At 68.7% G+C, this 55,414-nt stretch carries 57 protein-coding genes and 3 pseudogenes (1 of these 60 cut by a window edge); 38 read left to right on the top strand and 22 right to left on the bottom strand.

What is annotated here, in order from left to right; genetic code table 11:
• The 3 genes from lspA to HNR01_RS17865 form a co-directional block, all read left to right on the top strand.
• Positions 1–407 carry the 3' portion of a signal peptidase II gene (lspA, locus tag HNR01_RS17875; RefSeq protein ID WP_012455883.1) on the top strand. 106 nt of this gene lie to the left of the window's left edge, so 407 of the gene's 513 nt are visible here — the last part of the coding sequence; the start codon falls outside the window, past its left edge; its stop codon occupies positions 405–407.
• 88 nt (positions 408–495) lie between these two features.
• A complete protein-coding gene (locus HNR01_RS17870) occupies positions 496–1,563 on the top strand; it encodes a L,D-transpeptidase family protein (RefSeq protein WP_012455884.1) in 1,068 nt (355 codons plus the stop codon).
• Positions 1,564–1,599: 36 nt separating this feature from the next.
• Positions 1,600–2,322 (top strand): cytochrome c biogenesis CcdA family protein, encoded by a 723-nt coding sequence (locus HNR01_RS17865; protein WP_003596964.1) that lies wholly within the window; start codon positions 1,600–1,602, stop codon positions 2,320–2,322.
• A gap of 127 nt (positions 2,323–2,449) precedes the next feature.
• Here the strand turns inward: HNR01_RS17865 and HNR01_RS17860 are convergent, their stop codons facing one another.
• Together HNR01_RS17860 and HNR01_RS28265 are read right to left on the bottom strand one after the other, a co-directional pair.
• Positions 2,450–2,773 (bottom strand): YnfA family protein, encoded by a 324-nt coding sequence (locus HNR01_RS17860; RefSeq protein WP_003596966.1) that lies wholly within the window; start codon positions 2,771–2,773, stop codon positions 2,450–2,452.
• Positions 2,774–2,863: 90 nt separating this feature from the next.
• Entirely contained in the window at positions 2,864–3,076 is a 213-nt protein-coding gene (locus HNR01_RS28265; protein WP_158022301.1) for an efflux RND transporter permease subunit, read from the bottom strand.
• Between the two features lie 35 nt (positions 3,077–3,111).
• On the opposite strand from HNR01_RS28265, the gene HNR01_RS28260 reads away from it, so the two are divergent.
• Positions 3,112–3,294 carry a hypothetical protein gene (locus HNR01_RS28260; RefSeq protein ID WP_017484334.1) on the top strand — a complete coding sequence of 61 codons (183 nt, stop codon included), beginning with the start codon at positions 3,112–3,114 and terminating at the stop codon, positions 3,292–3,294.
• Here HNR01_RS28260 and HNR01_RS28255 read toward each other — a convergent pair.
• Positions 3,219–3,782, bottom strand: a pseudogene (locus HNR01_RS28255) (efflux RND transporter permease subunit); the annotation flags it as partial. The gene HNR01_RS28260 and the pseudogene HNR01_RS28255 sit on opposite strands and share 76 nt — an antisense overlap.
• Before the next feature lie 12 nt (positions 3,783–3,794).
• Entirely contained in the window at positions 3,795–5,159 is a 1,365-nt protein-coding gene (locus HNR01_RS17840) for an efflux RND transporter periplasmic adaptor subunit (RefSeq protein ID WP_003596971.1), read from the bottom strand.
• Between the two features lie 888 nt (positions 5,160–6,047).
• On the opposite strand from HNR01_RS17840, the gene HNR01_RS17835 reads away from it, so the two are divergent.
• The 8 genes from HNR01_RS17835 to HNR01_RS17800 all read left to right on the top strand — a co-directional run bounded on the left by HNR01_RS17835 (position 6,048) and on the right by HNR01_RS17800 (position 15,994).
• Positions 6,048–6,497 carry a hypothetical protein gene (locus tag HNR01_RS17835; RefSeq protein WP_238224428.1) on the top strand — a complete coding sequence of 150 codons (450 nt, stop codon included), beginning with the start codon at positions 6,048–6,050 and terminating at the stop codon, positions 6,495–6,497.
• Positions 6,498–6,582: 85 nt separating this feature from the next.
• Positions 6,583–8,322, top strand: a complete 1,740-nt coding sequence (locus HNR01_RS17830; RefSeq protein WP_012455885.1) for an efflux RND transporter periplasmic adaptor subunit — start codon at positions 6,583–6,585, stop codon at positions 8,320–8,322.
• A gap of 12 nt (positions 8,323–8,334) precedes the next feature.
• Positions 8,335–11,484 (top strand): efflux RND transporter permease subunit, encoded by a 3,150-nt coding sequence (locus HNR01_RS17825; protein ID WP_003596977.1) that lies wholly within the window; start codon positions 8,335–8,337, stop codon positions 11,482–11,484.
• 18 nt (positions 11,485–11,502) lie between these two features.
• A complete protein-coding gene (locus HNR01_RS17820; protein WP_003596978.1) occupies positions 11,503–11,868 on the top strand; it encodes a hypothetical protein in 366 nt (121 codons plus the stop codon).
• 159 nt (positions 11,869–12,027) lie between these two features.
• On the top strand, positions 12,028–12,270 hold the full coding sequence (locus HNR01_RS17815) for a hypothetical protein (protein ID WP_003596981.1): 243 nt from the start codon (positions 12,028–12,030) through the stop codon (positions 12,268–12,270).
• Between the two features lie 91 nt (positions 12,271–12,361).
• Complete coding sequence (gene copM, locus HNR01_RS17810) at positions 12,362–12,739, top strand: CopM family metallochaperone (protein WP_003596982.1); 378 nt, start codon at positions 12,362–12,364, stop codon at positions 12,737–12,739.
• 148 nt (positions 12,740–12,887) lie between these two features.
• Positions 12,888–15,287, top strand: a complete 2,400-nt coding sequence (locus tag HNR01_RS17805) for a heavy metal translocating P-type ATPase (protein ID WP_003596983.1) — start codon at positions 12,888–12,890, stop codon at positions 15,285–15,287.
• A 227-nt stretch (positions 15,288–15,514) separates the two neighbouring features.
• Positions 15,515–15,994 (top strand): hypothetical protein, encoded by a 480-nt coding sequence (locus HNR01_RS17800; protein ID WP_003596984.1) that lies wholly within the window; start codon positions 15,515–15,517, stop codon positions 15,992–15,994.
• Between the two features lie 375 nt (positions 15,995–16,369).
• Here the strand turns inward: HNR01_RS17800 and HNR01_RS17795 are convergent, their stop codons facing one another.
• The 7 genes from HNR01_RS17795 to HNR01_RS17765 form a co-directional block, all read right to left on the bottom strand.
• Positions 16,370–16,708: a ubiquitination-like system serine protease family protein gene (locus tag HNR01_RS17795; protein WP_003596985.1), complete on the bottom strand. Its 339-nt coding sequence runs from the start codon at positions 16,706–16,708 to the stop codon at positions 16,370–16,372.
• The gene (locus HNR01_RS17790) at positions 16,708–18,102 is read right to left on the bottom strand and encodes a ThiF family adenylyltransferase (protein ID WP_003596986.1); all 1,395 of its coding nucleotides are present in this window, start codon (positions 18,100–18,102) and stop codon (positions 16,708–16,710) included. The genes HNR01_RS17795 and HNR01_RS17790 overlap by 1 nt, the downstream gene beginning before the upstream one ends.
• A gap of 1 nt (position 18,103) precedes the next feature.
• On the bottom strand, positions 18,104–18,817 hold the full coding sequence (locus HNR01_RS17785) for a multiubiquitin domain-containing protein (RefSeq protein WP_003596987.1): 714 nt from the start codon (positions 18,815–18,817) through the stop codon (positions 18,104–18,106).
• Positions 18,818–18,961: 144 nt separating this feature from the next.
• Positions 18,962–22,393 (bottom strand): ATP-dependent helicase, encoded by a 3,432-nt coding sequence (locus HNR01_RS17780; RefSeq protein ID WP_012455886.1) that lies wholly within the window; start codon positions 22,391–22,393, stop codon positions 18,962–18,964.
• Positions 22,380–23,012, bottom strand: a complete 633-nt coding sequence (locus tag HNR01_RS17775) for a hypothetical protein (RefSeq protein WP_012455887.1) — start codon at positions 23,010–23,012, stop codon at positions 22,380–22,382. The genes HNR01_RS17780 and HNR01_RS17775 overlap by 14 nt, the downstream gene beginning before the upstream one ends.
• On the bottom strand, positions 23,009–23,701 hold the full coding sequence (locus HNR01_RS17770) for a sigma factor-like helix-turn-helix DNA-binding protein (RefSeq protein ID WP_238230997.1): 693 nt from the start codon (positions 23,699–23,701) through the stop codon (positions 23,009–23,011). The genes HNR01_RS17775 and HNR01_RS17770 overlap by 4 nt, the downstream gene beginning before the upstream one ends.
• Positions 23,702–24,185: 484 nt before the next feature.
• Entirely contained in the window at positions 24,186–24,662 is a 477-nt protein-coding gene (locus HNR01_RS17765) for a hypothetical protein (RefSeq protein ID WP_003596991.1), read from the bottom strand.
• A gap of 1,213 nt (positions 24,663–25,875) precedes the next feature.
• Here HNR01_RS17765 and HNR01_RS17760 point away from each other — a divergent pair.
• Positions 25,876–26,199: an ArsR/SmtB family transcription factor gene (locus HNR01_RS17760; RefSeq protein WP_003596992.1), complete on the top strand. Its 324-nt coding sequence runs from the start codon at positions 25,876–25,878 to the stop codon at positions 26,197–26,199.
• A gap of 6 nt (positions 26,200–26,205) precedes the next feature.
• Here HNR01_RS17760 and HNR01_RS17755 read toward each other — a convergent pair whose 3' ends face one another.
• Positions 26,206–27,522: an ATP-binding protein gene (locus HNR01_RS17755; protein WP_003596994.1), complete on the bottom strand. Its 1,317-nt coding sequence runs from the start codon at positions 27,520–27,522 to the stop codon at positions 26,206–26,208.
• Positions 27,519–28,181, bottom strand: coding sequence for a response regulator (locus HNR01_RS17750; protein ID WP_003596996.1), 663 nt, complete (start codon positions 28,179–28,181; stop codon positions 27,519–27,521). The genes HNR01_RS17755 and HNR01_RS17750 overlap by 4 nt, the downstream gene beginning before the upstream one ends.
• Before the next feature lie 102 nt (positions 28,182–28,283).
• Between HNR01_RS17750 and dsbD the strand changes: the two genes are divergently transcribed.
• The 11 genes from dsbD (at position 28,284) to HNR01_RS17695 (ending at position 37,160) form a co-directional block, all read left to right on the top strand.
• Positions 28,284–30,029: a protein-disulfide reductase DsbD gene (gene dsbD, locus HNR01_RS17745; protein ID WP_003596998.1), complete on the top strand. Its 1,746-nt coding sequence runs from the start codon at positions 28,284–28,286 to the stop codon at positions 30,027–30,029.
• A 39-nt stretch (positions 30,030–30,068) separates the two neighbouring features.
• Positions 30,069–30,704, top strand: coding sequence for a DsbA family protein (locus HNR01_RS17740; protein WP_003596999.1), 636 nt, complete (start codon positions 30,069–30,071; stop codon positions 30,702–30,704).
• A complete protein-coding gene (locus HNR01_RS17735) occupies positions 30,704–31,552 on the top strand; it encodes a L,D-transpeptidase (protein WP_003597001.1) in 849 nt (282 codons plus the stop codon). The genes HNR01_RS17740 and HNR01_RS17735 overlap by 1 nt, the downstream gene beginning before the upstream one ends.
• Entirely contained in the window at positions 31,539–32,000 is a 462-nt protein-coding gene (locus HNR01_RS17730) for a DsrE family protein (protein WP_003597002.1), read from the top strand. Before HNR01_RS17735 ends, HNR01_RS17730 begins: the two co-directional genes overlap by 14 nt.
• A 253-nt stretch (positions 32,001–32,253) precedes the next feature.
• Positions 32,254–32,679 carry a YeeE/YedE family protein gene (locus HNR01_RS17725; protein ID WP_003597005.1) on the top strand — a complete coding sequence of 142 codons (426 nt, stop codon included), beginning with the start codon at positions 32,254–32,256 and terminating at the stop codon, positions 32,677–32,679.
• A 3-nt stretch (positions 32,680–32,682) separates the two neighbouring features.
• Entirely contained in the window at positions 32,683–33,129 is a 447-nt protein-coding gene (locus HNR01_RS17720; RefSeq protein WP_003597007.1) for a YeeE/YedE family protein, read from the top strand.
• Entirely contained in the window at positions 33,126–33,935 is an 810-nt protein-coding gene (locus tag HNR01_RS17715; protein ID WP_003597009.1) for a sulfite exporter TauE/SafE family protein, read from the top strand. The genes HNR01_RS17720 and HNR01_RS17715 overlap by 4 nt, the downstream gene beginning before the upstream one ends.
• A 21-nt stretch (positions 33,936–33,956) precedes the next feature.
• Complete coding sequence (locus HNR01_RS17710; protein ID WP_003597874.1) at positions 33,957–34,868, top strand: MBL fold metallo-hydrolase; 912 nt, start codon at positions 33,957–33,959, stop codon at positions 34,866–34,868.
• Positions 34,869–34,879: 11 nt separating this feature from the next.
• Positions 34,880–35,266: a rhodanese-like domain-containing protein gene (locus HNR01_RS17705; protein ID WP_003597873.1), complete on the top strand. Its 387-nt coding sequence runs from the start codon at positions 34,880–34,882 to the stop codon at positions 35,264–35,266.
• Between the two features lie 94 nt (positions 35,267–35,360).
• Positions 35,361–36,083 (top strand): sigma-70 family RNA polymerase sigma factor, encoded by a 723-nt coding sequence (locus tag HNR01_RS17700; RefSeq protein WP_012455888.1) that lies wholly within the window; start codon positions 35,361–35,363, stop codon positions 36,081–36,083.
• 33 nt (positions 36,084–36,116) lie between these two features.
• Positions 36,117–37,160, top strand: coding sequence for a YeeE/YedE family protein (locus HNR01_RS17695; RefSeq protein ID WP_012455889.1), 1,044 nt, complete (start codon positions 36,117–36,119; stop codon positions 37,158–37,160).
• Positions 37,161–37,173: 13 nt separating this feature from the next.
• Here HNR01_RS17695 and HNR01_RS17690 read toward each other — a convergent pair whose 3' ends face one another.
• Together HNR01_RS17690 and HNR01_RS17685 are read right to left on the bottom strand one after the other, a co-directional pair.
• Complete coding sequence (locus HNR01_RS17690; RefSeq protein ID WP_026105494.1) at positions 37,174–37,530, bottom strand: ArsR/SmtB family transcription factor; 357 nt, start codon at positions 37,528–37,530, stop codon at positions 37,174–37,176.
• Positions 37,531–37,563: 33 nt separating this feature from the next.
• Positions 37,564–37,851 (bottom strand): thioredoxin domain-containing protein, encoded by a 288-nt coding sequence (locus tag HNR01_RS17685; RefSeq protein WP_012455890.1) that lies wholly within the window; start codon positions 37,849–37,851, stop codon positions 37,564–37,566.
• A gap of 311 nt (positions 37,852–38,162) precedes the next feature.
• Between HNR01_RS17685 and HNR01_RS17680 the strand changes: the two genes are divergently transcribed.
• The 12 genes and pseudogenes from HNR01_RS17680 to HNR01_RS28150 all read left to right on the top strand — a co-directional run bounded on the left by HNR01_RS17680 (position 38,163) and on the right by HNR01_RS28150 (position 47,930).
• The gene (locus tag HNR01_RS17680; RefSeq protein ID WP_003597867.1) at positions 38,163–38,738 is read left to right on the top strand and encodes a thioredoxin family protein; all 576 of its coding nucleotides are present in this window, start codon (positions 38,163–38,165) and stop codon (positions 38,736–38,738) included.
• Between the two features lie 167 nt (positions 38,739–38,905).
• A complete protein-coding gene (gene soxX / locus HNR01_RS17675; protein ID WP_003597865.1) occupies positions 38,906–39,382 on the top strand; it encodes a sulfur oxidation c-type cytochrome SoxX in 477 nt (158 codons plus the stop codon).
• 27 nt (positions 39,383–39,409) lie between these two features.
• Entirely contained in the window at positions 39,410–39,880 is a 471-nt protein-coding gene (gene soxY / locus HNR01_RS17670) for a thiosulfate oxidation carrier protein SoxY (RefSeq protein WP_003597863.1), read from the top strand.
• Between the two features lie 39 nt (positions 39,881–39,919).
• Positions 39,920–40,249: a thiosulfate oxidation carrier complex protein SoxZ gene (gene soxZ / locus HNR01_RS17665; protein WP_003597861.1), complete on the top strand. Its 330-nt coding sequence runs from the start codon at positions 39,920–39,922 to the stop codon at positions 40,247–40,249.
• Between the two features lie 58 nt (positions 40,250–40,307).
• A complete protein-coding gene (gene soxA, locus HNR01_RS17660) occupies positions 40,308–41,174 on the top strand; it encodes a sulfur oxidation c-type cytochrome SoxA (protein WP_003597860.1) in 867 nt (288 codons plus the stop codon).
• A 15-nt stretch (positions 41,175–41,189) separates the two neighbouring features.
• Positions 41,190–42,869, top strand: coding sequence for a thiosulfohydrolase SoxB (gene soxB, locus HNR01_RS17655; protein ID WP_003597858.1), 1,680 nt, complete (start codon positions 41,190–41,192; stop codon positions 42,867–42,869).
• A 53-nt stretch (positions 42,870–42,922) separates the two neighbouring features.
• Entirely contained in the window at positions 42,923–44,215 is a 1,293-nt protein-coding gene (soxC, locus tag HNR01_RS17650; RefSeq protein ID WP_003597857.1) for a sulfite dehydrogenase, read from the top strand.
• Complete coding sequence (locus tag HNR01_RS17645; protein WP_012455891.1) at positions 44,199–44,876, top strand: c-type cytochrome; 678 nt, start codon at positions 44,199–44,201, stop codon at positions 44,874–44,876. The genes soxC and HNR01_RS17645 overlap by 17 nt, the downstream gene beginning before the upstream one ends.
• Positions 44,873–45,823 (top strand): MBL fold metallo-hydrolase, encoded by a 951-nt coding sequence (locus tag HNR01_RS17640; protein WP_183668923.1) that lies wholly within the window; start codon positions 44,873–44,875, stop codon positions 45,821–45,823. Before HNR01_RS17645 ends, HNR01_RS17640 begins: the two co-directional genes overlap by 4 nt.
• Positions 45,824–45,885: 62 nt before the next feature.
• Positions 45,886–46,347 (top strand): DsrE family protein, encoded by a 462-nt coding sequence (locus HNR01_RS17635; protein WP_003597852.1) that lies wholly within the window; start codon positions 45,886–45,888, stop codon positions 46,345–46,347.
• A 167-nt stretch (positions 46,348–46,514) separates the two neighbouring features.
• Positions 46,515–46,697 (top strand): SRPBCC family protein, encoded by a 183-nt coding sequence (locus HNR01_RS17630; protein WP_017484328.1) that lies wholly within the window; start codon positions 46,515–46,517, stop codon positions 46,695–46,697.
• 521 nt (positions 46,698–47,218) lie between these two features.
• A pseudogene (locus HNR01_RS28150) lies at positions 47,219–47,930 on the top strand (hypothetical protein).
• Between the two features lie 126 nt (positions 47,931–48,056).
• On the opposite strand, the gene HNR01_RS27625 reads toward HNR01_RS28150, so the two are convergent.
• On the bottom strand, positions 48,057–48,200 hold the full coding sequence (locus HNR01_RS27625) for a hypothetical protein (RefSeq protein ID WP_017484325.1): 144 nt from the start codon (positions 48,198–48,200) through the stop codon (positions 48,057–48,059).
• A 367-nt stretch (positions 48,201–48,567) separates the two neighbouring features.
• On the opposite strand from HNR01_RS27625, the gene HNR01_RS17615 reads away from it, so the two are divergent.
• Positions 48,568–48,819: a hypothetical protein gene (locus HNR01_RS17615; protein ID WP_012455893.1), complete on the top strand. Its 252-nt coding sequence runs from the start codon at positions 48,568–48,570 to the stop codon at positions 48,817–48,819.
• Here the strand turns inward: HNR01_RS17615 and HNR01_RS17610 are convergent, their stop codons facing one another.
• The 3 genes from HNR01_RS17610 to HNR01_RS17600 form a co-directional block, all read right to left on the bottom strand.
• Positions 48,820–49,515: a VIT1/CCC1 transporter family protein gene (locus HNR01_RS17610; protein ID WP_012455894.1), complete on the bottom strand. Its 696-nt coding sequence runs from the start codon at positions 49,513–49,515 to the stop codon at positions 48,820–48,822.
• Between the two features lie 5 nt (positions 49,516–49,520).
• Complete coding sequence (locus HNR01_RS17605; RefSeq protein ID WP_012455895.1) at positions 49,521–50,066, bottom strand: cytochrome b; 546 nt, start codon at positions 50,064–50,066, stop codon at positions 49,521–49,523.
• Positions 50,067–50,433: 367 nt separating this feature from the next.
• Positions 50,434–51,291, bottom strand: a complete 858-nt coding sequence (locus tag HNR01_RS17600) for a Dps family protein (RefSeq protein WP_012455896.1) — start codon at positions 51,289–51,291, stop codon at positions 50,434–50,436.
• Between the two features lie 263 nt (positions 51,292–51,554).
• Here HNR01_RS17600 and HNR01_RS17595 point away from each other — a divergent pair, with 263 nt between their 5' ends.
• Positions 51,555–51,782 carry a hypothetical protein gene (locus tag HNR01_RS17595; protein ID WP_012455897.1) on the top strand — a complete coding sequence of 76 codons (228 nt, stop codon included), beginning with the start codon at positions 51,555–51,557 and terminating at the stop codon, positions 51,780–51,782.
• Between the two features lie 58 nt (positions 51,783–51,840).
• Here HNR01_RS17595 and HNR01_RS17590 read toward each other — a convergent pair.
• The 3 genes and pseudogenes from HNR01_RS17590 to HNR01_RS17580 form a co-directional block, all read right to left on the bottom strand.
• A pseudogene (locus HNR01_RS17590) lies at positions 51,841–51,981 on the bottom strand (glutaredoxin); the annotation flags it as partial.
• A 321-nt stretch (positions 51,982–52,302) separates the two neighbouring features.
• Positions 52,303–53,115, bottom strand: a complete 813-nt coding sequence (locus tag HNR01_RS17585) for a hypothetical protein (RefSeq protein WP_231343950.1) — start codon at positions 53,113–53,115, stop codon at positions 52,303–52,305.
• 434 nt (positions 53,116–53,549) lie between these two features.
• Positions 53,550–54,992, bottom strand: coding sequence for a tyrosine-type recombinase/integrase (locus HNR01_RS17580; RefSeq protein ID WP_012455899.1), 1,443 nt, complete (start codon positions 54,990–54,992; stop codon positions 53,550–53,552).
• Positions 54,993–55,414 lie beyond the last annotated feature (422 nt).

Genomic DNA, 55,414 nt, shown 5'->3' with positions numbered 1-55,414 from the left:
TGGAGGAAGGCGCCGTCAGGGGCGCACTGCCCTTCGTCGACCTGAGCCTGTCATTCAACTACGGCATCAGCTTCAGCCTGTTCCCGGCGCACGACCCGTCCTCCCTGGCACTGCTCCTCGCCATCCAGGGCACGCTCACCTGCCTCGTGGCCGGCTGGGCCCTGGCCGCGGGCGGCGGGCTCGAACGCCTCGGGCTCGCCGCGATAGCGGGCGGGGCCGCCGGCAACTTCGTCGACCGGCTCATGGACGGCGTCGTCACGGACTACCTCGACCTGCACACCGGCGGCATCCGCTGGTTCACCTTCAATTTGGCGGACGTCTGGATCTCGACAGGCGTGGTGCTGCTGCTCCTCGACGGACTTCCCCTGCGGCGGAGGCATCGCAGCGCCGGGGATCCGATCCCGTAAGCGGCCCGCTTCCGCCGAACCGCAGCCACGGCAACCTGTCATCAACCCTTCGAGCCCAGGCTCGGAGGCCGACCTCGGCGAGGCCGACATGCTGAAGACGACAACGCTCGGTCTGGCCCTCCTCCTGGCGCTGTCCGCCTGCCAGGACGGCCAGTACGCGGCCTCGACGCGCCACCTCGCGCCGATCCCGCCGGCGACCCTGGCCCTGATGTCGGCCAAGGGTGTCTCGCCGGCGGATCCGATCCTGATGCGGGCCTACAAGAAGGAGTCCGAGATCGAGCTCTGGAAGCGCGGCACGGACGGCAAGTACGCCCTCCTGAAGACCTACGCGATGTGCCGCTGGTCGGGTCAGCTGGGGCCCAAGACCCGGGAGGGGGACCGGCAGGCGCCGGAGGGCTTCTACGCGGTGACGCCCGCGTCCATGAACCCGAATTCGAGCCTCTATCTCTCGTTCAATCTCGGGTACCCGAACGAGTACGACCGCTCCCTGGGACGCACCGGCGCGCACCTGATGGTGCACGGCTCGTGCTCGTCGCGGGGCTGCTTCGCGATGACGGACGAGGTGATCTCGGAACTCTATGCCGTGGTGCGGGAGGCCTTCGCGGGCGGCCAGCGCGCCGTCCAGTTCCAGTCCTACCCGTTCCGCATGACGCCGGAGAACTTGGCCCGGCATCGCCAGGACCCGAACATCGCGTTCTGGAGGAACCTCAAGGAGGGGTCCGACCGGTTCGAGGTCACGGGGGCCGAGCAGGGCGTCGGCGTCGCCGATGGCCGATACGTGTTCGATGCCGGCGACGAGGCCACCGCTGGCGCGGTCGCGCGGAGGCAGGCGGATGACGAGCGGCAGGTCGCCGCCCTCGTGGCGAGCGGGACGCCCGCCGTCCGGCTGGTGTACGAGGACGGCGGCCAGCACCGGTCGTTCCGAGAGACCATGGTCGCGGCCGGAGGCGGTCTCGGCGAGGTGAGCCGCCCCGAGGCTCTGGCCGCAGGGCCGCGTGAGGTCGCCGTGCCGGCCGCGGGCCCGGTTGCTCTCGCCGGCAAGCGGGAGCCGGTCCGGGGTGCGGCGGCACGCAAGCCGGCGGGGCCCGGCGGGACCGAGGCGGAGCGCCAACGCCTTCTCAAGATCTTCGCCGCGGCCGGGGCCGGTCAGGAGTGACGATCCTGCGTCCATCATTCCGCCGGGGCTGAACCGATGGCCATCGACGCCTCAAGCGTGGGCTTCCTGGCGGCCTTCGCGGCCGGCGCCGTGTCGTTCCTATCGCCCTGCGTGCTGCCCCTCGTTCCGGGCTACGTGTCGTACGTCGCGGGGCAGTCGGCCGCCGGCGAGCGCGACAGCCTGCGCACGCTCGGCCTGAGCCTTTGCTTCGTGCTCGGGTTCACGACCGTCTTCGTCGCGTTCGGCGCGGGGGCGAGCGCGCTCGGCTTCGCCCTGCTCGCCCATCGCGAGGCGCTGAACCTCGCCTCGGGCTTGCTGGTGATCCTGTTCGGCCTGTTCACGGCCGGTCTGCTGCGGCCCGCCTGGCTGCAGCGTGAGCTGCGCTGGCACGGCGATCCGCCGGGTCAGGGGCCCGTCGCCGCCTATCTCCTCGGAACGGCCTTCGCCTTCGGATGGACCCCATGCATCGGTCCCGTCCTCGGTGCCATCCTGGCAGTCACGGCCTCCTCGGCCGCGGGCAAGGGCGTCGCCCTGCTCACCGTCTACTCGCTCGGGCTTGGCGTGCCGTTCGTGGCGGCGGCCCTTTTCCTGTCAGGCTTCGTCGCGCGCCTTCGGACCCTACGCTGGTTCGGTCGTGCGCTTCAGCTCGTCGGCGGGGGCGTGATGGTGGCGATGGGGCTGCTGATGGTGACCGACCGCATGAGCGCCGTGGCTTCCCTCCTCGTGGAGGCCTTCCCCGTGCTTGGGCGGATCGGTTGAGGCATGGTCCTCCGCAGGCGTGCTGTTGAGCATGCGACTGCAGGCTGCCACGAGCGTGAGCCGACCCTTGTTGAAGAACAAGATTCGGCACTATCCTGGGTAAGCCGCGCGCATCGCCGCGAGGGCCTCAGGGGCGTGGGCCGAACAGGATCACCGTCATGCCGACGAGGCAGATCGCACCGCCCGTAACGTCCCATCGGTCCGGACGGTAGCCTTCCGCACCCCATAGCCAGAGGATGGCCGCCACGATGTAGATGCCTCCGTAGGCCGCATAAGCCCTGCCTGCCGCCTCGCTCTCGACTAAGGTAAGCAGGTAGGCGAAGAGCGCAAGCGATGCCATGCCGGGGAGCAACCAGAGGGGTGATCTGTCCAGGCGCAGCCAGGCCCAGAACGCGAAGCATCCAACGATTTCGGCGAGGGCCGCGCCCGCATAGGCGAGGAAGGTCGTCATTTCTGAGTGGTCTCGTTGCTCTTGAAGTCTGTCAAGCTTGCAATGCGAGGTCCGCGATCCTGATAGGACTGCCGCTGGTTCGCGTGGTGCTCACGGATACTGTTCGGCGACCTGCCGGAACAGAGCGGCGCCACCGTCGTCCTCGTCATGGCTGACCGGCGCCGTGGCGCGGGCGCCGCCGAAGCGCGCATAGAGGGCCGGAAGTACGACCAGGGTCAGCATGGTGGCGCTGATCAAGCCGCGGATGAACACGGTCGCGAGCGGCTTCTGGACCTCCGTGCCGGTCCCCGCCGCCAGCGTCACCGGGACGAACCCGAGCGAGGGCAACAAGCGCGGTCATGGCGTCCTTCAGGATGGCGATCAGCGCCGGCACGAAGGTCAGCGACAGGACGAAGGCGGCAACGAGCGCGATGATGACGGTCGGCGCCATCGGCTCGAACATCTTGCCCTCGACCCTGGCCACGCCCGGCACGGTCTTGATCTGCGGCCGGACGATCCATTCCTGGAAGGTCCGCAGGTAGGCGGCCTTCTCCAGCTCCGTCCTCAGCCCCAGTCCCTCAGGTGTCAGGTATCTGTCGTCCGATTGCCAGCCCGGTTCGCCTAAACACGACGCCTTCCACGCGTCGGGCGCCGTGTAGCGCACGGTCCACATGAATATCTCGTCGAGGCCGGTCATGATCGGCCCCATATGAGGCTGGAATTCGGACGGCCGCCCCTCGCGCGCCTCGCCTAGGCGCTCCACCAACTGGCGGCGGGCGAAGTAGACCTTGACCTCGTCGGCGAAGACCGCCGTGACCTGGGAGAAGTCGTTACGCGAACGCAAACGGATGTATTCCGAACCCTTGATGCCGGCGAGCGTGGTCTCGACCGGTCAGGTCACCTGCTTCTCGATATCGAAGGGCGAGAGCGTGGGCGCGACGGTGTTGAACAGCACCTGGTTGCTGTTGATATCGGGCACGAAGTCGAGCCAGCCCTGTCGAACGGGGAAGGCGAGGATACGGGAGATCAGGTCCGGTCGCCCTCAGTCGTCGCCCGCTTCGGATTTGCGGAGCTCGGCCTTGAGGATGAAGGAGTTGGCAACCGCGATGGTGGCGCCCGACTTCAGTCCGGAGACGACCTCGTAGGAATCGTCGTCCGAGCGTCCGAGCTCGACCTCCCGCTTCTCGAAGCCCTCCTCAGTGCGCACGAAAACGACGCGCTCGCCCCCGACCGTCTGCAGGGCGGCCTTCGGGACGTGCACCTCGACCGCGTCGTTCGCGATCTCCACCCCGGCAGTGACGAAGGCGCCGGGGCGCCATGCAAGGTCAGGGTTCGGCAGGGCGACGATGACCCGCGCCGAGCGGGTGTCCGGGTTCAAGAACGGGCTGACGAAGACGACCTTGCCGTCGGCATGGCGGCCGCCGGCCTCATGGGCATGGGTGACAGCTACGGGTGCGCCCTCCCGAACCATGGCGAGCTCGTGTGTCGGCACCGACAGCTCGATCCATACGGTCGAGAGGTCGGCGACGGTGTAGATGTCGGCGGGGTCGCCCTTGCCGCCGACCGTCGTCCCGACCTCGACCTTGCGCTCGACGACCCGGCCGGCGAGCGACGAGCGGAGCTCGTACCGGCGCAGGGTGGATTGGTTCAGGGTGGCACCTTCTCGTTTCTGTGCGGCTGCGACATCGGTCGCGCTCAGCCCGAGGGCGGACAGCTTCTGGCTGGCGAGGTCGACGCGCAAGGTGGCTTCCGTGTAGGTTGCCCTGGTCCGCAGGTAGACCTGCTCCGACGAGATGCGCTTGTCCCAGAGCGCCTGCTGCCGGTCGAAGTTGGTCTTCTCCAGCTCGGCGCGTACCGAGGCGATGAGGTACTCGCTCTTGGCGTCGGCGACGTCACGGCTTTCGAGGACGGCGACGATCTCGTCCTTGGCAACCCGGTCGCCGAGGCGCTTGCGCATCTCCGTGACGGTACCCACGACCCGGGCCGGGACGCGCGCGATCCGGTCGGTGTCGGGGGTGATGGCGCCGGGTACCAGGAGGTGCCGGGCGAGCGTGCCGCCCTCGACTTTCACGACCGAGATGTTGAGCGCCGCCACCTCCTCGGGTCCCATCCGGATTGCGCCCTTCTCGGGGTGCTCCTCGCCCGGCTCGTACCCGTGCTTCCCGATCTCGTGGCCGTTCGTGGCCTTGGGGGTTCCCGGCTTCTTGACGTCGTCATCTCCGTCGGGCGGCGTCCCAGCCTTCGAGGGTTCGTGGTTGGCGGTGATGGGTGGCACGGTGATGGTGAACAGGTCTTTCGGCAGCCCGGCGGCGGCCAGATTGTCCCTGACGAAGCGGGCGACGGCGGGGACGGCTGCGCCTATGGCGATGCCGGTGGCCAGGAGGACCGCGAACAGGAGGAGGCGCATGGGGGCCGCTCGACAAGGACGCCGGACGGCCTGCTTGGGCGGTCACGGTCGTTCCCGTTGGATCAGGTGATGGACGAACCGGCGCCGAGATGTGGGCCGGGCGAACGCGCTCTTGGGAGCGCGGCGTCACCTTACGCGCGGGGCGGTCTCGCCAGTCGGTCGGGAGTGACGGAGGTCGGAACCTCGGCCACCCAGGAAAAGCCCAGGCCGGCGAACTCCGTCGACGGCGTGACGTGGGAGGAGACTTGGAGAGGGGCCACCTGATGGCAGCCACAAAGGAGGCGGCAGGCCAAACCCGGATTGCCGGCCTCGGTGGGCATGGGCGTGACTAGCGTCCCCACACCGATTGCGTTTTGGTAGCGGCCGCCATGATCAGCAAGATCGTCGCCGGAGCCCGCAACGGTCGAAACGATGAACATGGCCAGGGCAAGCAAGAGCGCGCGGGCACCGAATGCGCACCACTCCTGCAACACGGCACAACGCCTATGCCAACCGCCGACACCCATCGAGGTTCTTATGCGCGATTTTGGTTTGTTCGCACAAGAACAACCATCACGCCCCGACCCTCCCAAATCGGGAAGCCCCACTACCCGCGGCACGTCATCAAAGAAAGCGCGTCCTGTTCCGTTACAAGATCGGATGCGGCGGCTGCACCAAGCCCATCACCTGCACCATCCAAGCCATCGAGCCGTGCGCTCAAGTCGGGATCAATTTGCGGGCCGATCTCGTGTCCGTGGCCGCGGATCCGGCTGAGCCGCTGCTCGCGGCAGCTTGAAATGCCGCAGCGGCAACCAAACCTTCATCCCCCCATTTTCGTTTCACATGCGGACATGGTCCCGCCACCGAAATCGGTGTAAGCCAGACCTCATAAGCCTCGACCGGCAAATCATGCGCCTGACGGCGGTGGTGATCCTCGCGATCATCGCCTACGTCGCGCCGTCTGCCGTCCAAGCCCACGACGGCCATGCCCACCACGGTCGTCATCAATCAACGACTCAGGCGAACGCAGCGCCTCCCGTCGCGACGAGGCCGATTACCCTCCCGTCCCGCATCGTCGGTGGCCCTGCCGAAACCCGGCTTGCGCTCGACGGACAATCCCCGGCAGCCGAGCCGCTGTCTTCGCTGCAGGCTGACGATGCCGGTGGGAGATGCTGCCCTGTCGGCTGCAGGGGCTCATGCTGCGGGACGATGGTATGCTGCCCGTCCGGCGTCGTCGCCGGCGCCGCGTCGCTTTCCAGGCCCCTGTCTGGGAACGTCGTGCTGATCCCGCACGACGTCGATGCCCGTTCAGGCGTCGACCCCGAGGCCCTGCCCGAGCCCCCACGAACCCTCGCGTGAAGTAGGGCGCGCCTGAGGCGCGCGACGCCCGGAATGCGCCCGCTATCGGCGCCGTCCGGACTTCCCGACGCGAGGATTCCTATTCATGTCGACCCGTTTTGCCGCCGCCTATGGCGTGGTGGCGCTGCTTGCTGCCGTCCTAACGGGGCCTGCGCTTGCCCACGAGGGCCACGACCACGGCGCCGTGCCGCCGCCCCTCTCGAAGACCATCGCGCCGCGCGGCGAGGCGCTTTCGGACGCCTTCGAACTCGTCGCCGTCCCGCGCGACGGCACCCTGACGCTGTTCCTCGACCGCTTCCGGACGAACGAGCCGGTGCCCGGCGCGACCATCGAGGTCGAGACGCCGGACGGTCCCAGGGTCGCGACCGCCACGACCGACGGCGGCTACGCGCTGCCGGTCCCGTGGCTGTCGAAGCCCGGCCGGCACGAGCTCCTCGCGACCGTCACGGCCGGGGACGCGGTCGATGTGCTGACCGTGGCGGTCACAGTGCCCGACCCGAAGGTCGCCGCGGCCGCGGCGCCTGCCAAGCCGGCCCCGGCTCAGGCTGCCCTGGCGCGCGTCTCCGAGGTCGCCCACGGCATCAGGGAACGGCTGATGGCCAAGGACCCGGCCCTGGTGGCCGCGGTCGCCGTCGCCTTCCTGCTCGGCGTGCTCGTGACGGCGCTCGCACGCGGGCGCCGTGGCGCGCCGGCGGTGGCGCTGGTCGCCATCGGCATCACCCTCGTCCTCGGCACCGCCGCCTTCGCGCACGGCGACGAGGACCACGGCTCAACCGTTGAGGGCGCCGCCCTGATCGAGCCGCGCCAGACGACGCCGGCCTCGTCGGACCTCGCGCAGCGCCTGCCCGACGGCTCCGTCTTCGTGCCGAAGCCGACGCAACGGCTGCTGGTCCTGCGCACCATCATGACCGAGCAGGGCAGCTTCCACCGCTCGGTCGAGTTGCCGGGCCGCATCATCCCGGACCCGAACGCCAGCGGCGTCGTCCAGTCCTCGGTCGGCGGACGGATCTCGCCACCGCCGTCCGGCGTCTTCCCTCGCCTCGGCACGAAGGTTCGCAAGGGCGACGTGCTCGCCACGGTGACGCCGCCGGTCCAGGCCGTCGACGTCTCCGACATGCGCCAGCGCCAGGGCGAACTCGACCAGCAGATCGCCATCGTCGAGCGCCGGGTCGAGCGCTACCGGAAGCTCGCCACGACCGGCGCCGTCGCCACGACCCAGCTCGACGACGCGGTCGCGGAGCTCAATGGCCTGCACGACCGCCGCGCGGCCCTCGACAAGATCCGCCAGCAGCCCGAGGCCCTGGTCTCGCCCGTCGACGGCGTGGTGGCGCAGGCGACCGCAGTGGCCGGGCAGATGGCGGCGCCCGGCGCCATGGTCTTCCAGATCGTCGATCCAAACCGCCTCTGGGTCGAGGCCCTCAGCTTCGACGCTCTGACCGCGGCGCAGAACGCTACGGCCCGTCTCGCCGACGGACGGACCCTGAAGCTCGCCTACCAGGGCACGGGGCTCGCCGACCGCAACCAGGCCATACCGGTCCAGTTCGCGGTCCAGGGCGACGCCTCCGGCCTGCGGGTCGGCCAGTTCGTCACGGTGCTGGCCGGGACCGACACCGAGCAGGCCGGCCTGGCGCTGCCGCGCTCTGCCGTGGTGCGCACCGGCAACGGGCAGGACGTCGTCTACGAGCACACCACCGCCGAGCGCTTCGAGGCGCGGCCCGTTCGGGTCGAGCCGCTCGACGGCGGCCGGGTGCTCGTGGCCGAGGGGATCGGGTCCGGTAAGCGGGTCGTGACCCAGGGCGCCGAACTCCTCGACCAGGTTCGCTGAGGAGGCCGCCCGATGTTCACCTTCCTCGTCAGCCAGTCGGTCCGCAACCGCCTGCTCGTCCTCGCGCTCGCCGCGGTGCTGGTACTGTACGGCGCCTTCACCGCGACCAAGCTGCCGGTCGACGTCTTTCCCGACCTCAACAGACCCACCGTCACGGTCATGACGGAGGCGGAAGGGTACGCCCCCCAGGAGGTCGAGCAACTCGTCACTTATCCCATCGAGACCCGGATGAACGGTCTCCCCGGCGTGACCCGCGTGCGCTCGGTCTCGGGCGTGGGCCTGTCCATCACCTACGTCGAGTTCGACTGGGGGACCGACATCTATCGGAACCGGCAGCAGGTCGCGGAGCGCCTGTCCCTCGTCCAGGACCAGCTGCCCCGCGGCGTCACCCCTGTGATGGGCCCTGTCTCCTCGATCATGGGCCAGATCCTGCTGGTGGCGGTCACCAGCGAGACCGCGACCCCCATGCAGGTGCGCGAGGTCGCCGACTTCACCATCCGGCCGCGCCTGCTGACCATTCCGGGCGTGGCGCAGGTCATCCCCATCGGCGGCGAGGTGCGCCAGTTCCGGGTCAGCCCCAACCCAGCGGCGATGCGCGCGCTCGGGGTGACCAATGCCCAGCTGGAGACGGCGCTGGCGCAGTTCGGCACCAACGCCGGCGGCGGCTTCACCGATCAGAACGCCCGCGAGTACCTGATCCGGAGCATCGGCCGGACCATGAGCCTCGACGACCTGCGCAACCTCGTGGTCGCGACGGTCGCCGACACGCCTGTATACCTGCGCCAGGTCGGGGAGGTGTCCTTTGCCGCGAAGGTGAAGCGGGGCGACGCCGGCTACATGGCCAAGCCAGCGGTCATCGTCTCGGTCGAGAAACAACCCGACGTCGACACCGTGCGGCTGACCCGCAGCATCGAGACCGCACTGAAGGAACTCAACCCGAACCTGCCCGGCGGCATCAAGGCCGACCAAGTGCTGTTCCGGCAGGCAGACTTCATCGAGACCTCGATCCGCAACGTCGAGCGCGTCCTCGTCGAGGCCGTGCTGGTCGTGGCGGTGGTGCTGTTCGCCTTCCTGCTGAACGTGCGCACCACGGCGATCTCGCTGCTCGCCATCCCGGTCTCGGTGCTGACGACCGCGGTGGTGTTCCACCTGTTCGGGCTGTCCATCAACACGATGACGCTCGGGGGCCTGGCCATCGCCATCGGCGAGCTCGTCGACGACGCGGTGGTCGATGTCGAGAACATCTACCGGCGGCTCGGCGAGAACCGAAAGGCCGGCAACCCGAAGAGCGTGTTCCAGGTGGTGGTGGAGGCCTCGAACGAGGTGCGCTCCGGCATCGTCTACGCGACGCTGATCATCATCCTGGTGTTCGTGCCGCTCTTCGCCCTCTCGGGCATCGAGGGCCGGCTCTTCGCACCCCTGGGGCAGGCCTACATCATCTCCATCCTGGCGAGCCTGCTCACCTCCATCACCCTGACGCCGGTGCTGGCGTCGCTGCTGCTCCCGGGGCTCAGGAACCTTGAGGAGCACGACAGCCGCTTCCTCAAGCTGCTCAAGCGGGGCAACGCCGCCCTGCTGCGGGTCGCCTTCCGGCACAAGGGCTGGCTCGTCGGAAGCGTCGCCGTGGCGGTCGCCGCCGCGGGCGTCGCCGCCTGGAACCTGCCCCGGGCCTTCCTGCCTCCGTTCAACGAGGGCTCGTTCACGGTCAGCATGACCTTCAACCCGGGCATCTCGCTCGCCGAGAGCAACCGGGTCGGGCTGATCGCCGAGAAGCTGCTCCTGGACATCCCGGGCGTGAAGGCGGTGGGCCGCCGGACCGGTCGGGCCGAACTCGACGAGCACGCCGAGGGCGTCCACTCCTCCGAGATCGACGTGGCGCTCGACGAAGGTACGAAGCGTCCGAAGGAGGCGCTGGTCGCCGACATCCGCGGGCGCCTCGCCGCCCTTCCGGTGGCGGTCAACGTCGGCCAGCCGATCTCGCACAGGCTCGACCACATGCTCTCGGGCGTGCGGGCCGAGATCGCGCTCAAGGTGTTCGGCGACGACCTCGACGCCCTGCGGCGGGTCGCGAACTCCCTGCGCGACCGCATGGCCTCGATCCCGGGTCTCGCGGACCTGCAAGTCGAGCGGCAGGTGCGCATCCCGCAGCTTGAGGTGCGCGTCGACTACACCCGGGCGGCCCTTTACGGCGTCCAGCCCGCGGCCGTCGTCGAGCAGATCAGCCGCCTCTCCAACGGTCGGGTGGTCTCGACGGTCGTCGACGGCGTGCGCCGCTTCGACGTGGTATTGCGCCTCGCCGAGAACCGCCGGACGACGACGGGGCTGGGCGACCTCCTCCTGGAGACGCCCTCGGGCTGGGTGCCGGCGCGCCAGGTCGCCGACATCCGCGAGACCGACGGGCCGAACCAGATCCTGCGCGAGAACGCCCGGCGCCGCATCGTGGTGCAGGCCAACACCACGGCCGGCACCGACATGGCGACCGTCGTGGCCGCCATCCGCGAGGCGGTGGCGAAGGAGCCGATGCCGCCCGGCTTCTTCACCAGCCTGGAAGGCACTTTCCAGGCGCAGGAGGAGGCGAGCCGGACCATCGCGGCGCTCTCGGCGCTCTCTCTGGCCCTGGTCTTCGCCATCCTGTTCAGCCGCTACCGCTCGGCCGCCCTGGCGCTCATCATCATGGGCAACGTGCCGCTCGCCCTGATCGGCTCGGTGGCCGCGCTCTGGCTGGTGGGGCAGCCGCTCTCGGTGGCGTCGATGATCGGCTTCATCACGCTGACCGGCATCGCCGCCCGCAACGGCATCCTGAAGATCAGCCACTACCTGAACCTGTCACTGCACGAGGGTATGCCGTTCGGGCCCGACCTCGTGGTGCGCGGCAGCCTGGAGCGGCTGACCCCGGTGCTGATGACGGCGCTCTCGGCGGGCGTGGCGCTGGTGCCGCTGCTCTACGACGCCGCGAGCCCGGGCAAGGAGATCCTGCACCCGGTGGCGGTGACGATCTTCGGCGGCCTCGTCAGCGCGACGCTGCTCGACACCTTCCTGACCCCCGTCCTGTTCCTGCGCTTCGGCCGCAAGCCGCTGGAGCGGCTGCACGCCCTGCACGCCGAGGCGCCGGCCGACCCGTCCCCGGACGGCGCGCGACCGCGCCCGGCCGAGGCCTACTGACCCCCGAGGAGAACCAGCATGATCCTGCACAGACTGACCCTCGTCGCCGGCCTGATGGCGGCGACCGCGGCGTACGCCCACGAAAGCGCCGGCCAGCACGGCGGCCGGGTAGCCGACGCCGGGAAGTTCCACGTCGAGCTCGCTACCAAGGGCGAGACCGTCGACGTCTTCCTGTCGGACGGCGGCCAGAAGCCGGTGCCGGCCACGGGCTTCAAGGGCACGGCCATCCTCGTCGTCGGCGGCAAGCCGACCCGGGTCCCCCTGCAGCCGGCCGACGGCAACCGACTGACAGGGACGGCCCCGGTGGCGCTCGGGGACAGCCCGAAGGGCGCCGTGCAGCTCACCGCGCCCGACGGTGCCACGGCCAGCGGCAAGTTCGACTGAACATCGCCCCCTGTCGCGAGCGCGACCGGAAGGGGGCCTGAAGATCCCACGCAGGGATGCAGGGGGAGCCGCCCGAGGCGGGTGCCCGTGCCGGAGCCATCGGTCGACGAGCTGCACGCCGGCGACCGGCCAACCTCAATGAGCCAAGGAGTTCACCACATGAAAATCGCCGCTCTCGCCACCCTTCTGATGGCCTTCGGTGCGGCATCGCCCGCCTTCGCCGACGACCAGGGCAACGCGAACGCCGAGCAGCAGACGCAGCCCACGCCGAGCCGCGGCGGCACGGCGGGAGGGCCTGCCCACGACATGCGTCTCGGGGACACGGCCCCCGCGAAGTCCGGCGAGCGGATGGACCACGGACGTTCCGACGGAACGGCCACCAAGCCTCCCCACGGTCACTGAACGCCGCCGCGCCTCACGACGCCCCGTCGCGCCGGAGCGGACGTCCGTTCCGGCGCGACGGCATCCCACGCCATCGAAAAAGGTAACGACCATGAAAATCCCGAACACGCTCGCCATCGCCGCCATTCTCGGTCTCGGTTTGGCCGGTACCGCCCACGCGCAGGACATGAAGGACCACGGTTCGATGTCCTCCATGAAGCCGGACCCGAAGGACGACGCCTCGACCAAGGACTTCAAGGCCGCCGACATGGCCATGATGAAGGACATGGCCGTCGCTTACACCGGCAACCCGGACGTCGATTTCCGCACCCACATGATTCCGCACCACAAGGGCGCGGTCGCGATGGCCAGGGTTGCCCTGAAGCACGCCAAGGACCCGTCCACCAAGGCTATGGCCCAGAAGATCATCGACGACCAGGAGAAGGAGATCGGCGAGATGGAGGCGTGGCTGAAGCAGCACGCCAAGTAGGTCGGCCGCGCCCCGATCCGGGGCACCCATCCCGACGGGGACGCCCGCCGTCCCCGTCACCTGTTCGACGTCCTTGGACAGCCTCGGCCTGCTTCCCGTCACCGGAAGCCGGTGACCGAAGGCGATGCGAACCCACGGGAGCCAGGTCATGCCGCATAGCGTCCCCCCCTCGCACGAGCGCCACGGCCATCATGCCGGGCACGACCATGCGCAACTTGGGCACGGTGATCACGAGACCCAGGCTTCCGGCACCGGGACGGTCAAGGATCCCGTCTGCGGGATGACGGTCGATCCGCACGCCGCGAAGCATCGGGCCGAGCACGCCGGGCACCCGTACTACTTCTGCTCGAACGGATGCCGGACCAAGTTCGAGGCCGATCCGGTCCGCTACCTCGATCCGGGGCAGGCGAGGGTGGAGCCGGTGCCGGAGGGTACGATCTACACCTGCCCGATGCACCCGGAGGTGCGGCAGGTCGGCCCGGGAGGCTGCCCCATCTGCGGGATGGCGCTTGAGCCGGCCGTGGTCGGCGCCGACACCGGCCCCAGCGAGGAGTTGGTCGACATGACCCGACGCTTTCGGGTCGGGCTCGTGCTGACGCTCCCCGTCTTCGTCCTGGAGATGGGTGGCCACCTGTTCGGGCTGGCGGAACGCCTCGGGCAGCAAACCTCGAACTGGATACAGTTCGTGCTCGCCGCGCCTGTGGTGCTCTGGGCGGGCTGGCCGTTCTTCGTGCGTGGCTATCGTTCCGTGGTCTCGCGCAACCTCAACATGTTCACGCTGGTTTCGCTGGGGACGGGCTGCGCCTTCCTCTACAGCGTCGTCGCCACAGCTGCCCCGGGCCTGTTCCCGCAGGCCCTGCGCGGGCATGGCGGGGCCGTGCCTGCCTACTTCGAGGCGGCGGCCGTCATCACGGTTCTGGTGCTCCTCGGGCAGGTACTGGAACTTCGCGCCCGCGAGAGCACCGGCGGCGCGATCCGTGCCCTGCTCGACCTGACGCCGAAGACGGCCCACCGCATTCGACCGGACGGCTCCGAGGAAGAGACGTCCCTCGACGCCATCGCGGCCGGCGACCGGTTGCGGGTGCGCCCGGGCGAGAAGGTGCCGGTCGACGGCTTCGTCGCCGAGGGGCGGAGCTCGGTGGACGAGAGCCTGGTGACGGGGGAATCGATGCCGGTCACCAAGGCGGCGGGCGCCCCCGTGGTCGGCGGCAGCCTGAACCAGTCCGGGGCCCTCGTGATCGAGGCCACGAAGGTCGGGCGCGACACCATGCTGGCCCGCATCGTCCAGATGGTGGCCGAGGCCCAGCGCTCGCGCGCACCCATCCAGCGCCTCGCCGACCAAGTGGCCGGCTGGTTCGTGCCCGCCGTCATCGGCGTGGCGGTCCTCGCGTTCCTCGCCTGGATGGTCTTCGGGCCGGAGCCGCGCTTCACCTTCGCGCTCTTGGCCGCCGTCGCGGTGCTCATCATTGCCTGCCCCTGCGCGCTCGGGCTCGCCACGCCGATGTCCATCATGGTCGGCGTCGGACGGGGTGCCGGGGCCGGCGTCCTGGTCAAGAACGCCGAGGCCCTGGAGCGCATGGAGCGGGTGGGCACCCTCCTGGTCGACAAGACAGGCACGCTGACCGAGGGCAAGCCGGCGGTCACCCGGATCGTGCCTTCAGCTAGCTTCGATGAGGCTACGGTGCTGCGCCTCGCGGCGAGCGTCGAGCGGGCGAGCGAGCACCCGCTGGCCACGGCGGTCGTGCGGGCCGCGGAGGAGCGCGGCGTCGCGACCGCCGCCGTCGCCGACTTCGAAAGCCCGACCGGCAAGGGCGCGTTCGGCACCGTGGAGGGGCGCCGGGTTGCGCTCGGCAACGCGGCCTTCCTGCGCGAGCATGGCGTGGACGTGTCGGCATATGCGGCAGGGGCGGACGAACTGAGGCGAGACGGCGCGACCGCGATCTTCGCCGCCGTCGACGGACGGGTGGCGGGCGTCATCGCCATCGCCGACCCCGTCAAGGCGACGACCGCGGAGGCGCTGGCGGCGCTCCGGACCGAGGGCATCCGGGTGGTGATGCTGACCGGCGACAACCGCACCACCGCCGAGGCCGTCGCCCGCCGCCTCGGCATCGAGGAGGTCGAGGCGGAGGTGCTGCCCGACCGGAAGGCCGCCGTGGTCGAGCGCTACAAGGCGGCCGGGCAGGTGGTCGCCATGGCGGGCGACGGCGTCAACGACGCCCCCGCGCTCGCCGCGGCGGACGTCGGCATCGCGATGGGCACCGGCACGGACGTGGCCATCGAGAGCGCCGGCCTGACGCTGCTCAAGGGCGACTTGATGGGGATCGTGCGGGCGCGGCGCCTTTCGAAGGCGGTGATGGGCAACATCCGCCAGAACCTGTTCTTCGCCTTCGTCTACAACGCCGCCGGCGTGCCGGTCGCGGCCGGGGTGCTGTACCCGTTCCTGGGTATCCTGCTCTCGCCCGTCATCGCCGCCGCTGCCATGGCGCTGTCCTCGGTCAGCGTCATCGGCAACGCCCTGCGCCTGCGGACGGCCCGGCTCGATCCTTGAGGCTACGTGTCGGCCGAGCAGGGTCTGCGCGTGAGCATGATCGCGGCAGCACCATGGGTCCGCAGACCCGGCATGTGAGCCGCGCACGGGCCCCCGCGGCCTCGGGACGAAGCACAGAAAGGTGATCGTCCCCTCGCTCGCACCGGCCGGGGTCAATCTTGAACGGCGTGTGAGGCCAGGCCACCTGACGGGCCGCGCCTGCGGATGGGCGCCCTACGGAGAAGATCATGCCGCACCACGACACGACGGCCCTCTCGGGGGTCATTCAGCACGTTTTTGCCCATCGCTTCACGGTGGAGGCCGGCGGCGGGACGCATCTGGCCGATCTCGGCCCTAAGGGAGCGGAGGCCTTCCCGCTCGTGGCGGGCCTGCATGTGGACATCGAGGGCGAGCGTCGCCCGTCCGAGATCAAGGTGACGCGGATCGCAGCCGAGAGCCGGGAACCCGTGCACATCCAGCATAAGAAGCCTTGTCACCCGCCTGGCGATAAGCGACCGGACATGCCGGCCGACCCATCGCGCGTGCTGGAGGCGGTGAAGGCCGCGGGCTGGACCCCGTCGGGGGACCTTCGCCGCAAGCCGAAGCACTTCGAAGTTCTCGCGCGCCAGGCTGGCGGGGCGTGGGCCGAGCTTCACGTGGATTTCGGCGGGACGATCTACAAGAACAAGTCACCCGATCCTACGAAGTGGGCCGCTGCCCTGGCCTAACGGCTTCGACGGGGCGGCGCACGTGCGCCGCCCCGTTCAGAGTTCGTCCTGCCGCCGACGGCCGGGGATCACGCGTTCGGGCGGGCGGCGCTTATCCGGCCCTCGGCTTGGTCCGGACCGCAACGATGGAAGCGACATCCCTCCGCCGGTCAATTTTTCCGGCGTGATATGGCCGAGGCAACGGCCTCCAAGCGGCACCGTTCGTCGCAACGAGGGCCTCCTGAACGGCCCCATGTCCGGAATTCACCCCAGTCCGGCCAGCGGCGACCTAGCTCCGGGTCGACCTCACCTCCGTTCACCGCGGCGGAATCCTCCCCGCTCCGGAGGCGACAGGTTCGGCGTCGGCGGAACCGGCGCCGCGGCGGGCGAAGGCGGTCAGCACCAGTCGGTCCGGCCCTTCCTCAGCCAGAAGTGACTCTGGCATCCCACTTGACGCCAGACGCTCGGCGTCAGCGACGCGGTCCCGTCCCAGTGTCGGCGGATGCGCCAGCCCGGCCGGTCGCCGGGAACGAGCGAGAGCTTGATCGTCTCGCCGCAGCCGCACGGGCACCCGAAGGCCGCGAACCACTGATGGCCATCCTCACCCACGACGTAGACCGTGCGAGGCGCGGGCGTATCGGGCTCCTCGTCGACGAAATCCACGGTGTGACGCCCGAGGCGGCGGGCGACCCAGGACAGGGACGCCCGGAGCAGCGTAACGGGAAGTCCCGCCATCACGCCGCCCTCATGAGCATGTCGAGATGCGGTCGGTTCAGGAACGGCCTCATGTCGCCTCGACCGAGGTATCGCGCGAGCGCGTCGTCCGTGCCCTCTTCCGGCGCGAACTGCCAGAACCCGGCCGTCAGGCTTAGGGTCTGGACGGCGAAATCGCCGTTCGGGTCGAGCCGCGACGGATGCAACCTCAGCAGCAACTCGACCACCGCGAGGCTGGAGAACAGGCCGTTCACCGCACCCACGGCCGGCCGCTCCTGCGGCACGCCGCGGATGTAGCCGCGCGCGAGGCGGTCCTCGTAGGCCGCGGGGTCCTGCCTCCTCAGGCTTTCGGCCTCAAGCATCCCGTCCGTGTAGAGACCGCGTCCCCGGAGGCTGGAGCGCCCCGGCTGCAGGTAGTGGACCGACCCGCAGATCTGGTCGATGCCACCCTCGCCATCGGCGTCGAGCATCACCCCGATGTCCAGGTAGGCCAGGACGTAGAACGTCGCGAGGCGATTCAGCAGGTCGCGGCCCTCGACCCCGTCCATGCACCCGAACACGACGTCGCAGGTCGAAACGGCCCTGAGCGCGTCCGGTCGGGACAGGTCGCAGGGAAAGGCCTCCACCCTCGCACCGAGCCCGAGGCGTTCGACGAAGGCCGCCAGAACCTCCACCTTCGGCCGACCCACGTCGGCGAGCGTCGTGTTGACGATGCGGTTGAGGTTCTTGTCCTCGACCAGGTCGGGGTCGACCAGCACGATCTCGCCGACGCCGAGGCGGGCGATCTGGTCAACGACCGGACCGCCGGTCCCGGAGCACCCCACGACCCCGACGCGGAGGTGCCGCATCGCCTCGAACGTCGCGCGTCCGAAGGCTTGGGCGTGCCGCCGCGCGAACTCGGGAACGGCCTGGGCGGCGTGAACGGGGGGCCGGTGGAAGCGGAGGTCATCGCCGACGACGCCGACGTGGTCGAGCGGCGCGTGCGTGCCGTCCTCGCCATGGGCCCGGGCGATCATCGTCCCGTCCGGGACCATCACCGCGCTGAGGTGCGGCTGGCCGTCGTCGACCCAGGCATGGACCCCGCCGAACAGGTCGGCATCCGCGGCGTCGTCCACCTCGCTGAAGCGCAGGTCGCCGCCCGGATGGCTGTGGACCTTGGCCACGGCCATGCCGCGCTTCGCCGCCTCCGCGAGCAGGGGCTCCAGGTAGGCGGTCGGCCAAGTCACGCGCCTGTCGGTGCGCTCGCAGGCATGGTGCGGGATCGGGACGATCCGGTTCACGACGAATTTCGTCCGTCCGGGCGAGGCGGCGCGCCCGCAGAGCATCAGGGCGACCGCCTCGCGGCCGTCGCCGGGGAAGAGGTGGGCGCAAAGCGCGGCGTGTTGCGCGCCGGTCAGGGCGAGGGTGGTGCGCATGTCAGGCGGCCCCCACTTCCTTGGCGAGGCAATGCTCGACCAGCGCGAGGTGCGTGCCGATGTCGTCGACGTCCGGGCGCCAGGGGTTCTCGCCGGTGCGGTGACGCGACCAACCCTGCCAGTGCTTGCCCTCGAAGGTGTCCCCGACCAGGGCGCGGATCGGAACCCCGTCGGCCCGGGCGAGCGGGGGGTGGAAGTAGAACATGTCGATCTGAGTCGAGGGATACCCCGGCAGCAGGCGCAGCATCAGGTCCGCCTTGGCCGGGGCGTACCCGGTGCGGACGGGATAGTCGCGGACGACGACGCGGGTGGCGCCCGCCTCCTGGATCGCCTCCCAGCGGTGGCCGGCCGCGTCGAGCGTCTCCTCGTCGCCTTCGGGAAGCGCGAAATCCCGGCGGCGGGGGAGCGGCTGCTCCCCCTCCGTCTGGTCGAGCGGCAGGGTGACGAAGCGCTCCTCGCCGCTGTCGCTCACGTGCACGACCTCGTCGAGGCCGATGCGCTTCAACTGGGCGCCGACCTTCTGGAAAATCTTCCAGCGATCCGGGTGCGCCTTGCCCGCGATAACGAGCAGGTCTCGGCCGGTGAGGTCCGGCAGCGGGTTCTCGTAGCTCTTCTTGTCGATGCGGAAGCCGTAGACCTTGACCGCGCGGACGCCGTCCTCGTCCGTGCGGGGGGCGTCGTCGTCGTGGTGGCCGTGGTTCTCGTTGGTGTTCATCCCGTTGCCTTTCGATCATCCCGGGAAGCCATCCTTCCCGGCCCGTCGAGGGGTTGATCGAAAGGGGCCGGCCAAGCCGGAAACGGCCGGGCCAAGTTTTTTTCGGCCGCGGGCCGAGCAGTCTGTTAGGGGCTCCGGGCCGCGCTACCGGCCCCACGCCAGGGGTCGCCGCACCACCGCCGAGCCGCCGGGAAGGCCGGGGCAGGCGAAGTGATGCGGGCAGCGCGGGCAGCGGGATCCCACGCTCGGGGCGAACAGTCCCGCCCCGATGCCGGACATGTGAGCGACGACGGCGGCACGAAGCTCGTCCCGCTTCTTCGGCGGGATCTCCACCGGTTGCCGGCTGCCGCCGGTGAGATGCACCGCCTCGACCACAACGGGTTCGCCGAACGTCACCTCCGCCGCGGCATCCAGGACGATGTACTCGATCTCCTTCAGCAGCGCCGACGGTGCCTTCCTCGTCGCGACGCGGCGCACGACGAGGCGTCCGTCCGCGTTGCGGACCACGTCGTGCGCCCTGGAAAGGACGCTTCCTCCCGCAACGGCCAGGCTCAAGGCCTCGGGAGGCAGCCTGCCTTCCTCGTCACGCAGGCCGAGGAGGAACCGCAGCATCTCGTCCGCGATGGTCCTGTAAGCCTCGGCGTGCCCGTGGTCGACCGGGCCGTGCTCGGTCCAGGCCGCGGCGAAGGCCTCGCCGAAGCCCTCCGGCTCAGCGCGCCCGGCGTCGAAGTTGCGGTCGAGCCAACGGACCGTCTCCGCCACGGCGTTGTGCATCCGCATGTACGGCGTCTCGTCGCGGCGTCCGCCCAGGCCGAGCAGGTAGGTGTAGAGGAAGCGCAGCCCGCATTTCCCGTAGGAATCGAGGTGCTGGTGGTCGAGCGCGAACGGCGTCTCCCATGTGATGGGAACGGCGGCCGGGCCGGATGGCGGCGGAGGCGACGGGAGCCGGACGAGTGCGGGCGGCCGGCCCAGCGTGGCGGCGATCCGGGCGTTGTAGTCGGACGGGTTCCGCTTCTTGGTCCCGCCGGCCATCATGGTGGACCGGTAGAGGCGCAGGTCGTCTCGCGCGCGGGAGAGCAGGACGAAGAAGAGGCAGGCCTCCTGCTCTTCGTGGCCCGTCAGGCAGGCCTGCGGGCCGGTGAGGCCGTCGCTGCCCTCGATCAGCGCGTCCGGCGGCGGGCAAGGCGGCGGCTTGGCCGTTCGCGGCAGGCCCGTCTTGATCATGCCGGGCGCATGGACGAGCTGGAACTCCAAGCCCTTGCAGGCGTGGATCGTCATGATGCGCACCGCGTCCAGTTCGAGGGCGGCGTCCGGGACGTGCCTGAGCGATTTCTCCTCGCCGAGGACGACCAGCCTCTTGATCCGGCGGAGCGCCTCGAAGGTCGGGAACTGACCCTCGACCGGCAATGACCGCAGGAAGTTCAGGAATTGCCAGATCGCAATGCCCGCCATCCGTTCGGGCAGGGTACCTGAGGCCGCGATCCTCCGGCCGATGCCGAGCCGGTCCAGCACCAGCGCGCTCGCGATGCGCCACGGAGGCGTCCGATCCGCGAAGCCCCCGCAGACCTCTCGCAGGCGCCGCAGCGGCGCCGTCGCCGAGGGGCCGAGGCCGGGGATGGCGTCGGCGGCGGCCAGCCAGTCGAGGGGCGGCCCTGAAGCGTCCCTCAGATGGGCGGCGACCGCGGCGACGTCGCCGAGCTCCATCTCGAACCCCGGCATCGTGGCGACGCGGACGAGCGTTGCGGCGCGGGGATCGTGGAAGAGTGCGAGCAGGCAGAGCAGCTCCTTCACCTCCGGCCGTTCGAACAGCGGCCCGAGGTAGAGGACCGGTACGTCCCGGGCGATCAGGCCTGCGGCGAACTCCGCGAGGCGGTCGTTGGTCGTGCACAGGACCGCCTGTTCGCGGTAGTCCACCCCCGCAGCCTTCGCCTGCGCCGCGGAGGCGGCCACCAGCGCGACCTCGTCGTCGGGGGTGCCGGCGTCGTGCAGCACCGGTTTGAGGCCGGACGCCCCCCTGTCGGGGGCTAGGCCGAGCGCGCCGAGCGGGCGGAAGGCGTCGACGCTCGCGGCGAAGCTCGTGAAGGTGTCGATGATCTCCTTGCGCGACCGGTAGTTGACGTCGAGCGCCCCGAGGGTCGCCCCGGGATAGTGCGCCCGGAACGCGGCCATGCTGGCCGAGGTGGCGCCCCGGAACCGGTAGATCGATTGGCGGGCGTCGCCGACGACCCACAGCCGCTCGCCCTCGTCGGCCGCCAGCGCCCGGATCAAGCGCACGGTGGCGAGGTTGACGTCCTGGTACTCGTCGACGAGCAGGTGGCGATGGCGGAGCGACAGCGCCTTGGCCACGTCGGGATGCTCGGCCGCAAGTCGCACGGGCCTCATGACGAGGTCACCGAAATCGAGGGCATCGGCCTCCGAGAGCAGCCTCTCGTAAGCCTCGTAGACGATGGCTTCCTCATGCGCCCGCGCCGCCCTCAGGCGCGTCGCGTCGTCCGTGGCGGCACGCTGCATCGCATCGGCCAATTCACGGTAGCGCACGTGGTCGACGAGTTCGTCCTTGGCGCGGGAAATGGCCGAGAGGATGTTCGAGAGATCCTGCACCGGGTCCCAGAGGTCCCGGTAATGCGCCAGCGGCAGGCTCGCCAGAACCCCCTCCAGCATCGTGATGGCCGTGGGCTTGTCGACGAGCTTCGGGCTCGCGCTTCGTCCGAGGCGTTCGTGGAAGCGGCGGATCACGTCCAGCCCGAACGCGTGGAAGGTGCCCGTCCAGACCGAGGCGGCCGCCTCGGGCCGCGACAGGGCGAGCCGATCCATCAGCTCGGCCGCCGCCTTGTTCGAGAAGGTCAGGACGAGGATTCCGTTCGGGTCGATCCCCTCGTCGACGAGGCTCTCGATCCTTCTGACCAACGTGCGGGTCTTGCCCGTCCCGGGCCCCGCCTGGAGCAGGTAGGGGCCGCCACGATGGGCGACCGCCGCATCCTGGCTCGGGTCCGGCCGCATCGTGGCCGCGGGGGCGGGGGCGGCGTCCGGCACGACGGGAAGCAGTAGCGCGTCCAGCAGTTGCTGGGTCACCACGTCCGGGCAGATGCCGAGCCGCCCGGCGATGTCGGCGACGCTCATCCCGTCTTGGTGATGGCGACGCGCGACGGCTCGCGGCAGCACCAGTTCGCGCGCGAACAGGTCGGCCTGGACCTCGCGGCGCTCCCCACGCCCGTAGTCGGCCAGCCGCTCGACGGCGATGCCGCTCTCGGAGGATCGGCTCGGGTCGGTATGCGTAGTGACGACGGGAGCGGTCCCGCCGTGCATCACCACGTGCCCGAGCTCATGTCCGAGCAGGAGCGCATCGCCTCCGGGGGTGCCCGTCTCGCCGTACAGGATGCCCTTCGACTTCGGGTCGAGCCGTGCCCGGCCTCCGTTCAGGGAGACGTCGCCCGCGTGGACGGGCTGGTGCCAGAGGCCGTGGCCCTCAATGGCCCGCACGGCAAGGTCGAACGGCTGCCAGGGATCGGCTCCCTCGGCGACCATCTCGGCATGGATGCGGGCGGCCTGCTTCCGCCCCGCCTCAATCGGATCCACGTTCGGCCTCTGCCATCGCGAGCAGACGCCGCCGTTGATCCGCCGTCAGGCCCGAGCTCGCCACCGCCTCCTCGAAAGTCTGCTTCACGCCGACCTCCGGCTTGCCGTCGGCCTTGGCCATCGTTCCGGCCGGCATGGATGCGGGGCGCTCCAACAGGGCGATGACCGTGTCGACGCCATGCCCGACCTCGTCCGCGATGTCCCTGGCCAGCGCCTTGGGGAAGGACGCGGCCTCGATAAGGCCATCCCGGACCTTGATCAGGAAGGCGGGTGTCACTCCGAGCCGGGCCGCGAGCCGTGGGAATGACGGGCCGGCGAAGCCCGCGAAGACGTCCGGCGAAGGCTCGACCACCGCGCCGGCCCGGGACTTCGCCGGGGGGCTGGCGATGCCTGCCTGGAAGCGAGCCCATGCCGACGACACGGTGCGCGCCGTCGCGGCGTCAGCCGCGGGGACCGGCCGCGAGGGTTCCAGCACCAACTCGACCGCAAGGTCGGTGAGCTCGCGGCGGAGGTCCGGGTACTCCTTCGTAAAGGCCTCCAACCGCTTCGGGGTGGGTTCGCCTTCCGCCGCGAAGGTCAGGAGGATTTCCTGCGCGCGGTGCGAGGGGCTGGTCGTCATCGTCTCTCTCCGAGTTCCCGACGCAGCGTCTCGTACGCATTCCTGAGGCGATAACGTACCGCCCGGTCCGAGACGCCGCAAAGCTTCGCTATGGTCTCCGTGTCCCCTCCCTCGATGCGGTGGCCTTCGAGGAAGAGGGCTACGGCTTCCCGCTGAAGGGGTGGCAGACGGTCGATCGCGCGAAGCAGCTCGTTCCGGAAATGTTCTTTTTCCTGTTCGGACCCGTCGGCGGCGAAGGCTTGGCTGATACGGTTCGTCAGGGCCGGGACGGCATCACCTTCACCGTCGCCCATGTCTTCGATGTGGTCGGTCCCCTCCGCCCGGCTTTCGGAACGCCGCAGCACGCCGATGCGCAAGGCGGTCATGGCGCGGGCGAACCGCACCTCGAAGAAATCCAGCTTGATGCCCGGAGACTGCCTGTCCTCGACGAGGAGATCGACGAGGCGGTTGACGACCTCGGTCCGCAACTCCTCCGCGTCGTAGCGGCGGCTGGTCCGGATCGAGCCCTTCAGGGAGCGCTCGACCCTCTCGATCAACACCTCGAACAGTCTCTGGAAACGGGTGTCCGTGTTGTCGTGGCGTGTCGAACGCAGCAGATGGACCAAGCATTCGCTCTCGACGTAGCCGGGCGCCTTGGGGTCCTCCGCCCGTGCCTCACGCACGATCCCATCCAGGTCGAGGGCGGCCAATCGGTCGAGGGCGGCTTCTATCGAAGGGGGGCGCACATACGACTCTCCCTTCTTGGTTCGTCGGTTGAGCGGGGGAGCCATCGCGAAGTCGGGATCAAGCCATGGAAACGGGGATCACCCAGCTCACGTGGCCACTTAGAGTGGCCGAAATTCGGCAGCGCCGACACGGTTGTGCAATGGCTTGGGGATCTTGCGCGCCGCCATGAACTCAATCGCCTTGGGATGTCGAGGAGCGGCATACCCGCTCCGGCGGGGACCGCGGGTTCGAGACGGCGGGCCTCGCATCGTCGGCACAAGACTCAGCCGATGATGGGCGCTCAAGGTGTCGCGGGCCGGCTCGGCGGAGTAGTCGCTTCCCCCATCCACATCAGGCTCATCCGAGGCGCGGGGGCACGGCGGCAACTCTCTTCCCCGAGCGCGACCGTGAGGCGTCCGCCTCATGCACGGGAGGGCGCAAACCGGCGCCCTCCCGACACGCGGTCTCCTACCGTCGCGGACTTGGCTCCCGCGGACCGCCGAGGGTGTGGACCCAAGGCCTTTCGGGTGGGCGCCGCGCCTTGGAGCCAACCAGCCTTTTGCGCTCCGACGGCGGCGGCAGGACCTTGACCGACGGGGGCCCGAAGAAGGCGAGTTGGACAGCCAGGGACGTGCCCATGGCGAGCTCCTGGTCGACCGCCGCCAGACGGAAGGTCCGCCCCGCCACCATCGCTTCGATCTGGCGCAGGTCGACGGGGTCGACCACTGCGGCGACCTCGAAACGGCCGCCGGAATCCTCGCCATCCAGGAACTCGATCCACTCGTCGGACCGGTAGGCGAGGCCGACGACCATCAGGTCGGCCCCGGCAATCTTCGTCGGCGGATACAAGGGTTCGGGCACCCCCGGGCCGACGGCCGACGCGCCCGCGTCACCGGGCGTCTCCCGCGCTTCGCGTGCGGGATCTCGATCATGCTTCGTGTTCAATGACAGCTCCGCGCTGGCGACGCACAGCCGGTCGATGCCTGGCGGCTGGCGTCGTTCGAGCCGGAGCGGAACGGGGACTCTTGCCAAGGGCGGTGGGAGATGCGAATCCACTGCCCATGCGCCGAAGCGCCCGTTTCCGCCCTCGGCGGTTCGGGGTTGCTGACCGGGGTGCCTTTGGCCTCGTGAGGGCGCACCCCGGTCGATGGATCGCAAGGAGGCGTGTGTGGGCGGCTACCCGCACACGCCTACCTGCGCGACGGCGGTTCCGGAACTTTCATTCCCTTACTCCTGGTCGGCTCGGGCCGACGCGGCCCGGGCAGCGCCTTGTACCGCGAGCACGGCCCTGGGAGTCAAGTCTGACCACCGCCTTTTACTGCAGGATCGGCCTGCGATCTGGCATGATCGCGAGATGATGCTCGATTGAAGCAGGATATCAGAGTGGCGTCGAAGCATTCCAAGGATTGAATAGCCTATTCTTTCGGATTTGATCTTGAAATATGAAAAAGCTCAATCCAGGCAGTCACTTATACAGAATGCCCGATCAAAGAGGCGACGGAAGGAGCAACGACGCAATCCTTGCCCCTGCTCCGGCAATCCTTCGCTGGCGGGTGGAGGAAACCGCGGGCAGGCTTGGCACCGCCGCGCCGACCTCAAGGGCGATCCGCGTGTCGGAAGCGGGGCGGCCCATGGTGCGCGATGTGGGTTGAGTCGGCCGCCGGTCCCATCCGGCCCAAGTATCGAGGCGGCCTGGGCGACGGTGGTACATAGCCGTCTCCGGAGCGGCCGGTGCCGCGCGAAAGCGTCATGTCCGGGTGGATGCCGGGCCCGCGCTTAGCCCTGCGGGCCGTCGACCGGGGGCATGCCTTCCCCGAGCGGGGATATTTTTTCCGCCTGGTGGTTGCCGGACACCGTCCCGGTAATGGCCGACGCAATATCTCCGCTTTCCCACCCCTTAGTACCGCACCGGAGCAATCCAGAGCAAAAGGGGGCCGCCAATACAATGGCGGCCCTTGGCCTTTGCGACCGACGCAGATCACTCCTTCCGCGCCTGCGCCCGATTACCTCGGGGACGATGGCAGCAAGGCGGCACCAGGAAAAGCCTTTGATGACCTCCTGGGCGAAGCCGCGGAGTGGGCAAAGAAGGAGCACAGCCCCTGATTTTATATTAGGATCGCCTAAATAAGATAAGGCTGACATTCTGGGATACGGACCGATGGACGTAGCGACTCCGACCGACCTGATGCGCCTGCAGGACAAGGCCGCCGACGCGGCCCGCCTGCTCCGCCTCCTCGCCAACGAGAAGCGGTTGCTCATCCTGTGCCTGCTGGTCGCCCGCGGCGAGATGGACGTGACCAGCCTCGCCGGGGAGGTCGAGCTCAGCCAATCGGCCCTGTCGCAGCACCTCGCCAAGCTGCGCGAGGATGGGTTGGTCGCGTTCCGGCGCGAGAGCCAGACGATCCACTACCGCCTTGAGGACCCCAGGGCCGCGCGGGTGCTGGCGACCCTCAAGGACATCTTCTGCCCGGAGCTCGGCTGACCGGTCTCAGCCCGGGAGGATCTCCGCCTCAAGCCCCGGGCGATCCGTCCGGTTGCGCAGCCGCAGGCTCAGGCCACTCCGGCGGGACGCCATCTCGGCGATGGCGAGGCCGAGACCGCTACCCGTCTCGCTCTTGTGTCGCCCACGGAAGAACCGTGTCGTGACGTGGGGCAGTTCCTCCTCCGGAATGCCCGGTCCCTCGTCGCGAACGACGATGCCCTCGCCATGCGGCCGCGCGCCCCAAGCCACCGTGCCGGTCACCATGTGCTGCACGGCGTTCTCGTGCAGATTTCGGACGGCGAGGCGCAGGCCTTCCGGGTCGGCCAGCAGCGTGTAGCCCCGTAGCCCCGGATCGATTTGGGTCCGGACCCCGGGAGGCGTCCGCATCCCCTCCACGGTCTCCGTCACCAGTGCGCCGACGTCGACCTCCGCCAGGGAGGGCGCCTCCCCTGCGGCATCGAGCTGGGCGGCGTCGAGCAACTGGCGGACGAGGCGCGTGGTCCGGTCGACGGCCGCAAGGATCTGTCTCAGCGCCGCCTTCGCCACGTCCGGGTCGGTGGCGGCCATGGCGACCTGGGCCTGGACCTTGAGGCCGGCGAGCGGTGTTCGCAGTTCATGCGCGGCGAAGGCCGTCACTTCCCGTTCGTGCCGGCGGGCCGATTCGACCTTGAGGAACAGCCCGTTCAGGGCGTCTGCCAGGGGACGCACCTCCGCCGGCGTCCGATTTGTGTCGATCGCACTCATGTCGTCGGCGCCGCGACCCGCGAGGTCCCGCGCCATCAGCCGCAAGGGACGCAAGCCCCGACCGAGGCTCGCCCAGATCAGCATGCCGAGCAACGGAACCATCAGGATGGCGGGTGTGACCAGGCCCATGATGAGGTCAGTGACGAGGCGCTCGCGGAGGCCAAGACGATCACCCACCATGACCCGCACACCTCTCTCGGCATCCTCCACGGTGAACACCCGCCAGGTCTCGCCGTCGACCTCGCGCTGCGAGAAGCCGGCCGGCGCGTCGGTCAGGCGGCGCTCCGGGGCCCCGGTCGACCGCGCTACCATGCGCCCGTCGAGCGACCAGATCTGGCAAGAAAGCTGCCGCTCGTAGGCCGTCGGGGCCGGGAAGGTTCGGGGTGCCCCGTCCGGGCCAGCGCTCCCAACCGCACCCACCAGGGAACTGACCATGCGGGCGGCTTCCTGCAGGCGGTTGTCGAGGACCTGCTCCACCTCGCGCTTCGAGCCGAGATAGATCCAGGCGACCGCGCTGAGCCAGATCAGGCCGGTGGCGAGGACGAGGATGGCGAAAAGCCTGACGCGTAGCGACCTCATGCGAGTGCCCTCATCCGGTATCCGAGACCTCGGACCGTCTCGATGGCGTGCTTGCCGATCTTGGCACGCAGGTTGTGCACGTGGACCTCGACCGCGTTGCTCTCGACCTCCTCCTGCCAGCCGTAGAGCCGCTCCTCCAGTTCGACCTTGGAGCGAAGCACGTTAGGTCGTTCCATGAGGGCCGCCAGAACCATGACCTCGCGCCGGGAGACGGCGACCGGCACACCGTCGACGGTGACGGCAAGGCTGCCGGGGTCGAGCCGAATTCCGCCGTGCTCCAGGAGCGCGGCGGCCCGACCCGAGGCCCTCCGGACGACGGCACGGATGCGGGCGGAGAGCTCGTCGAGGTCGAAGGGCTTGCCGAGGTAGTCGTCGGCGCCATCGTCGAGCCCGGCGATCCGGTCGGTCACGGCGTCCCGGGCCGTCAGCAGGACGACCGGCGTCCGGTCGTTCCGGCGGCGAAGCCCCCGCAACACGTCGAGGCCGGAGCCGTCGGGCAGCATCAGGTCGAGCACGATGGCCGAGAACGCGCTCGTGGCGAGCGCCGCCTCGGCGTCGGCGCAGGTTGCGACGCAATCGACCGTCGCCCCGCCCAGGCCCAAACCAGCCCTGAGACCGTCCGACAGGATGGTGTCGTCCTCGACGACGAGGATGCGCATGCGTGTCTCCCTTTACGGCCCCCATCCTCCGGGCCCCGCTTAAGCCTGGCTTAAGCTGCGTTTCCGACCCGCGGCGGGCCGATCCGATCCCGGACCCTGCCCATGCCGAACGTTTTCACCCACCTTATCCTCGCTGCCCTGCTCTGGACCGGCTCCTCGCTGTGGTCACCGGGGCAGTGCCGCGAGCCCGGTGCGCGGCCGACGCCCTTCACCGTCGATGCGGCTCGCGACCCAGACCTCTCGCTGCGCCTGCGATGGACCATCGCCCCCGGCACCTACCTCTACCGTGACAAGATCGCCGCCACCGACGCGAGCGGCAGGGAGCTTCCTGTCAGCACCCAGCTCGGCGAGACCAAGGATGACCCCAACTTCGGGCCGACGGAAGTCTATCACGGCGCGACGGAGGCCATCGTGCCGGGTGCGGCTCTCGCGGGGGTGCGCGAGGTGCGCGTCACCTATCAGGGCTGTGCCGAGAAGGGCATCTGCTACCCGCCGATCAACAAGGTCATCGAGGTCCCCGCGCTAGGTCCGCAGGCGACCGCGACCGCCGCGACGCCGGCCACGGACGCGCAGGCCGAGCCCGCGAGCGGCCTGCTCTCGGGCCATCTCGCGGGCGTCCTGGCGACCTTCCTCGGGCTCGGCCTGCTCCTGGCCTTCACCCCGTGCCTGCTCCCGATGGTCCCGGTGCTGGCCGGCATGCTGGCCCGGTCCGGGGAGCGGCTCTCGGCCGGACGAGGTTTCGTACTCTCCGGCACATACGTGATCGCGATGGCGCTGGCCTACGGGACGCTCGGCGTGGCGGCGGCATGGTCCGGGCGCAACCTTCAAAACGCACTCCAGACTCCCGCCGCGCTTGGACTGCTCGCCGCAGCCTTCGCCGCCCTGGCCCTGTCGATGTTCGGCGTGTTCGACCTGGCGCTGCCGTCCGGCGTCGCCGGCCGGCTGTCACGCCTGAACGGAGGCAAGCTTGGCGCGCTCGGCGCCGCCGCTGTCATGGGCTTCACCTCCGCCCTGATCGTCGGGCCCTGCGTGACGCCGCCACTCGCCGCGGCCCTCCTCTATGTCGCCCAGACCGGCGACGTGGCGCGCGGCGCCGCCGCCCTGTTCGCGCTCGGCCTCGGCATGGGCCTGCCGCTGATCGCATTCGGGACGTTCGGGGCGGGTATCCTGCCGAAGTCAGGCCCTTGGCTGGTCGCGGCCAAGCAGGCCTTCGGCGTAGTCTTCCTCGCGTTGGCCATCACCATGGTTTCGCGCCTCGTGCCGTCCGAGGTCTCCCTCGTGCTCTGGGGCGCGCTGGCGATCGGCGTCGGCGTGTTCGTCGGGGCGTTCGACGTCCTCAGGGCGGGTGCCGCGGGCCGGCTAAGCAAGGTCGCCGGTATCGTTGCCGTGACCTACGGCTGCGCCCTCGTCGTCGGCGCCGCGGGCGGCGGGACCGACCCGCTCCGGCCGCTCGCAGGCTTCGGCCCGTCGCGAGCGGTTCACGTCGAGGAGAGCCGGTCTGTCTCCTCCGTCCCGGCTTTCGAGGCCGCCCTCGCGGCGGCCCGTGCCGCGGGCAAGCCGGTGCTCGTCGAGTTCGCCGCCGACTGGTGCAGCGTCTGCAAGACCAACGAACGGACGGTCCTGGCTGACCCCGGCATCCGGGCGAGGCTGAGGGCCGTCTCGGTCATCCGCGCCGACGTCACCCGCGACGACGACGCCACCCGCGCCCTGATGCGGCGCTTCGAGGTGGTCGGACCGCCGACCCTCATCCTGATGCGCCCCGACGGCGGCGAGGTCCGCGAGGCCCGCACCGAGGGCGAACTCACGGTCGAGGACCTGAAGCGCCGCCTCGCCCTCGTCGGCGCCTGAGCCCCCCTTTTCGACAAACCAAGTTTCACGGAGACCACCATGGACCGCAGGACCCTGCTCGCCCTTATGCCCGCCGTCGCGCTCGCGCCTGCCCTGTTGTCGCTGGCGCCCCCCATCGAGGAGGCCTTCGCCCAGGGCGTCGACCCCAACGCCATCCTCAACGACCCGGAGGTGCCGGTCTCGGGCAACCCGAAGGGCGACCTGACCATCGTCGCCTTCCTCGATTACAACTGCCCCTTCTGCAAGAAGGCCGAGCCCGACCTCATCCGTCTGGTGAAGGCGGACGGGCGCATCCGCCTCGTCCACAAGGACTGGCCGATCCTCGGCGACGCCTCCGTCTACGGCGCCCAACTCGCCCTCGCGGCGAAGTACCAGGGCCGCTACGACGAAGTGCACCGCGCGCTCATGGGGATTCCGGGCCGCAAGATCCCGAAGGAGCGGATGCTGGAGGCGGTGGCCGCCTCGGGCGTCGACGTCGCCCGCCTGGAAGAGGACCGGAAGGCGCACCAGGCCGAGATCGCGGCCCTGCTCCAGCGCAACCTCGACCAGGCGGACGCCCTGGGGCTCCAGGGAACGCCGGTCTTCCTGATTGGCCAACTCAAGGTCGCGGCGGCGCTCGATTACGACGGCTTCAGGCAGGCAGTCGCCCAGGCCCGAGCGCGGGGTCGCTCGTGATGCCGCGGCCCCTCCGCCTTACGACGTTGATCGCGCTCGCCTCGGCGCTCGGCGCCTGCTCGACCTCGCAGGGGGCTCCGGCCCCCGTCGCGGAAGCCCGGCCGCAGATCACCCCGGAGGTCTTGCGCCGGTACGCCGCCGTCACGGACGAACCCTTCCCGGTCGAGGCGGTCGACCCGCGCGACCTCAAGGCTCGCAACGTCCGCCAGTTGGTCGACTACCCGTCAAAGGAGCTGCCCGGCACCCTCGTCGTCGATCCATACAAACGCTTCCTCTTCCTCGTCATGGAGGGCGGCAAGGCGATGCGCTACGCGGTCGGGGTGGGCAAGGCCGGATTCGAGTTCACCGGCGAGGCGACCGTGGCGCGCAAGGCGTCCTGGCCGCGCTGGACGCCGACGCCCGACATGCTCCGGCGTGATCCGGAGCGGAACGGGCGCTGGGCCGGCGGCATGCCGGGCGGCGACAGGAACCCGCTCGGCGCCAGGGCGCTCTACCTGTTCAAGGACGGCAAGGACACGCTGTACCGTATCCACGGCACGACGGAACCATCGAGCATCGGCGAGGCGGTGTCCTCGGGATGCATCCGCATGCTGAACCAGGACGTGATCGACCTGCACCGGCGCGTCCCCACCGGCACGAAGGTGGTGGTGCTCGGGTCCCGAGGCACCGTCCACGCCGCACGGCCAAAAGCGCCGGAGACGACGGGCAGCCTCGGGAACGGCGCATCCTCCGGACCGAAGCCGGACGACGGCCTCGATCATGCGGGGCTCGACAACCTATCGCGCAGCGCGTCGGAAGCACCCGAGCCTCCGGCCTATGACGGGGAGGCGGACGATGACGGTCTTTAGGAGCCTGATGATCGCGGTCGTGCTTGCGACCCTGGGCGTAGGGGCCGCCCATGCCGGCCCGGAAGCGCCGGCCGGGTACTACGCCGACCAGAAGGTGGTCTACCACAACGACGGCGGCCCCGACGGAGCCGCCTACTTCAAGCGCCTGCTCGGCAATCTGCGCAACCACGTCGAGACCGTGGGCAAGACCCACGTTGAGATCCGCGTGGTGAGCCACGGCGACGGGGTCGGGCTCTTCCAGTCGGCCGCGAGCGACAGGGAGCTCGCCGCCCGTATCGATGCCCTCAAGGGGATGGGCGTTCGGTTCCTCGTCTGCGGCCATACCCTGCGCGAGCGGAAGATCGACCGCAACACGCTCTACGGCGTCACCGAGGACGAAGTGGTGCCGAGCGGTGTCGCCGAACTGGCGCGGCTGCAGGGCATGGGGTTCGCCTACATCCATCCCTGAGTTGGTCGAACGGGAGACGGCGAGCCTCCCGTCGGCATCGATGCCACGCCAACGATGGCGTCCGCCCAAAGGCGAAGGCGCCCGTGCGCCACCGCACCCCCTCTGCGCGTCCCAATCCAGGCCGTCGGTTTCACGCTTGCCATTCCATTAGATGATGCTAAATAAGAGTTATCTAATGTTCTGGTTTGGCAGGGGAGGACGTCCCTTGCGCCCCGCCGGGCATCCCCCGGACCACCGTTTGGGAGCGACCACCATGGACGGCTTCACGCCTGTCAGCGCCCTCGCCGGCGGTGCCTTGATCGGCACCTCCGCGGCCCTGTTCCTGCTCCTCAACGGACGGATCGCCGGCATCAGCGGCATTCTCGGCGGCCTCCTAACCCCGCCATCTCGCGAGACGGGCTGGCGCGCCGCCTTCGTGGCAGGACTCGTCCTGGCGCCGTTCGCCTACGCCGGCCTGGGTGGCAGCCTGCCGCCGCTGACGGTGGATGCCTCGTTCCCGCTGCTCGTGGTCGCCGGTCTGCTGGTCGGGTTCGGATCGCGCCTCGGTGCCGGCTGCACGAGCGGCCACGGTGTCTGCGGCATCGGCCGTGGCTCGCCCCGCTCCGTGGTCGCCACCGGCACCTTCATGGCCGTCGCCATCCTGACCGTCCTCGTCGTGCGCCATCTCGTCGGAGCCTGAGCCATGGCCAAGACCGCCTCCGCCTTCGCCGTCGGTCTCCTGTTCGGCCTCGGCCTCCTCGTCTCCGGCATGGCTGATCCGGCCAAGGTTCTCGCCTTCCTCGACGTGACCGGGCGCTGGGACCCGAGCCTCGCCTTCGTGATGGCTGGCGCCGTCGCGGTCTCGGCGACGGGCTATTTCGTGGCGCGGCGCCGTGGGCGGCCGTTGCTCGCCTCCCGGCTTGAGATCCCGACCCGGCGCGACCTCGACCCGCGCCTGATCGCCGGCGCCGCGGTGTTCGGTCTCGGCTGGGGCCTCGCCGGCCTGTGCCCGGGGCCCGCCCTCACCCTGCTGACGGTCGCACCGGCGCAAGCTGTGACCTTCGTCGTCGCCATGGTCGTCGGGATGCTGGCGTTTCACCTTCTTCCGGCGGCAGCCCCGAAGCCGGCGGTCCAGGGAGCCGACGCATGACGCCCGGCCTGCTGACATCCGGCCTCGCGGCCGGCTCGGGCGGGGTCGTCGGCCTGATCCTCGGTCTCGTCGGCGGGGGCGGCTCGATCCTGGCGGTCCCGCTCCTGACCTACGTCGTCGGCGTGTCCTCGCCACACGTGGCGATCGGCACCAGCGCCCTGGCGGTGTCGGTCAGCGCGGCCGGCAACCTCGTCCCGCAATGGCGGGCGGGGAACGTGAAGTGGCGCTGCGCGGCGGCATTCTCGGTCGCCGGCGTCCTCGGCGCGCTGGCCGGCTCGGTCGCTGCGAAGGCGGTCGACGGGCAGAGCCTCCTGGCCCTGTTCGGTGTCGTGATGCTCGTGGTCGGGGGCCTGATGCTGCGCAAGCGGCGCGGTGACGGCGACCCCGAGGTGCGCCTGACGAAGGCCAACGCCCCGGTACTCCTGCCCTGGCTGCTCGGCATCGGGTTCGCGGTCGGCCTGTTCTCCGGCTTCTTCGGCATCGGCGGGGGATTCCTCATCGTGCCGGGCCTGATGCTGGCGACGTCGATGCCGCTGCCGATGGCCATCGGCACCTCGCTGGTCGCGGTCAGCGCCTTCGGGGCGGCGACCGCCGCGAGCTACGCCGCCTCCGGCCTGATCGACTGGCCGTTGGCCGGCCTGTTCATCCTGGGAGGCGTGCTCGGCGGCCTCGCCGGCACGCGCCTCGGCCAGAGGCTCGCCGGGCGCAAGCGAGCCCTGACCGTCACCTTCGCCGGCCTCGTCATCCTGGTCGGCCTGTACGTCGTCGCCCGCGGAGCCCTGCCGCTCCTCGGCGCCAACACCTGAACCCGAAAAAGGAGGCGTTTCATGTCGGACCAGACCATCGCAGCCCTGCGCGGGCGTCCCATCGTGACCGGCTTCCATGACGAGCCGACCGGCAGCATCCAGTACGTCGTCGCCGATCCCGGGACGAAGCGCTGCGCCATCATCGACCCGGTGCTCGACTTCGATCCGAAGTCCGGCGCGACCGCGACCCGCTCCGCCGATGCCCTGCTCGCCCACATCGAGCGCGAGGGCTACGAGCTGGAGTGGATCCTCGACACCCATCCGCACGCCGACCACTTTTCGGCGGCCGGCTACCTGCACGACAAGACCGGCGTCCCGACCGCCATCGGCGAGAAGGTCGTCGACGTGCAGCGGCTTTGGAAGGGGCTCTACAACCTGCCCGACACGTTCCGGACGGACGGTTCGCAGTGGTCGCGGCTCTTCGCCGACGGCGAGCGCTTCCGGATCGGCGACCTCGACGTCGAGGTGATGTTCACGCCCGGCCACACCATGGCCTCCATCGCCTACCGGATCGGCGACGCCGCCTTCATCCACGACACGCTGTTCATGCCCGACAGCGGCTCGGCGCGGGCCGACTTCCCAGGCGGCAGCGCGCACGCGCTCTGGCGCAGCATCCAGCGCATCATGGCCCTGCCGGACGAGACACGGCTGTTCACTGGGCACGATTACCGCCCGGGCGGGCGCGAGGCGGCCTGGGAGAGCACGGTCGCCCGGCAGCGGGCCGAGAACCCGCACCTCGTCGAGGCCCCGACCGAGGAGGCGTTCGTCCGCATGCGCGAGGCACGCGACCGCGAACTGCCGATGCCCAAGCTCATCCTGCATTCCCTGCAGGTGAACATCCGAGGCGGCCGCCTGCCCGAGCCCGAGGCGAACGGCAAGCGTTACCTGAAGATCCCGCTGGACGCCCTCGACGGCGCGGCCTGGGGCGAGTGACGGAGGAAGCCATGACCATGAGAAGCGCGAAGGATTTGGTGGCGGAAGCCAACCGCGAGGTTGAGACCCTGTCGGCCGAGGAGGCGCTCGCACGCCTCGGCCAGCCCGACACGATGCTCGTCGACGTGCGCGAAGGCGAGGAATTGGCCAAGACCGGCAGGATCGCCGGCGCGGTCCATGTGCCCCGCGGCTTCCTGGAGTTCCAGGCCGACCCGGAGAGCCCGACCCACAAGGCCGAGCTCGGCGGCGGTAGGCGCCTGGTACTCTACTGCGCCTCCGGCAACCGGTCGGCCCTGGCCGCCAAGGTGCTCAACGACATGGGCCTCGGACCGGTCGCCCACGTTGCCGGGGGCTTTCCGGCACTGGTCAAGGCGGGGGCCTCGGTCGACCCCGCCTGAGGACCGTTCGGGCGGTCAAGCTCGGGGTTCCGCATCACAACGAATGCATCGTGCGGTCGTCGCACCTTACCCTCACTCGAAAAGGCATCCGACCGTGACCGACACCCCGCATGCCGCCGATCCAACGGCTTTGCCCAGCGGCGATTGCTCCAAGGCGGGCATCGCTGCCCATCTTACGGGTCCGTTGCGGGATTACTTCTCGGTTGCCGAGCACGCGGCCATCCCGGAGAGGCTCTCGCTCCTCGTCGAGCGGTTCGAGGCGTCGCTGGTCGCATCCGGCGAGCGTCTCGGGGTCACGTTCCGCGACGATCTCCTCCGGGCGCTGCCGATGCTTCGGACGTTCGCGATGTCCCTCTGCGCGAATGCGGCCCGCGCCGACGACCTCGTGCAGGAGATGATGGTCCGGGCATGGGCCAACCGGGAGAAGTTCGTGCCCGGCACCAACTTCACGGCCTGGAGCTTCACGATCCTGCGCAACCAGTTCTACACCGAGATGCGCAAGGCCAGGCGCGAGGTCGAGGACGCCGAGGGCGCGCACGCCGCGACGCTTACGGCGGCACCGGACCAGGACCACGTCGTGGCGCTCGGGGCCGTGATGAACCTCATCGGGACGCTGCCGCTCCCGCAACGCCAGGCGCTGCTGCTCGTGGGGGCCGAAGGCTTCACCTACGAAGAGGCGGCAGCCCGCCTCGGCTGCCAGGTAGGGACCGTCAAGAGCCGGGTGAGCCGCGCACGGAGCCAACTTGTCGCCAGCCTGACGCAGACTGTTCCGTCGCTGTGCGTCACGAGACGCTACGATTCTCACACGGCCGTTTGACAAGGCCTTTCAAGGGTGAACGAATCTAGGCTGATGTTGGACACGCTGCCTGCTTACCTTCTCCGGGCGGCGCTCGGCCTCGCCCTTGGAGCACTGCTCGGCACGGTCGCACGGCGGGGTCGCTTCTGCACGCTCGGCGCCATCGAGGATGCCGTCTACGCGCGTGACACCCGCCGCGCGCGTGCTTGGCTGCTGGCGATTGGCATCGCCATCCTCGGCACCCAACTTTTGGAAGCCGCTGCCGGTCTCGACCTCTCCCGGTCGATCTACACGGGGCCGCGCTTGGAATGGGGCGCGATGATCCTCGGCGGGGCGATGTTCGGCTTTGGGATGGCGCTCGTAGGGACCTGTAGCTTTGGGGCTCTCATTCGGCTCGGCGGGGGAGACCTACGAGCCCTCCTCGTCCTGCTTGTGCTCGGCCTCTCAGCCTATATGGCAATCAGCGGCGTGACGGCGCTCATGCGCGTGACGATTACTGAGCCGTTAAGCGTCGATCTCGGAAGCCAGCGCCTCGGCGCTCTCCTGCGGCTCGATCAGGCGGGCCGCATTGTCGTGAGCGTCGTGGTAGGCGTCGGCTTCTGTATCGCGGCGCTCACGAGCGGCGCCTTCCGGGAGACGAAGCGGCTGCTGGTCGGCGCTATCGTGATCGGATGTGTGATCGTCGCCGGATGGTGGGCCAACGGAAGCGCGGGCTTCGACGAGTTCGAGACCCAGGCGGTCGGCTCCTTCAGCTTCGCTCGACCTGTCGGCGATACGTTGCTCTACGCCATGCTCGCGAGCGGCACGAAGATCGATTTCGGCGTGGCCTCGGTCTTCGGCGTCCTGGTCGGATCTTTCGCGTCGGCACGCCAAGCGGGCGAATTCTATTGGGAAGCGCCCGACGATGCCCGGGAGGTGAAGCGCCACCTTCTCGGCGCGTTCCTAATGGGCACGGGCGGCGTCACTGCCCTCGGCTGCACCATCGGCCAGGGGTTGAGCGGTCTCTCGACGCTGTCGGTCGGCTCGATGCTCGCCCTCGGCGCGATCCTCGTCGGAGCCCGAGCGGGTCTCTACTTTCTCGTAGACCGACATACGTGAGGGGCTTCAAAGGTTACGGCGTACGTCCGTTGCAGAAGGCGCGGTGCAAGGCAGCGATGATTTCGCGAACCTCGGGCCGGGCCAGCGCATAGTAGATGTTCTTGCCGTCGCGGCGGGCCTCGACGAGATCGTCGGCCCGCAACCGCGCCAACTGCTGGGACACGGCGGGCTGGCGCAGGTTCAGCAGTTGCTCCAGTTCCGAGACTGAGCGCTCGCCCTCGACCAACAGGCAAAGGATAACAAGGCGCGCCTCGTGGCCGAGAGCCTTCAGCAGCTCGCTGGCATCACGTGCATTGGCCAGCAACAGTTCCAGGTCGAGGCTGCCCGGGGCCTCGGCGCTCGTCACCGGCTGCGCTTGCTGCAACGGCATCATCTCACCCTTTTCCTTGCCGTCTAAAACCCGTCACGGGGAAGCCGGTAGCTGTTTCAGCAACCGCTCGGCCCGCCCCCAGAAAAACTCCTCGCCCGGATAGCCCTCGATCCGGTCGACCTCGGCGCCGCCTTCGATGAGGACGAATGTCGGTGTGTAGAGGATCGGGCGCTTGAGCGTGAGTCCGGGAGGGATGCCTGCGTCGAGATCGACACGGCGCAACGGCGCCCGCTTCCCGATATCCGTCTTCGGATAGATCGGCCCGATCTCCTTGTCCCACACCTTGCACCACGGGCAGCCGCGCCGCTCGAATTTGACCATTTCGGCGGCCTCGACGGAGCAAGGCCATAGGGCGCCCCCCCAAGCCCCCGCCATGACTGCCCGCCTCGTTTCCCGCATCGACCTTCCCAAGCTCAAGACCATCACTTTGATATAGCAAAAATCGAATGTGTTCGAGTGGAAGCGACGTGGCCGCCGGGATTGTGATTGGCCCCGGAACAGCGGACTCAATCGCCCCTTCACCTCGCCTCCTCTCAAAGCCACAGCAGCAGCGGGTATCAGGGGCAACGGATTGCCAGATGCGGGAAATTCGCACTACACATGCACGAACAAGAATATTTGGAGGGGACGTCATGTCGACCCGGCGCCGGTTCCTTGCGGGTGCCCTCGCGCTTGGCCTGCCTTCCAAAGCCATGGCCCAGGCGATCCAGGGCGATGACGGTCTCTACCGGGAGCCCTGGTTCCTCGAAAGCTTCCTCGACCTGTCGGACGATCTGAGGGCGGCCCGGGACCACGGCAAACGTCTTGCCGTCCTTTGGGAGTTGAAGGGCTGTCCCTACTGCAAGCAGATCCACCTCGTGAACTTCGCGGATCGGGCGACGAGCACGTATATCCGCGAGCGTTTCGATATCCTGCAGTTGAACTTCATCGGTTCGCGCGAAGTCACCGATTTTGACGGGCAGACCCTTTCCGAAAAGGGCTTCGCGGAGAAATACGGGATCTACTCCACGCCGAGCATACAGTTTTTCCCGGCGGAAGAATCGACGCTCGCGGACAAGCCGCCTCAGCAGCGCGAGGTCCTGCGCCTTCGGGGTTATGTCGCGCCTGAGGAGTTCCGGCGAACCTTCGCCTTCGTGGCCGAGCGAGCCTACGAGCGTACGAACCTGCAGGACTACCTGCGCTCCCCGGAGGCGGCGCGGCGGGGCTAACAGTTCGGCCGCGATGATCGGTGGCCTCCTGATTAACGCTTGACTCGAAAGCGATAAGCGTCAAACTTGCAAATATTCGCATATGTCGATTGGTTCGCCCATCGGCAGTGCGTGCGGTTCGAAACGACCGCACCCGCCGCAATGACGGCGCACCGAGGAAACGCCAGATGCGTAGGCCGATCACAGCCTTTGCGCTCGCAGGACTTTGCGTCCTCGCGACCGCCGCCGGAGCCGAGACGGCTTCAACCGGGCTTGCACCGTTCAAGGTCGTGGCCGTCGACGGCAGCGACGCGATCCCCGAGCCGCTTACCGACAAGCCGGGGAATGCGGCGGCCGGCGCCAAGGTCGTGGTGAACCGCCGCCAGGGCAACTGCCTCGGCTGCCATCAGGTCTCTTCGCTGAGCACCGAGTCCTTTCACGGCGAGATCGGACCCTCCCTCGACGGCGTCGCCGAACGGTGGGACGCGGCGCATCTGCGCATGATCGTCGTCAACCCGAAGCACGTCTTCACCGAGGCGACCGTGATGCCTGCCTTCTACCGGATCGAGGGCCTTCATCGCGTGCGTCCCGAGTTCCAGGGCAAGCCGATCCTGACCGCGCAGCAGGTCGAGGACGTCGTCGCCTACCTCACGACCCTGAAGTGATCTCGCGGGCTGAAGGAGCCGCTTCCCATGACCTCTGCCAAGATCCCCGCATTGAACCGCCGCCAAGCCCTGGCCTTCGGCACCGGAGCCGTCGTGGCAACCGCCTTCGCCTTCCGCGCTGGACCGGCCCTGGCCGCGAAGCCTGCGACCGATGAGGCCATCAAGGCCTTCACCCGCGGCAAGGAGCCCGTGAGGGGCAAGGTCAAGCTCGAACTCCCCGAGATCGCCGAGAACGGCAACACCGTACCGATGACGGTGAGCGTCGACGTGCCGATGACGCCGGAGAGCTATGTCGAGGAGGTGATGATCGTTGCCGAGGGCAATCCGAACCCCGGCGTCATCAGCTTCCACTTCACGCCGTCGAGCGTCGCCGAGGCGAACACGCGCATCCGTCTTGCCGAGACGCAGAACGTCATCGCGGTCGCCCGCATGAACGACGGCTCGGTCTTCAGCGACGTCCGCCAGGTGAAGGTCACCATCGGCGGCTGCGGCGGCTAACCCACACGCAACAGCATCGAACGAGGACGGGAGGACCACATGGCCGACGTGAAGCCGCGGATCAAACTGGACAAGAAGGATGTCGCAAAGGGAGACATCATCGAGGTGAAGACGCTCGTCTCACACACGATGGAATCCGGCCAGCGCAAGGACAAGGACGGGAAGACGATCCCGCGCAAGATCCTGAATAAGTTCACCTGCGACCTGAATGGCAAGACGATCTTCAGCGCCGACATAGAGAGCGCGGTCTCCGCCAACCCCTACTTCCAGTTCAAGATCAGACCCGAGGAAACCGGCACGCTGACCTTCACTTGGATCGATGACGACGGGTCGAAGACCCAGGCCACCGAGCAGATCAAGGTCGCCTGACGCGCGCCCGGGGCCGATTGCCCCGGAGCGCCTCCCCCGCCGCGCCGGAGCCCTCGCAATGGTCCGCCCCATTCCCTTTGCCGTCACCGCGCTCGCGCTCGTCGCGCTGGCCGTCGCACCCCATGCGCAGGACATGCCCTCCGCGCCCGCCGCTAAGGAAGGGTCCGAGCGTCCGGCCTGGCAGGCGCACGGCCTCAAGGTCCAGAACCCGAATTCCCCGTTTGATGAAGTTGTCTCCGGCCTGTATTTCCGCTCCAAGGAAACGCAGGACATGCAGGCCGACGACTTCAACAATCCGGGCTTCCTCGCCGTGGAGCAGGGAGAGGAACTCTGGTCGAAGGTCGATGGCGCGGCGGGAAAGTCCTGTGCGAGCTGCCACAACGAGGCATCGACCTCGATGAAGGGCGTCGCGGCGGCCTATCCGAAGTGGAACGAGAAGCTCGGCAAGCCGGTCAATCTGGAGCAGCGGATCAACATCTGCCGCAGCGGCGCCCTGAAAGCCGAGCCCTGGGCCTTCGGCTCGTCCGAACTTACGGCCATGACCACCTACGTCCGTAACCAGTCCCGCGGGATGCCGGTCGCCGTGAAGGTGGACGGGCCCATGACGCCCTGGTTCGAGCGAGGACAATCGCTCTACTACCAGCGGAACGGCCAACTCGATCTCGCTTGCGCGAGCTGCCACGAGAAGAACCACGGCAAGTATCTCCGGGCCGACTTCCTCAGCCAGGGGCAGAGCAACGGATTCCCCGTCTACCGCCTGCGCGACCAGCGGCTGGTGCCGCTCCACGAGCGCATGGAAGGTTGCATGCAGGACGTCCGGGCCACGCCGTTCAAGCCGCTCTCCGACGAGTTCCTCGCCCTGGAGACCTACGTCGCGTGGCGCGGCCTCGGCCTTCCGGTCGAGACGCCCGCCGTGCGCAACTGAGGGCCTGATCCTGCCATGACCTCACGCCGCGACTTCCTGCAGATCGCCGCCGCCACCGCGGCCCTGGTGCCGACGGGCTGGACCCGCGCCTTCGCCCAGCAGCGCCTGACCCAGGACGACCTCCTGGCCTTCGAGCCGATGGGCAACGTCACCCTGGTCCATCTCACCGACATCCACGCGCAGTTGCGGCCCGTGCTGTTCCGCGAGCCCTCGACCAACCTCGGGATGGGCGAGGCGCGCGGTCAGGTCCCCCACGTCACCGGACGCGCCTACCTCGACCTCTACGGCATCCCCGGCGGCTCGCCGCTGGCCTATGCGCTCACGCCGGAGGACTACGTCGCGCTGGCCCGCAGCTATGGCCGGATGGGCGGCCTCGACCGGATCGCCACGGTGCTCGACGCGATCCGCGCCGAGCGAGGCGACAAGGTGCTGTTCCTGGACGGCGGCGACACTTGGCAGAACAGCTACACCTCGATGGTGAGCAAGGGCCAGGACATGGTCGACTGCATGGCGCTGCTGAAGCCCGACGCCATGACGGGCCACTGGGAGTTCACCCTCGGCACCGAACGGGTTAAGGAGATCGTGGACGGGCTCGGCTGCCCGTTCCTGGGCCAGAACGTTCGCGACGCCGAATGGAACGAGCCGGCCTTCGAGGCCACGAAGATGTTCGAGCGCGGCGGCGCGAAGGTCGCGGTGATCGGGCAGGCCTTTCCCTACACGCCCATCGCCAACCCTCGCTGGATGATCCCCGGCTGGTCCTTCGGCATCCGCGAGGAGGACGTGCAAGCGAGCGTCGACAAGGCCCGGAAGGAGGGCGCCGACCTCGTCGTGCTGCTCTCCCACAACGGCTTCGACGTGGACCGCAAGCTCGCCTCGCGGGTGAAGGGAATCGACGTCGTACTCACCGGACACACGCACGACGCGCTGCCTCAGGCGGTAAAGGTCGGCAACACCCTACTCATCGCCTCGGGCAGCCACGGCAAGTTCCTCACCCGCGTCGACCTCGACGTGCGGGACGGGGCCGTGAAGGGCTACCGTTCGAAGCTCATCCCGATCTTCTCCGATATCATCGCCCCAGAGAAGACGATGGCGGCCAAGATCCGGTCGATCCGTGCGCCCCACGAGGCGATGCTGAAGGAGGAACTCGGCCGGACCGAGGCCCTGCTCTACCGGCGGGGCAACTTCAACGGCACGCTCGACGACATGATCTGCGATGCGCTCCTGTCCGAGCGAGAGGCTGAGATTGCCCTCTCGCCCGGCTTCCGCTGGGGCACGACCCTCCTGCCCGGCCAGTCGATAACCCGCGAGGACGTCTACAACGCCACCGCCATCACCTACCCGGCGGCTTATCGGATGCCGATGACCGGCGCCCGGCTGAAGGAGGTGCTGGAGGACGTGGCCGACAACCTCTTCAACGCCGATCCGTACTACCAGCAAGGTGGCGACATGGTGCGGGTGGGCGGCGTGTCCTACGCCATCGACGTCGCTCGCCCGGCCGGCAGCCGCATCTCAGACCTCACCCTCCTGCGCACCGGCAAACCCATCGAGGCTGGCACCAGCTACACCGTGGCAGGATGGGCGAGCGTCAACGAGGGCACCGACGGCCCGCCGATCTGGGACGTCGTCTCCTCGCACATCAAGGCCAAGGGAACGGTGAACCCGACGCCCGCGCAGGTCACCGTCCGTGGCGCCTAGTCGTCTCCAATATATTCACACATTGCTATACTTGAAACAGTTCGGAGAGGCCGATGTCTGAACCGAAGCCGCGCCCCGATCCGTCCGGGCCAACCTCTCGAAGATCCTTCCTGCGCACCGGCCTCGCCCTCGGCGGAGCGGTCGGCACGGGGGCTTTTGCGGGCCGCGCAGCCGCCGCGCCGGACGCGAAGAACCTTCCGCCGAGCGTACCGGAATGGTCGCAGTCGCTCGGTGAGGGTGTCGTCAGCCGGCCCTACGGCCGCCCGTCGAAGTTCGAGGTGGACGTGATCCGCCGCGACGTCGAATGGCTGACCGCCTCGCGCCAGAGTTCGGTCAGCTTCACGCCGCTGCACCAGCTGGAGGGAATCATCACCCCGAACGGCCTGGGCTTCGAGCGCCACCATGGCGGCATCGCCGAGATCGATCCGTCCGAGCATCGGTTGATGATCCACGGCCTCGTCGAGAAGCCGCTGATGCTGACGCTGGAGGACATCAAGCGCTTCCCCCGCGTCAACCGGATCGCGTTCCTCGAATGCGCGGCCAATTCCGGCATGGAGTGGAAGGGCGCGCAGCTCAACGGCTGTCAGTTCACCCACGGCATGATCCACTGCGTCATGTACACGGGCGTCCCGCTCAAGCGCTTGCTCGAAGAAGCCGGTCTCAAGACCAACGCCAAGTGGCTGTTGCCGGAGGGCGCCGACGCCGCGGCGATGACCCGCTCCGTGCCGATCGAGAAAGCGTTCGACGACGCCATCGTCGCCTACGCCATGAACGGAGAGGCGCTCTATCCCGAGCACGGCTATCCGCTCCGCCTCGTCCTGCCGGGATGGCAAGGCAACATGTGGGTGAAGTGGCTGCGCCGGATCAAGGTCGGCGACGAGCCCTGGCACACCCGCGAGGAGACGTCGAAGTACACGGCACTCATGCCGGACGGTCAGGCGCGGCGCTTCACCTGGGCCATGGACGCGAAGTCCGTCATCACCAATCCGAGTCCGCAGGCGCCCATCCACGGTAAGGGCTTCACCGTGCTTTCGGGCTTGGCGTGGTCGGGGCGGGGCGCGATCAAGGGCGTGGACGTCTCGCTCGATGGCGGCCGCAACTGGCGGGCCGCGCGGCTCGACGGGCCGGTCCTCGATAAGGCGCTGACGCGTTTCTATTATGAGTTCGACTGGAACGGCGATCCGCTGCTGATCCAGTCCCGCGCCATGGACGAGACCGGCTACGTCCAGCCGACCAAGGCGGCCCTGCGCCAACACCGCGGCCTGAACTCGATCTACCACAACAACGGCATCCAGACCTGGCACGTGCTGCCCAGCGGGGAGATCGAGAATGTCGAGGTCGCGTAACCGTCTTTCGGCCGCCCTTGCGACCGTCCTCCTCGCGGCCACGCCGGTGGCGGCGGAGCGTCTGAACATCGGCCGCGTCGCGACGCCGGAGGAGATCAAGGGCTGGGACATTGACGTGCGGCCGGACGGCCAGGGGCTTCCTGTCGGCAAGGGAACCGCGGCGCTCGGCGAGACGGTCTTCCAGGAGCGCTGCGCCAGCTGCCATGGCGAGTTCGGCGAGGGCGCGGGACGGTGGCCGGAGCTCGCCGGTGGGTCCGGCACGTTGAAGTCCGACAGTCCGGTTAAGACCATCGGGTCCTACTGGCCCTACGCCTCGACCGTCTTCGATTTCATTCACCGGGCAATGCCGTTCGGCGCGGCACAGACCCTCACGCCGGACGAGACATACTCGGTCACCGCCTATCTCCTCTATCTCAACGACATTCTGAAGGATCAGGACTTCGAGCTGAACGAGAAGAACCTCGCCAGCATCCGCCTGCCTAACGAGAAAAACTTCTTCATGGACGACCGCGAGACGGCGGAGAAGGAGTTCTGGACGGCCAAGCCCTGCATGACGAACTGCCTGCCGAAGGAAGCGTCCATCACGAGCCGCGCTCGCATCCTCGACGTGACGCCAGACAAGGCTGCCGAACCCGCGAAGAAGGCCCCGCCGGTCCAATGACGAGCCGTCCCAACTCCGCGGGAACGCGCTGCGACAGGCGGTTGTTCTTGGGTGGCCTCGGAGCGGGCTTCGCGGGCGCGTGGCCCGTCCGCCGCGCTTCGGCGAACCAGACAGCGGCGCTCAGGGTCGGCGCCGCCTCCGTGGAGACGGCGAGCGACGGCACGCTGTCCTCCTCCCTCGCCTTCATGCTGCCCGACACGCCGCGCGCGGAAGTTGAAGCCGTCTTTAAGGCCGAGGGTCAGCCCGCGGAGGCCACCCCGATTCCGACGAACCCGAGCCTCGTTCGGATCGGCTCGGAAGTCATTCTGATCGATGCCGGCTCGGGCAACTCGTTCCAGCCCACGGCCGGCAAGCTCGGCGAGACGCTGGAGAGCCGGAACATCTCACGTGAGGCGATCACCCAGGTGGTGTTCACGCACGCCCATCCCGATCATCTCTGGGGCGCGGTCGATGATTTCGACGACAGCGAACGGTTTCCCAATGCCCGCTACGTCGTGCCGGCCGCGGAATGGGATTTCTGGACCCGCGAGGATGTCGAGACCCGCGTACCGGATTGGCTTAAGGGCCTCTCCGTAGGCTCGCGACGGACCCTGCGACGCCTTGAGGCGAAGGTGGAGCGCCGTAAGCCCGGCGAAAGCATCGCTCCCGGCCTCACCTACGTCGCGACGCCGGGGCATACGCCCGGTCACGCCTCCGTCCTTGTCGAAGCCGGTCGGGAGCAGGTACTGATCGGCGGGGATGCCTTGAGCCACGCGGTTGTGTCGTTCCGCCGCCCCGCCTGGGCCTTCGGAAGCGATCTCGACCGTGACCTCGCGGCGCGTACCCGCCTCACCCTGCTGGACCGCTTGGCGAATGAGCGGATGACGCTTGTCGGCTTTCACCTCCCGAGCTCAGGCGTCGGACGTGTCGAGCGCGTTGGTGCGAGTTATCGCTTCGTACAAACCTGACGACACGATTTCGCAGGAATATTCCTGTCGGAACAGGACCGTTCGCGAACGGAGTGGACACGATGATGCTGTCGCGTAGGGGCGTGTCCGGACTGGCCGCGCTGATGGCTTGGCTCGTGGCGAGCAGGGCCTCGGCGACCCAATCGGCTGACCCCAAGACCCATCGGGTCGCACTGCAGGTCAGTTCTCGCGAGAACGGCGTGTTCGACCTCGCCCTCAACAACGCGGTCAATCTCGCACGCGAATACAGCAATCAGGCCGAGGAGCTTGAGGTCGAGATCGTTGCCTATGGGCCGGGTCTGCACATGCTGCGGGCCGACACATCGCCCGTGACGTCGAGGATCCACTCCATCACCGAGAGCGTGCCGGGAATCGTACTCTCGGCCTGCGGCAACACCATCAAAGCCATGGAGAAGGCAGAGGGGCACCCTCTGGAATTACTGCCACACGTCGGCATCGTTTCGGCTGGTGCAGTCCGTCTCGTGGCACTTCAGGAGGCAGGTTGGAGCTATCTCCGCGTTTGATCGCGCCGGGTCGCCGAAGGCTAGCCATTGGTTGGTCGCGAGACTGCCTCAGGGGTACATCGAGTGCACCGTTCACACATCCGCGTTTGGCGTAGTCCGCCTTCGGTCGCGCAGTAGCTGGTTCCTCGGCGCACACGACGCGCTCAAGGTTTTACAGGAACCGATGAATGCTCGGAATCGCCGTCCCCGCCGTGGCGCTGGCCATGGTCGTCGTCACGCCTGCCCTTGCGATTGAAGTGACGAAGAGCGTGATGGTGCCTGCATCGCCCGAAGCGGTCTGGAAGATGGTTGGCGGGTTTTGCGGCATCGGCAACTGGCACCTCGTCATCGAGAAGTGGGTGCTGTCTTAGAAAGGCGGCAGGCAGGAGTGAACATTGTCGATGAAGGGCAGTGACACCATCATGGAGGAAGAACAGTTCCGCGGCGACAAGAAGATAGACTACACATGCACGATAATCTCCCGCCCGCTGCCTGTGTAGAGCTATAAGTCCATGCTCATAGTGTAGAAGGACGGGAGCGGATCGAAGGTATCCTGGGCCGGAAACGTCAAGCCCAAGGGGGCCTTTGATGCTAAAGCCAAGGAGACAATTGCTGAAGTCTAGGAGGCGGGCCCGAGGGTCATCGCCGACAAGTCCCAGTAATCACGTCGGCAGGCGCAGAGATTTTGGGGCCGCTCTTTCGCACTTGGAGCGGGATCGGCCTAGATCAAAATCCGTCACCGTCGAGTAAGACGCGGATCACACCCAGGGCGTCGCCAACGTACTGCTACGCCCCGCAGCGACCTGACTGGGCGATCACATGGTGTTGCTTCGCGCCGAACCGTTCCTCTGACCTCCTATCTTCCAGGGCGACATCGAAGGGACGGTCGAGAATGCGACAGGTGAAGGTCAGGCTGATCGAGCCGGGGCTGCCGCCCCGGCGGACGCGCTTGAAAATTCCCGGTTGGGCGGGCGATCCGGAGCCCCGCACAGAAGGCTCGCAGGATTATGCCTGGCACTGCATCCCGCTCTTGGAAGCGGTCAAAGGCGGGATCGAGCTGTTCTACGCCTACGACGCCGAATTGGGCGTGAGCACCAGGGCCGCAAGACTGGTCTTTGAGGGAATTTCGCCGAGCCCGGCGGACCGGGACCGCAAAGGCCGCCGCTCTGGAGCTTCGGCGAGGCCTACTACGCCTATCGGATCCTCATCGACCTAAGGGTCGAGGAGAATTAGGTGATCAGGACCGAGATCCACCCACGCTTCTACACCGACTGGACCGGAACAGTGCCGGTCGCAATGCCGGCACTCATCCGGCACTGGGGGCCGACGATGTACTTCATGGTGTTCAAGGCCCCGGACGAAGGCCGCAGGCATATCTTCCGGAAGGACGAGCCGTTCATGCAGGTGTCCGTCGTCTCGGTTGAGGCCGATTTCGAGCTCATGGCGATGAACGAAGAGGAGGCGCCGAGCGCGAACTCCAATCGCGACGCATCTACCCCAGCCGCGAGACGCTGGCGGCGGACTCGCAGTGGACCTCGGCGACCCACACCGTGTTCGGCGGAACCTACCGGCGCATCCTAGGCGCCGCCAAGAGCCAGCGGTAAGGCTGGGCGGGGTGCGGAACCATCCACCCCGCCGCATCAGGCTCTGTACCCGTACGGCATGTCGCAGCAGTGATGGTGATGGTGGCGATGATAGTAGTATTGCGCCTGCTGTACCGTGGCCTCGCCCTAAGAGGCGGCAAGTAGCGGTTTGGCCTTCGCCGCGACCTCGTCCGGCTCCTTTAGGAGCGCCACAGCGTCGGGGATGGGCTTGGGCAGGTCGGCGTAGCTCTCGGCACGCATGGCCGCGGTTAGCACGGTCTGGGCAGGCATCGCGGCCTGTGCTGGGTCGGCGGCCGCGAGCAGGTTGACGGCCCCGATCAGGCAGCGACTGGCTTGTCCATCGACGGGAACCTCCCTTGAATGGCGCGGCCCGCCCCGGGAAAAGCGCGGACGGAAGCGCCGCCGGAAACACCACCTGCGGTAAAGCAGTTCCGGCTTGCCCAAGGCCAGGCAAGCACTTCTCCAACATGAGCATTGAAGTGCTTGCCGCCACTCGCTATTGTCGGTGCCGGCATTCGATGAAATTGATTTTAGTCAATTTCATTCACATCTTCAGTTGCTAAATGCAGCTCGACTACACACTGCATCGTCGTCGCAGACATGCGGCGTGTGCCTGCCGCTTTTCGAGGAGACTGCGATGGCGAGACGTTTGCGTTGGTTCCTGCTGGTTCAACTCGCGGTCGTGCCTGCAGCGTTCGCCCAGCAACCTGCGGCGTCACCGGACGCGCCGGCGTCCTTCGTCGAACCAACGAACGCGGCCCACCGGCACTGTTCCGGCTCGTGTCTGAAGACCGGCGCCCTGCAGTGGTTCTGCCGGCCCGACCAGACGTGCTCCATCGATTGCGCGACCGCGCCGCCGAAGATGCACTGCCACGATCCGCAGCGGTAGTCAGACGGCCTTGCCGACCAGGCTCCCGATTCCTGCCGTGACGGCCATGGCCAGTACGCCCCAGAAGGTCACCCGCGCCGTCGCCCGGGCGATGGGGGCGCCGCCCGCCTTGGCGCCGAGTCCCCCAAGCACCGCCAGGAATACCAGCGAGGCCCCCGACACCGTATAGACCGCGATGTTGCCGGGCGAGAGCGCCGCCGTCGCCAGGGGTAAGGCCGCGCCGGCCGAGAAGGTCGCCGCCGAGGTCAGCGCCGCCTGGACCGGCCGAGCCGTCGTGACCTCGGAGATGCCGAGCTCGTCCCGGGCATGGGCGCCGAGCGCATCCTTGGCCATCAGTTGTTCCGCGACCTGCAAGGCGAGCGCATGGTCGAGGCCCCGGTCGACGTAGATCCGCGCGAGTTCCTCCCACTCGGCGGCCGGGTCGTCGCCGAGCTCGCGCTGCTCGCGGGCGAGGTCGGCCTGCTCGGTGTCGGCCTGGGAACTCACCGAGACGTACTCGCCGGCCGCCATCGACATCGCGCCTGCCACGAGGCCCGCGCTGCCGGCGACGAGGATTTCACCCGTGTTGGCGGACGAGGCTGCCACACCCACGATCAGGCTCGCGGTGGAGACGAGGCCGTCATTTGCGCCGAGGACGGCGGCTCGCAGCCAGCCGATGCGGTCGATCAGGTGCCGCTCCTGGTGGACGGGTCGCATGGGCGTCAGGATCCCCGGGGCAGCATGCGGCGCAGGACGGCGTCGTGCCAGAGGTAGTGGTGCACGAGGGCGGCGACCGCGTGGAACAGGGCCAGGACCATCAGCACGTTGGCGGCCAACCCGTGCCAGTGAGTCAGGGGCCGCCGCCACTCCGGGTCGCCGATCTGCGGCAGGCTGACCGGGCCGAGGGAGACACCGCGCACGAAGGCGTTGGCGATGCCGAGGCCGACGATGACCAGCAGCAGGACGTAGAGCGCGGCGTGGGTCGCCTTCGCCAGGCGATGAAGGGGCCCAGGGTCATCGACCGGCAGGTCGCGGCCCCGGGCCCGCCGCCAGATGAGGAAGGCTACGACGAGGCCGGTGAGGACGAAGCCCAGGTCGAAATGGGCCGACCAGATGCCGGAGCGCAGGGCACTCTTTGGGACAAGGTCTTCGAGGAACGTCCCGACCAGCCATAGGCCGAGCACGAGCGCCGCGGTCAACCAATGCAGCGCGATGGTGCCGCCGTCGTATCTCGCCGTCGGCCGTGTCGTATCGTCGGGTGCATTCATGGTCGAGATCCTGCCTACGCCGGTGATGCTGCCGGGGGATGACGGTCGCCGACGGCTGGACCCGCCGGGGCTATGGCTCGCCTGCCCTTGGCGCTGATGAACCAGAGACCCTCCGGGTCCCGGCTCGACAGCCGCGGGCGGATCAACCCGCGTTCCCTCAGGGACCGGACCGTGCGCATCTCCCAGGGCTTGGGCGAGACAAGCGGTCCCTCCCGGTCGAGCCGGAGCAACATGGCTCGCTGGCCGGGCGTGAGGGGAGGCTGAGGCGTCGTTCGATCCCGGGGGCGCATCTCTAGTTTGGAATTAATATAAACTGATCGCGGGTCAAGGGGAAACCCCGCGCCTGACGGCGCGGGGTTGGCTGTCGTCAGGGCTTGGCGGGTGTTTGGGCCGGAGCCTGCTGGCCCTGCAGGTCGACCGGCTTGTTGTCGTTGAGGTCCCAGCCGGTGTTCGGGTCGGTGTGCGTCCGCTGGAGCTGCGCCCGCATCTGCCACTGGTACTTGGCGATCCCGTGCTCGACCTCCTGCAGCAGGTTCGACGTGGTGGGGTCGACGTCCTCGGTCGTCTTGATGGCCGCGTGCACCTCCTCGCCGACGCGCTTGTAGGCGTTGGTGAACCACACGAGGATCTGCGCATCGTCGAGGAAGCCGCCGGGAATCTCCGGCACGCCGGAAGTCTTCACGATGGTGTTCGCGCGCCCGTCGGCCGAGACGCCGACCGCGAGGAGGCGCTCGGCGATGGTGTCGGCGTACTTCGACAGGCCCTCGTAGTGCTCCTGCAGCAGGAGGTGCAGCGGGTAGTACAGGGTGCCCGATGCGTTCCAGTGCGCCTGCTTGGTCTGCAACTGGAGTTGCTGCAACTCGGTCAGGGTCTGCTGAAGGGCGGCGACGTCCTTCTTCATGCCCTCCTCGCCGGCACCGAGGTCGATGACCGGCTGGCGGCTGACCTCGTTCGTCGGGAATGCCCCGAGGGGCTGGCGGCTTGTCACCTGGGTCTGCGAGGACTGGCGAACGCCCTCGGTCTTGTTGCTAGGGCCCTGTGAACCCGCGGGCTGGGTCGCGGTGGTTTCCTGGGCGACCTGCATGCGCGCCAGGATCTGTGCGGCGGAGGGGGCGACCGCCTTGGCGGGGGTTGAGGCTGGGGCGGCCTCGCGTGCCAGGGCTGGTGTGAGCACGGTCGAGGCCAGGAGGAGCATGGCCGCCAGGGCGTGGATCGGACGGGTCATCGGGAACCTTGGGAACGCTGCATTGGGTGAGGTCCCGCACGCCTTCGGGCAGCCGGGAAGCCCTAGCTGGGACGAACACGGCCTCCCCCTCGTTCCGGTATGAACCCGAATTTAGGCACCGGGGATTCCTGCCCCGCTTGTCCCCTGGCGAGGTCTCGGCCATGTCACGGGAGCGTTTTCGGATAGGTTTCCGGAGGCCGTTCATTGCTTGACCTCATCGTCGGGCGCGCTGACGGGCGGCCTCGCCCGAGGGGAGCAAACCGTTGACGTCCACGCGGCGCTTCGAGGTGCGGTTGGCGACCCGCGACGGACGTCGGGTCCTGACGGCGCAGGCGGAGCGCGAGGTCGCGCTGATGGCCGAGTCGGTGATGAGGCGTTACGGCGACGACATCCTCGACGTGGGCTTTTCGGTCGCGGCCCCCGACCCGGCGGCGAGCCGGCGGATCGCCCTCTACCTCTCGACGCTGGTCAACGAACTCGACCCGGCTTGAGGTCTACGCCCCGGTTCTCGCGCGGGGCAGGTGGTTCCCAGGGTGGTGCGCAAGACACTCAACGGTGCATCGCCAGCATCCAGAAGGCCATAACGACCATCATCACGTTCTCGGTGAGCGGGACGAAGCCGAGCGGGACCTTGCTCGACCCGCCCACGCAGGCGCACTTGATGTCGCACTTGTCGAGATGGACCGCCTTTGAACACCGAGACTGAGTCTAAGCGGGCGCTGCGAGCGAGCCCCGCGGGGGTGCGGTTTCGCGACTTCGAGGCCGGGTATGAGGTTGCGCTGACCCGATACCCTGCGCGCGTGGCATCCGAGCGTCGGCCTTGACGCCCATCGCGCCCACTTGGTTGTCCCATTCGGATGCCACTTTGGGCGGGGCGCAGCGGGCGCCCGACGCAGCGTGGCCGGCTCGCGCCCCTACCGGAACCGGATCGGGCAGGGGCGGAGCGTTTCTTGAGACCGGATCGGCGGGTCAGGTGTCGACGCACGGTCGCGTAGCGGGAAGCGATTCCGGCTATCGAGGTCCGGCAGCGGATGCGCTGCCCGTCGGCCAGGATGCCGCCGGCAGTTCCGGGACGGCGTCGCGACAGGACCTGGCAATCCTCCGCATGCCCCGATCCCGCCTGTTGGAGGCGGCCGGCGATGCCGGCGTACCCAGCGCCCGTTCGATGTCGTCCAGCCGATCCGCCAGATCGGACAGGCGTCCGGCCAGGGCTTGGTCAGCCGGATGGGATGCCGGGGACATCAGGTCGGACATCGTCGCGAGTTCGACAGCGGCCGCGTCGGGAACCGCAGCGGCGACCTCAAAGGTCGCCGCCAGCAGGATCCCGATGCGTAGGGTCTCAAGCGTCGGAAGCCCGCGGTCCATGGCGGCCTTCACGGATCGGCCGGGCAAAGGCACCCGGACCGGCAGCGTCCTCGCGGCGGCTTCGGTGCCGCGTCCCTGCAGGCCATGCTTGGGCGATGCGGCAGGCCCATGAGGCCGCCCCGCCCCGAACGTCAGGAGCCACGGGCGCCGCGCGCAGCGATCGGATGCGTCCCGACGCTTCGCGCCGGACGCGAGCTCTCCGCCGGCAGCGTGACCGGCGGACCGCCTAGCGCGCCTGGCTTGCAGGGGGTCCCCTCCGGAGACCACGGCCACGTCGAGGTGGGTCCAGACGCCGCCCTCATGCAGGAAGCCGAGCGGGGCGACGAAGCCGACGTCGGCTTGGCCGCCGGCCGCGGCCCGCGCGAGCATCGCGGACATGTCCGCCCGGGATGCCGCCGCGTCCTCCATGGATGGACCGCAGGTCGGCCGCCCGATCTCGTGTCCGTCGATGACGGTCATGAACCGTCCTACGCACGCGAGCCCGCAGCTGGCCAACAGCGCGGCGTAAAGAGCGGAACCATCGTCAGAAAAGAACCCCACGACCATTGCCACCTCCGTCAGTGCACGCTCGAACCTCGCCCCCTGCGACGCTTATTTATACCATCAGTATAATACCTGCGACAAGGTGGCGGTGGCGCGGAGCCGACCCGAAGCCGTCATGAAGGTTACCGCAAACCTCCAGGATGCAGACAAATGACCTTGGGTCACGTCGCGTGGCTCGCGACGCCCAGGCGCTTGCTCCCGGGACGAGGCCATCACGCGAGGGCGACGCCGATGGGCGAGGCGAGACCCGCTGCCCGTAACGGTTCCTGGGGGGGACGGAGCAAGCCGGTCGCGCGGACGGCTGCCCGTGCGGATGCCGGATGCGCCCGACCGCCCGTCGAAACCGCGCCCTACCTGGGATGCGCCCGCGGCCTGAGGGTCATCTCATCGCGGATCGGGCTGCCGTCCAGCGGGGGCAACTTGAGCTTGGCGATGGCTCGACGCGCCGCGCGCATGTGCGGCCCCTCGCTGTATACGTCCAGGGTGATGCTGCTGCGCTTGTGCCCGACGATCGCGGAAATCATCTCGCCCGGCACCCCGGCCTGCTCCATGCGGCTGCTGAACCAGCGCCGGAAGGAGTGGAAATTCACCAGGGACCGCCGCTTGCCGGGCACCACCTCGTCGACCCCGACGCTTCGGCGGTATTCCGTGAACCGGTTCGAGGCCTTGAAGCTGCGCTCGCGCATCGAGTCGGCCTTCTTGACGGGGGGCCATTCCGGAAAAAGGTCGTCCTCGGGCTGCTTGCCGGCCGTTCGCCGGGCGACGAGTTCCGCCAGGTCGGCATGGATCGGGACGTAGCGGGCCGACGCCTCCTGCTTCTGAGGCTTGAACAGGAAGCAATTGTACGCCGTGTCGCGGACCTTCAGGTCGACGATGGCGTCGAGCCGCGCCCCGGTCAGCGCCCCGATCAGCATCAGGTCTCGCAGCTTCGGCGGGGCGGGCCCGCGGAGCAGGTCCGCGAGTTCACTGTCCTTGAAGGGCCTCTCCTTCTGGTCGTGCTTCTCCTTCGGGCCCTTGAGGCGGACGTTGGCGAACACGTTGCCCGACACGGCCGCCGTCCTCGGCACCATCCACTGCCAGTAGCCGGAGAGCCGGCCGATGTACTTGTTGAGCGTCACGTGGTGGAGGCCGGTCATCTCGACCAGCGCGTCGGCGAAGGCGTGCGCGCGCCTCACGTCGATCTCCTGAAGCGTGGCCGGGATGCGCTCGCGCTTGCACCATTCCTGCAGGAAACGCAGCGCGCGGGCGTCGTCCGCCCGGGTCCGGTCCTTGACGAAGAGCTGCTTGCGGTAGTCCTCGTGCATCAGGTCGACGGGAGTCGCCCGACCGTGCGAGATCGCCGAGAAGAGCATGGCCTTCTCGGTCTGCTCGGGAAGCGCCTCCTCGACCTCGTTCGGACCTTCCTCGGGATCTTCGACCCTGACCCAACGCGCGTCCTTCCAGCGGATCTCCGCATGGCGCTCGTAGACCGCCTCCTGAAACTCCTGCCAATCCTCGGCACTGCCGTTCCGCTTGAGTTCCTCGGCGACCTTCGAGAACTCAACGGCGATCTTCATGTCGTCCACGCCGGGGCGCCCCACCGCCTCCATGGCCTCCGCGATCCGCCGCTTGAAGCGCTCCACGTGCTTCCTCTTGAGCACGTTCGCCTCCCTGAGGCTGTCCGTGCCGAGATTGTGCACGAGCTTCGTGGCCCCGAGGGCGCGCCGCACCGGTACCGGAACCGAGACCGTGACCCGCCACGTACCGCCGTGCAATTCCAGGTAAGCCTTCTTCGGGTCGGGCGTGCGGGCCAAGACGTACTCCATGCGGAGCCCAGCGCGGCGACGCTTCACTCCTGCCAAGCGGGATGCCGGGCACCTCAGACAGTCAATCGTCGGTCCGCTGCAGTGTCGATGATGGGGCGAGTACCTTGATCCAACACTAACGCGTCGTGCTGCTGCCAACCGGCTCCGCCCCGGTCCCCAAGCCGGTCGCCGTGCTAGTCGTGGGCGAATAATTATACCGTAGATAAGAAACGATGGCCACCGCCCGGCGCGCAGCTAGGACCGATGCGCGTCGGCGAGAGCGAGCTCATGTCACTTCATGCCCAGCGAGATGCAGGGCCGATGACACGACCGGACGGTAGCGTCCGCGGACGAGGTGTAAATTCGAGGACCGCTTTGGCGGGGATTGGGGTGGCCATCGGGCCATGCGGCTAAGGTGGAGTTTGCGGACT

Origin of the sequence: Methylorubrum rhodesianum (genome assembly GCF_014199985.1) — a bacterium.
Lineage (GTDB): Bacteria > Pseudomonadota > Alphaproteobacteria > Rhizobiales > Beijerinckiaceae > Methylobacterium > Methylobacterium rhodesianum.
The sequence above is the reverse complement of the archived record's forward strand: the minus strand, read 5'-3'. Positions and strand labels throughout refer to the sequence as shown.

Coding starts and splice junctions, on each gene's coding strand:
- soxC (WP_003597857.1), top strand. CDS start 42,923: ATGTCTGAACCGAAGCCGCGCCCCGATCCGTCCGGGCCAACCTCTCGA.
- soxY (WP_003597863.1), top strand. CDS start 39,410: ATGACCTCTGCCAAGATCCCCGCATTGAACCGCCGCCAAGCCCTGGCC.
- HNR01_RS17610 (WP_012455894.1), bottom strand. CDS start 49,515: ATGCGACCCGTCCACCAGGAGCGGCACCTGATCGACCGCATCGGCTGG.
- HNR01_RS17630 (WP_017484328.1), top strand. CDS start 46,515: ATGCTCGGAATCGCCGTCCCCGCCGTGGCGCTGGCCATGGTCGTCGTC.
- HNR01_RS17755 (WP_003596994.1), bottom strand. CDS start 27,522: ATGAGGTCGCTACGCGTCAGGCTTTTCGCCATCCTCGTCCTCGCCACC.
- HNR01_RS17815 (WP_003596981.1), top strand. CDS start 12,028: ATGAAAATCGCCGCTCTCGCCACCCTTCTGATGGCCTTCGGTGCGGCA.
- HNR01_RS17730 (WP_003597002.1), top strand. CDS start 31,539: ATGACGGTCTTTAGGAGCCTGATGATCGCGGTCGTGCTTGCGACCCTG.
- HNR01_RS17725 (WP_003597005.1), top strand. CDS start 32,254: ATGGACGGCTTCACGCCTGTCAGCGCCCTCGCCGGCGGTGCCTTGATC.
- HNR01_RS17785 (WP_003596987.1), bottom strand. CDS start 18,817: ATGAACACCAACGAGAACCACGGCCACCACGACGACGACGCCCCCCGC.
- soxA (WP_003597860.1), top strand. CDS start 40,308: ATGGTCCGCCCCATTCCCTTTGCCGTCACCGCGCTCGCGCTCGTCGCG.
- HNR01_RS27625 (WP_017484325.1), bottom strand. CDS start 48,200: ATGCCTGCCCAGACCGTGCTAACCGCGGCCATGCGTGCCGAGAGCTAC.
- HNR01_RS17635 (WP_003597852.1), top strand. CDS start 45,886: ATGATGCTGTCGCGTAGGGGCGTGTCCGGACTGGCCGCGCTGATGGCT.
- copM (WP_003596982.1), top strand. CDS start 12,362: ATGAAAATCCCGAACACGCTCGCCATCGCCGCCATTCTCGGTCTCGGT.
- soxZ (WP_003597861.1), top strand. CDS start 39,920: ATGGCCGACGTGAAGCCGCGGATCAAACTGGACAAGAAGGATGTCGCA.
- HNR01_RS17835 (WP_238224428.1), top strand. CDS start 6,048: ATGCGCCTGACGGCGGTGGTGATCCTCGCGATCATCGCCTACGTCGCG.
- HNR01_RS28260 (WP_017484334.1), top strand. CDS start 3,112: ATGGCGTCCTTCAGGATGGCGATCAGCGCCGGCACGAAGGTCAGCGAC.
- HNR01_RS17790 (WP_003596986.1), bottom strand. CDS start 18,102: ATGCGCACCACCCTCGCCCTGACCGGCGCGCAACACGCCGCGCTTTGC.
- HNR01_RS17705 (WP_003597873.1), top strand. CDS start 34,880: ATGACCATGAGAAGCGCGAAGGATTTGGTGGCGGAAGCCAACCGCGAG.
- HNR01_RS17695 (WP_012455889.1), top strand. CDS start 36,117: ATGTTGGACACGCTGCCTGCTTACCTTCTCCGGGCGGCGCTCGGCCTC.
- HNR01_RS17795 (WP_003596985.1), bottom strand. CDS start 16,708: ATGGCGGGACTTCCCGTTACGCTGCTCCGGGCGTCCCTGTCCTGGGTC.
- HNR01_RS17820 (WP_003596978.1), top strand. CDS start 11,503: ATGATCCTGCACAGACTGACCCTCGTCGCCGGCCTGATGGCGGCGACC.
- HNR01_RS17800 (WP_003596984.1), top strand. CDS start 15,515: ATGCCGCACCACGACACGACGGCCCTCTCGGGGGTCATTCAGCACGTT.
- HNR01_RS17805 (WP_003596983.1), top strand. CDS start 12,888: ATGCCGCATAGCGTCCCCCCCTCGCACGAGCGCCACGGCCATCATGCC.
- dsbD (WP_003596998.1), top strand. CDS start 28,284: ATGCCGAACGTTTTCACCCACCTTATCCTCGCTGCCCTGCTCTGGACC.
- HNR01_RS17860 (WP_003596966.1), bottom strand. CDS start 2,773: ATGACGACCTTCCTCGCCTATGCGGGCGCGGCCCTCGCCGAAATCGTT.
- HNR01_RS17760 (WP_003596992.1), top strand. CDS start 25,876: ATGGACGTAGCGACTCCGACCGACCTGATGCGCCTGCAGGACAAGGCC.
- HNR01_RS17715 (WP_003597009.1), top strand. CDS start 33,126: ATGACGCCCGGCCTGCTGACATCCGGCCTCGCGGCCGGCTCGGGCGGG.
- HNR01_RS17600 (WP_012455896.1), bottom strand. CDS start 51,291: ATGACCCGTCCGATCCACGCCCTGGCGGCCATGCTCCTCCTGGCCTCG.
- HNR01_RS17615 (WP_012455893.1), top strand. CDS start 48,568: ATGGCGAGACGTTTGCGTTGGTTCCTGCTGGTTCAACTCGCGGTCGTG.
- HNR01_RS17720 (WP_003597007.1), top strand. CDS start 32,683: ATGGCCAAGACCGCCTCCGCCTTCGCCGTCGGTCTCCTGTTCGGCCTC.
- HNR01_RS17690 (WP_026105494.1), bottom strand. CDS start 37,530: ATGCCGTTGCAGCAAGCGCAGCCGGTGACGAGCGCCGAGGCCCCGGGC.
- HNR01_RS17680 (WP_003597867.1), top strand. CDS start 38,163: ATGTCGACCCGGCGCCGGTTCCTTGCGGGTGCCCTCGCGCTTGGCCTG.
- HNR01_RS17685 (WP_012455890.1), bottom strand. CDS start 37,851: ATGGTCAAATTCGAGCGGCGCGGCTGCCCGTGGTGCAAGGTGTGGGAC.
- HNR01_RS17710 (WP_003597874.1), top strand. CDS start 33,957: ATGTCGGACCAGACCATCGCAGCCCTGCGCGGGCGTCCCATCGTGACC.
- HNR01_RS17735 (WP_003597001.1), top strand. CDS start 30,704: ATGCCGCGGCCCCTCCGCCTTACGACGTTGATCGCGCTCGCCTCGGCG.
- HNR01_RS17645 (WP_012455891.1), top strand. CDS start 44,199: ATGTCGAGGTCGCGTAACCGTCTTTCGGCCGCCCTTGCGACCGTCCTC.
- HNR01_RS17870 (WP_012455884.1), top strand. CDS start 496: ATGCTGAAGACGACAACGCTCGGTCTGGCCCTCCTCCTGGCGCTGTCC.
- HNR01_RS17865 (WP_003596964.1), top strand. CDS start 1,600: ATGGCCATCGACGCCTCAAGCGTGGGCTTCCTGGCGGCCTTCGCGGCC.
- HNR01_RS17840 (WP_003596971.1), bottom strand. CDS start 5,159: ATGCGCCTCCTCCTGTTCGCGGTCCTCCTGGCCACCGGCATCGCCATA.
- soxX (WP_003597865.1), top strand. CDS start 38,906: ATGCGTAGGCCGATCACAGCCTTTGCGCTCGCAGGACTTTGCGTCCTC.
- HNR01_RS17830 (WP_012455885.1), top strand. CDS start 6,583: ATGTCGACCCGTTTTGCCGCCGCCTATGGCGTGGTGGCGCTGCTTGCT.
- HNR01_RS17825 (WP_003596977.1), top strand. CDS start 8,335: ATGTTCACCTTCCTCGTCAGCCAGTCGGTCCGCAACCGCCTGCTCGTC.
- HNR01_RS17775 (WP_012455887.1), bottom strand. CDS start 23,012: ATGACGACCAGCCCCTCGCACCGCGCGCAGGAAATCCTCCTGACCTTC.
- soxB (WP_003597858.1), top strand. CDS start 41,190: ATGACCTCACGCCGCGACTTCCTGCAGATCGCCGCCGCCACCGCGGCC.
- HNR01_RS17750 (WP_003596996.1), bottom strand. CDS start 28,181: ATGCGCATCCTCGTCGTCGAGGACGACACCATCCTGTCGGACGGTCTC.
- HNR01_RS17585 (WP_231343950.1), bottom strand. CDS start 53,115: ATGACCGTCATCGACGGACACGAGATCGGGCGGCCGACCTGCGGTCCA.
- HNR01_RS17605 (WP_012455895.1), bottom strand. CDS start 50,066: ATGAATGCACCCGACGATACGACACGGCCGACGGCGAGATACGACGGC.
- HNR01_RS17740 (WP_003596999.1), top strand. CDS start 30,069: ATGGACCGCAGGACCCTGCTCGCCCTTATGCCCGCCGTCGCGCTCGCG.
- HNR01_RS17640 (WP_183668923.1), top strand. CDS start 44,873: ATGACGAGCCGTCCCAACTCCGCGGGAACGCGCTGCGACAGGCGGTTG.